The sequence below is a fragment of the Saccharopolyspora sp. NPDC045941 genome, from assembly GCF_056431445.1.
This window is the reverse complement of the sequence record NZ_JBWKKU010000076.1, coordinates 1-43456: the sequence shown is the minus strand read 5'-3', so window position 1 is coordinate 43456 and position 43456 is coordinate 1. Positions and strand designations below refer to the sequence as shown.

Genomic DNA, 43456 nt, shown 5'->3' with positions numbered 1-43456 from the left:
CTGGCTCAGTTCCAGCAAGGCCAGTTTCGGTCCACGACCATCGCCCATACCACACCCTAACAACCTGACAATGAATCAACGACTCACGACACTAGCGGCTGTTTTGAATGTCGTGGTGTGAGGTGTGGTATCGCGGGGTTTTGTCTTTGAAGCGGCGCAGCCGCTTAGCCCACTTACGCAACTTGCACCGCCGCGGGTTCTCAGGTGTCTTCTCGCGAGGACAGCCCCGGCGTGGTGAATTGGTCATTCATGAGTCGGGGATCCCACAGGGAGAAGGCACCTGAGGTTCCGCTACCGGCACCGCCACCAGAACAAACCCGGAAACAGGCTCTAGCCGACGGTGAGCGCCTCGCGTACGAGCTCTACTGGGTGCCACGCGGTGCGGCCTGCGCCGTGGAAGATCTGCTGCCGGCACGAAACCCCGGTCGCGGCCACGACCGTGTCCTCGGGTTCCGCCGCCAGCGCCGGGAAAAGCCGGTCCCCGCCGACGGTCATGGACGTTTCGTAGTGCTCCGACTCGAAGCCGAACGAGCCTGCCATCCCGCAGCAGCCCGCGTCGATCTCCTCGACCTGCGCCCCCGGGATCCGGCGCAGCAGGGCGACCGTGGCGGCGGTGCCGACTTCGGCCTTCTGGTGGCAGTGGCCGTGGAAGACGATGCGGCGCCCCGCGAGCCAGGAATCGGCGCGCAGGGTCAGCCGGCCCGCGTCGATCGCCTCGACGAGGAGTTCCTCCACCTGCTTGACCCGCTGCGCCACGGCGCGCACCGACGAGGAGTCGGGCAGCAGCGCCTTGTGCTCCTCGCGGAGCATCAGCACGCACGACGGCTCGCAGCCCACGATCGGCGAATCCGGTGCGGTGTCCCGCTCCAGCGAGGTGACCAGCGCCGTCGCCTTCTTCTTCGCGTCGTCGAGCATTCCCTTCGACATGCTCGACCGCCCGCAGCAGCCGCCGCCCGCGAGATCCACCCGCCAGCCCGACCGTTCCAGCAGCTCGATGCCCGCCCGGCCGATGTGCGGTTCGGTGTAGGTGGTGAACGAGTCCGCGAGCCAGGTGACCGCGCCCCGCGGCGCGGCGGGCGGCGCGGACGTTCGGCGGCGGAACCAGCGGAGCAGGCTGACCCGCTGGAACGTGGGCAGCGGGCGGGCCGCCGCGATGCCGAGCGTGCGGTCCAGGATCCGGCGTAGGAAGGGGATCCGGCCGGGCAGGTTCGACAGCGGGGCGGTCGCCGAGCCGAGCCGGTTGAGCGCGCGGATCGAGGAGAACACGCGCGACCGGAGCGGAGTCCCGTGGATCTCGTGGTGGTGCGCGAGCGTTTCGGCCTTCAGCGAGGCCATGTCCACGCTCATCGGGCATTCGCTCTTGCACGCCTTGCACATCAGGCAGAGGTCGAGGATCTCGTGGAGGCGTTCGCCGCCCAGCGCCGCGTGCGGGTCCGGTTCGGACAGCGCCTTCACCAGCGCGTTGGCCCGGCCGCGGGTGGAGTGCTCCTCGTTCTTCGTCGCGATGTAGGACGGGCACATCACGCCCGCGCTTGCCTTCCGGCAGGCGCCGATGTTCATGCAGCGGTCCGCGGCGCCGCGCATGCCGCCGACGACCTCGAACTCCAGCATCGTCCGCAGCGGTGGGGCGGGCGGGAGGGCGTCGCGGTCGCGGAGGTTCTCGGTCATCGACGGCGCATCGACGATCTTGCCGGGGTTCATGACGCCGTCGGGGTCGAAGAGCCGCTTGACCTCGCGCATGGCCTCGTACGGCTCGTCGCCGAAGATCTCCCGGTTGAACTCGCTGCGGGCGAGGCCGTCGCCGTGCTCGCTGGAGTTCACCCCGCCGTACTCGGCGACGAGGTCCTTGACCGCTTCCGCGACGGCGCGCATCTTGGCGACCTCGCCGGGGTCGGTCAGGTCGACGAACGGGCGGATGTGCAGGCAGCCCACCGAGCAGTGGCCGTAGAACCCCGCCTCCATCCGGTGCTCGTCGAGGATCTCCTTGAACCGCTTGGTGTATTCGGCGAGGTGCACCGGGTCCACCGCGGTGTCCTCGACGAAGGCCAGCGGGCGGCGGGTCCCCTCGCCGGCGGCCATCAGCAGGCCCAGGCTGGACTTCCGGACCTTCAGCAGCGCCTGCTGCTCGGCGGGCGTGACCGCGCGGAGCGTGTGGTAGCCGTGCCCGTTCTGCTGCCACCGCGCATCGAGCCGGTCGAGCTGGGCGACCAGGTCCGCTTCGTCGTCGCCGGTGAAGGAGACGAACAGCAGCGCGCCCGGGTCGCCGACGAGCACGTTCCCGAGGTCGGCGAACTCGATCTTCTGCCGCGACAGGTCCAGGATCGTCCGGTCCATCAGCTCGACCTGGTGCGGATCGCAGCTCAACGCGTCCGTGGTGGCCGAGATGGCGCTCGCGGTGTCGGTGAAGTGGCCGACGGCGTAGACCGTCCGCCGCGGCTTGGGCACCAGGTCCACGAGCGCGCGGGTGGCGATGACCAGCGTGCCCTCCGCGCCCACCACGAACTTCGCCAGGTCGAACGGCTTTTCCGGCCCGAAGCCGACCAGCCGGTCGAGCCGGTAGCCGCAGGCTCGGCGCCAGAACGCCGGCATCTTCGCCTCGATGACGTCCTCGTTGGCGGTGACCAGGCCCGGAAGTTCTTGGTAGATCCGCCCTTCGAGGGTCTCCGCCGACGCCCGGCGCGCCCGCTCGGCCTCGTCGACGGGCTCGAACCGGGTGCACGAGCCGTCGGCGAGCACCACGTCCAGCGCCCGCACGTGGTCGATCGTCATGCCGTAGGTCAGCGAGCCGCTGCCCGCGGAGTTGTTCCCGATCATCCCGCCGATCGTGGCGCGGTTGCTGGTGGAGGTGTCGGGGCCGAACATCAGCCCGTGCGCGGCGGCGGCCTGGTTGAGCTGGTCCTGCACCACGCCGACCTCCACCAGCGCCGTGCGCGCCCCCGGGTCGATCTCCAGGATCCGGTTCATGTGCCGGGACATGTCGAGCACCAGGCCGGGCCCCACGGTCTGGCCGACCAGGCTCGTTCCCGCGCCGCGCGGCACGACCGGCACACCGAGCCCGGCGGCGACCTGCACGGCCGCGGCGACGTCGTCGTTGTGGCGCGGGAAAGCGACGCCGAGCGGCGTGATCGAGTACATGCTGGCATCGCGGGAGAAGAGGTGGCGGGTGTAGTCGTCGAAGGCGACCTCGCCGTCCAGCGCGGCGCGGAGCGCGCGTTCCAGGCGAGAACCGAGGGTTTGCCGTGCGGCGGGAGCGTCAGTTGTCGGGACGGTCATCGCGATTCCTTTCCACCGATTCGTCCTTGCGGTCGCCGCGCCCGGCGGACCAGGGCGCCGCACTGATTTGCCTAGGCGCGCAACACCTCCAGGGCCGCTTGGAGGCCGGTGGGGTCGATGGGAACCCCGGACAGTTCGAGTCCCATCTGGACGCCGGCGAGGGTGCCGGCCAGCGTCAGGTCGTTGAAGTCGCCGAGGTGGCCGATGCGGAACACGCGGCCGGCGAGCTTGCCCAGGCCGGCGCCCAGCGACATGTCGAAGCGGTCCAGGATGACCTCGCGGACCTTGTTCGCGTCGTGCTCCTCGCCCAACCGCACGGCGGTCAGCGAGCTGGAGTGCTCGCGTTCGTCGGCGCACAGCACCTCCAGACCCCAGGCCCGCACGGCTGCTCTGGTCGCCGCGGCGTGCCGGTCGTGCCGGGCGAAGACGTTGGGCAGCCCCTCGGCTTCGAGGAGGGACAGCGCTTCCCGCAGTCCGTAGAGGAGGTTGGTGGGCGGGGTGTAGGGGAAGAAGCTGCGCTCGTTGGCTTCGAGGATGGGCGCCCAGGTCCAGTACGACTTCGGCAGCCGCGCCCCTTCGGCGGCGGTGAGCGCCTTCTCGCTGATCGCGTTGAAACCCAGCCCCGGCGGCAGCATCAGGCCCTTCTGCGAGCAGCTGACCGTGACGTCCACACCCCACTCGTCGTGCCGGTAGTCGATGGAGCCCAGCGAGGAGATCGTGTCGACCAGCAGCAGCGCGGGGTGGTCCACTTCGTCGATGGCCGCCCGGATCTCCGGCACCCGGCTGGTGACCCCGGTGGACGTCTCGTTGTGGACGACCATCACCGCGGCGATGCCGTGCTGTTCGTCCGCGGCCAGCCGCTCGGCGACGACGGCCGGGTCGACGCCTCGCCGCCAGTCCCCGGGGACGAAGTCGACGACCAGCCCGAGGCCTTCCGCCATGTCGCGCCACAAGGTGGCGAAGTGGCCGGTTTCGAACGCGAGCACGCGATCGCCGGGGGACAGGGTATTGACGAGCGCCGCCTCCCAGGCCCCGGTGCCCGAGGACGGGTAGATGACGACGGGCCGATCGGTGCCGAACACCGGCCGGACCCCGTGCAGCACGCCCTGCGCGAGTTCCGCGAAGTCCGGCCCGCGGTGATCGATCGTGGGTTGCGCCATGGCGCGCAACACGCTGCCGGGGACGTTGGTCGGTCCGGGGATCTGCAGGAAATGCCGTCCGCTGTTGGCGGCCATTGCACCAAACCCTTCTGAGCCGATCAGGTGACGCCGATTAGGTGATGCTGTGCCGTGACGTGGTACGCTGTGCCGTATGAAAGCGCCGAGAGAGTAGGCATGGCGGACTGAGGAGTCAAGGCATTGCGCAACGTCCTGAACACGCTGCGGGTACTGGAAGAGGTCGCCGCGCGGCAGCCGATCGGCGTCGGCGAACTGGCCCGCGCGCTGGACATGCCCAAGAGCTCGGTCCAGCGCTCGCTGCTCACCCTCGACGAGGCCGGGTGGATACGTCCGGCACCGGGCGAGGTCAAGCGGTGGGTGATGACCACCAAGGCGCTCGCGATCGGCGGCCGCGCCAGCGGTGACCTCGGCCTGCGCGACGCGGCCAGGCCGATCATGGAGGACCTGCGCCGGCGCACCGAGGAGACGATCCACCTCACGGTCCCGGAGGAGGACAGGGTCGTCCTGATCGAGCGGCTGGAGACGTCGAAGCCGCTGCGCATCAGCATGGCCCTGGGGCACGCGCTTCCCCTGCACGCGTCCGCCAACGGCAAGGCGGTCCTCGCCAACAGCGGCCCGGAGGTCCTCAAACGGCTGTTCGCCGACGAGTTACCGCGTTACACCGACAGCACGATCACCGATCCGGACCAGATGCTCGCCGAGCTGGCCCGGATCCGGGAACGCGGATTCGCGCTCAACCACGGGGAATGGCGGGCCGACGTCGGCTCGGTCGCCGCCGTCGTCCTGGAGGGACCGGAGAAGCCGATCGCCAGCCTCAGCGTGAACATCCCGATGAGCCGCCTGACCGAGGAGAACGAAGCGATCTTCGGCGCCGCGGTGAGCGAGGCGGCGAGGAACCTCGGCGCCCGGCTCGGCTACGAAGCGGCGTAACGAAGCCCAGGTCAGTCCGTCAGCCAGGAGCCGGCTCGCGCCCGGAACTGCTCCGGTTCGAGACCGCCCGCGCCGTCGGGAATCGCCGCCACGATCGGCACTCCCGTGACCCGGGGCAGCTCGGCGAGGTTGCACTCCTCGGCCAGGCCGAGCGCTTCCGGCACCGCGCCGAGCACCAGTCCCGCCGGCTCCAGGTTTCGCGAACGCAGGGCGTTGACGGTGAGTTCGGTGTGGTTGAGGGTGCCGAGCCCGGCCCGGGTCACGACGTACACCCGCACCGGGTGGTCCACGGCGAGCCCGGTGGCGAGGTCCAGCAGGGTGCCGCCCCCGGTGTCGAGGCGGACCAGGAGGCCGCCCGCGCCTTCGACGATCACGGTGTCGCGGGTCCGGGCGAGCCCGCGGATGCGGGCCGCGTGCTCGCTGATCGGCGGGATCCCGATGCCGCGCCGCCGGGCGGCCGTGTCCGGCGCGAGGGGATCTTCGAGCCGGGTGAACTCGGCGACCTCGCAGCCCGCCAGCCGCGCCACGACGGAGATGTCGGGTTCGTCGGTGCAGACGCCGGTCTGCGCGGGCTTCACGACGATCGTTCCCGGACCGGAGCGGACCGCGAGCGCCGCGGTGGTCACGGTCTTGCCGACACCGGTGTCGGTGCCCGTGATGATGGTGATCATGCCTGCCGCCGGTGGTCGTCGATGGTGCGGGCCAGCACGTCGACGGCGCGCGCCCAGCGCTCGTCGTCGAGGCCGACGTGGGTGGTGATCCGGAGCCGGGAGATCCCGTCGGGCACCGACGGCGGGCGGAAGCACCCCACCCGGACCCCGGACGCGAGCGCCGCGGCCTGCACGGCGACGGCGACCTGCGGCGACGGCATGGGCACCGAGAGCACGGCGCCTGCCGACCGCGGCACGCCCAGCCGGTCGGCCAGCTCGCCGCCACGCTGGTGGATCCGAGCCGGGAAACCGGGTTGCCCGCGCAGCCGGCGGAGGGCGGCCAGCGCGCCGGCGGTGGGCGCCGGTGCCAGCCCGGTGTCGAAGATGAACGGGCGGGCCCGGTTGGTGAGGTGGTCCATCAGCCCAGCGGAGCCGAGCACCGCACCGCCCATCGCGCCGAGCGATTTCGACAGCGTCGCGGTCATCACCACGTGCCGGTCGTCGGCCAGGCCGTGGGCGTGCACCAGTCCTCGGCCGCCGTCACCGACCACGCCGAGCCCGTGCGCCTCGTCGACGACGAGCAGCGCGTCGTGATCGGCGCAGGCCGCCGCCAGATCCTCCAGCGGAGCGGCGTCGCCGAGCACCGAGAAGACCGACTCGGTCAGCACGATCGCCCGCCGGCCACCGGCTTCGGCCAACGCGGCCCGGACCGCGGCGACGTCGTTGTGCGGGACCACCTCGATCGCCGCCCGGGACAGCCGCGCGGCGTCGATCAGCGAAGCGTGCACGTGCGCGTCGGAGACGATCAGCGTCTGCTTGTCCGCCAGCACGGTCACCGCCGACAGGTTGGCGTGGTATCCGGTCGAGAAGACCAGCGCCGCCTCCCGACCGGTGAACTCGGCGAGTTCGCGCTCCAGGGCGGCGTGCAGCGTGGTGGTGCCGGTGACCAGCCGGGAGGCGCCCGATCCGGCGCCCCAGGCGAGGGCGGCGTCGGCGGCCGCTCGGCGCACCTCGGGATCGCAGCTCAACCCCAGGTAGTCGTTGTTGGCGAGGTCGATGACGTCGTCATCGACCGCCCGCGGCCGCAGCGTGCGCTGCAACCCGGCGTCTTCGCGCTTGGTCCGCTGTTCGGCGAACCACGTTTCCCAGTCGTTCATCCGGCCTCCGCAGCGGCCGCGATGCCGGTGCAGATGGCGGCGATGTCGTCGTCGGTGCACACGTACGGCGGCATGGTGTAGATCAGGTCGCGGAACGGGCGCAGCCACACGCCCTGCTCCAGGGCCGCTTCGGTCGCCTTGACCACGTCGACGGGGTGGTCGAGCTGGACCACGCCGACCGCGCCGAGGACCCGCACGTCGACGGCGTCGATGTCGTGCAGCGCCTGCAAACCCGTGTTGATCCGGCGCACGTCCGCCGCCCAGTCTCCGGTGCTCAGCAGGTCCAGGCTGGCCGAGGCGACAGCGCAGGCCAGCGGGTTGCCCATGAAGGTGGGGCCGTGCATGAGGACGCCGGAATCGCTGGCGGACACGCCACGGGCGACCTCCGTCGTGCAGAGCGTGGCGGCCAGCGACAGGTAGCCCCCGGTGAGCGCCTTGCCGACGCACAGCACGTCCGGGGTCACCTCGGCGGCGTCGGCGGCGAAAAGTGTTCCGGTGCGGCCGAATCCGGTGGCGATCTCGTCGAAGACCAGCACCAGTCCGTGCTCGTCGGCGATCTCGCGGAACACCCGCAGGCATGCGGCGGGGTAGGGGTGCATGCCGCCGGCGCCCTGGAGGAGCGGCTCCACGATCAGCCCGGCGAGCCGGTCCGCGTGCTCGGCCGCGAGCGCGCGGAAGCCCGCCGCCCAGGCGTCGACGTCGCCGTCGAGCCGTGGCGGGCGCTCGCCGAACACCTGCTCCGGCAGCACACCGGACCACATGGCGTGCATGCCGCCGTCGGGGTCGCACACGCTCATGCAGTCGAAGGTGTCGCCGTGGTAGCCACCGCGGACGGTGAGGAACCGGGTCCGCTCCGGCCGGCCGACGCCGCGCTGGTACTGCAGCGCCATCTTCATCGCCACCTCGACGCTCACCGACCCGGAGTCGGCCAGGAAGACGCGGTCGAGACCGGCGGGTGCGAGGTCGACCAGGCGCCGGGCCAGCTCGATCGCCGGCTCGTGGGTGAGCCCGCCGAACATCACGTGCGACATCTGCTCGATCTGCCGGCGCACCGCCGCGTCGAGCACGGGGTGCCGGTAGCCGTGGACCGCCGACCACCACGACGCCATCCCGTCGACCACCTCGCCGACGCCGTCGAGGGTGATCCGGCTGCCCGCGGCGCCGGTGACCAGGCGCGTCGGCGCCGGGTCGGCCATCGATGTGTACGGGTGCCACAGGTGCTCGCGGTCGAACGCGAGCAGTGCTCCGGCGGTCATGTCAGGCGTTGGGGAGGACGTCGGTCCCGGCACCGCGGAGCCGGATCGCCGGATCGATCGGCTCCAGCCGCCCGGTCTGCTGCGCGAGGTCCTCCTCGGAGCCCAGGACGACGAAGCCGTTGTCGCGGATCATCTCGAGGTCCGCCTTGGCTTCCTGGCCCTCCGAGGTGAGGTAGTCGCCGAGGAAGATCGAGTTGGCGACGTGCAGCGCGATCGGCTGCAGCGAACGCAGGTGCATCTCGCGGCCGCCGGCGATCCGGATCTCCTTGTCCGGGCAGACGAAACGGGCCATCGCCAGGATCTTCACGCAGCGGGTGGGGGAGAGCTCCCAGGTGTTCTCGAACGGGGTGCCGTCGAAGGGCATCAGGAAGTTGACCGGGATCGAGTCCGAGCCCAGCTCCCGCAGCGCGAACAGCGCCTCGACGAGCTGCTCGTCGGTTTCGCCCAGGCCCGCGATCAGGCCGGAGCAGGGCGAGATCCCCGCGCCCTTCGCCTTCTCCACGGTGTCGACCCGGTCCGCGTAGGTGTGGGTCTGGACGATGTTGTCGTGGTTGCTCTCGGCGGTGTTGATGTTGTGGTTGTAGGCGTCCACCCCGGCGGCCTTCAGGCGCTCGGCCTGGCCGTCCTTGAGCAGCCCCAGGCAGGCGCAGACCTCGACGTCGGGGTACTCCTCCTTGAGCGCCCCGACCATCTCGGTCACCTTGTCGATGTCCCGGGTGGACGGTCCGCGGCCGGAGGAGACCAGGCACACCCGGCTCGCACCGCCCTTGAGCCCGGCGCCGGCCTGCCGGAGGGTCTCGTCCTTCGACAGCCACGAGTACTTGAGGATCGGCGCGTCGGAGCCCAGCGCCTGCGAGCAGTAGTTGCAGTTCTCCGGGCACAGCCCCGATTTCAGGTTCACAAGGTAGTTCACCTTCACCGCGTTGCCGAAGTGCGCGCGGCGCAGCCGGCCGGCGGCGGCGACGACGGACATCAGCTCGGAGTCGTCGGCGCGCAGCACCGCGAGGGCGTCCTCCGGGGTGGCCGGCACCCCGGCGAGGATTCCATCGGCGAGCTGGTGGAAGGTGTTGTTCATCGCTTCTCCCGTGTCGGCAGGCGCGGCAACCTGAACAGTGTTCACCTGAACGGTGTTCAGGCTAGACTGGGCGGGGCGAGAGGTCAACGGGAGGGGTCTGCGTGCGGTATCACCGGAGCGACGTCGTGGATCGCGCGATCGCGGTCCTCGACGAGTACGGGCTGGAGTCGCTGTCGATGCGGCGACTGGCCGCCGAGCTCGGCGTGCAACCGAGCGCCCTCTACCACCACGTGCCGAACAAGCAGACGCTGCTGGCGGCGGTCGCCGACGAGATCCTGACCCGGGGCAAGCGGCCGCACCGGGCCCGGGAATGGGACCGGCGCGTGGTCGAGGTCTGCGCGGAACTCCGGGACGCGATGCTCGCCTACCGCGACGGTGCGGAGGTGGTCGTCACGGCGCACACCTTCGGCCTCGGCGCCGCCGAGCCCGCGAACCAGCTGCGGGCGGCCCTGCGCGACGGCGGCCTGCCAGACGACCTGGTCGACGTCGGCACCCGGGCCCTCCTGCACCTCGTCTTCGGCCACACGGTGGAAGAGCAGATGGCGCTGCAGGCGGCGAGCGCCGGCGCGATCGACCGGGCGCCCGGCGGACCGGCGGACTTCGAGCGCGGGCTCGAACTCGTCCTGGACGGCCTCCGGTCCAAGGTCGGCGGCTGACGGCGCGCGGGCACCGCAAGGGGTTCGGTGCCGCCTGCCGGAGTCGGCGACGGCACAGCGATCTCCGGGAGGCCCGGCGAGCGACTTGAGGTGGCTGCCGCTCGGGCGCTGTTCGATACTCGGCTCGGGGGGAGTACTTCCGCAGGGTCTGCCCGGTCAGGACGGATGTCCGTTGGCATCCCCGGCAGGCCGCCCTCACGGGCGAAGGAGACCTCGAACGCAACCGAGTTCGAGGGGGTCTCCATGCCTCGTCCGACCGTTCTCGCCGCCCCATCGGACTCGATCGGCTCGCCGTGGCTCTGGGGCATCAGCATCGCCGTGCTGCTGGCGCTGCTGTGCGCCGACTTCCTGGTCACCCGCCGCCCGCACGAGGTCTCCATGCGCGAGGCCATCGGCTGGTCGGTCTTCTACCTCGCCTTGCCGCTGGTGTTCGGGTTCTTCCTGTGGAGTGCGTTCGGCGGCGGTCAGGCGCTGGAGTTCATCACCGGCTTCGTGGTGGAGAAGTCCCTGTCGGTCGACAACCTCTTCGTCTTCATGATCCTGCTGTCAGGCTTCGCCGTGCCGGCGGAACTGCAGCAGCGGGTGCTGCTGTACGGCATCGTCGGGGCTCTGGTGCTGCGCGGGATCTTCATCGCGGCCGGGGCCGCCCTCCTGCAGGCGGGCAACTGGGCGTTCCTGGTCTTCGGCGCGATCCTGTTCGCCACCGCCGTCAAGATCCTGCACGAGGCGCTCACCGGATCCGGTTTCGACCGCGACGTGTCGCAGATGCGCTCGGTGCGGCTGCTGCGGCGGCTGATGCCGGTCACCGACGACTACCGCGGCCCCCGGCTCACGGTTCGCGAAGGCGGCCGACGTGCCTTGACCCCGCTGACGGTCGTGGTCGTGGCGGTCTTCGCCACCGACGTGGTGTTCGCCGTCGATTCCGTCCCCGCCGTCTACGGCATCACCGAGGACCCGTACCTGGTGTTCACCACCAACGCGTTCGCCCTGCTCGGACTGCGCGCCCTGTACTTCGTGCTGGCGACGGCGCTGGCCAAGCTCGCCCACCTCAACCACGGGTTGGCGATCATCCTCGCGTTCATCGGGGTGAAGCTGGTCCTGCACTGGGCGCACGGGATCTGGCCCGCCGTCCCGGAGATCCCGACCCCGCTCTCACTCGCGGTCATCGTGGCGGTCTTGGCGGCCGTCACGCTGACCAGCCTGCGCGCCCGCCGCGGCGCCGAAGAATCCACGCCCGGGAGCTGACCATGTCCACCGAAATCCTCGTCGAACTCGCCGCGACCGTCCTCGTGGTGGCCGCCTTGCTGATCACCTGCGCGGTCCTGCTCGGCGCCCGTCCGCCCGAGGTCCGCACCATTGACCGCGGTGGTGCTCCGCAGCCCCACCCGTGAACACGACGAACTGCCGTCCCGGCTAAGGGAGATTCCCGAGGCCCGGCCGGAAAAGCAGCGACCCCGAAGCCGCTTCCTGGCGGTGTCCGCACAGGCCGAACCGGACACAGTTCGGGGCTTCGGGGTCGGGTAGCTGCCTGGTATTCGCCGACCGCTTGCCCGCGTCGATTTCCACAGGGGCCATCGCACGTCGGGTCGGCTGGAGTGCCTGGGCGGTCCTAGCGGACAGCCACCTCACAAGTCCTGTTGGTATTCAACGTTGGACCACCTCCTTTCCTGTGTACCGAGGAGGCTAGGGGGCGGCGCCCCACCCGGGCAACTGATTTTTTTCGCGGCGGCTGCCACGGGGTTCTCCCGCGCGCAGGACCGGACGATCGCATGTGGACAGAACGATCGGTGGCAGCCGGTCGGCACGCACGCCTCGACGCCTACGTAGCGAACTACGTAGTGCCACGAATGTCCCCGCAACCGGGACCAAAGACACTGGACACGTCCAGCCGAACGGACCGACCGAGGCGAAACGATGGTTCACCAGCCCCACCCGAACGAACCGCTTCCGCACATCGACGCGGCCGAGGGCAACCGAGCCCCGCTCCCGCGGACGCGCTCCGGTTCGGCGGACGCTACGAGGATCTGCGTGACGATCACCTCGCGCACACGCTGATCCGCGAGGACGCAGCGGTCGAGCGGGAGGAGCTTTCGCCCCACGAGCGCCTCAGCTGCCACGTCCACCGGCGGTGGGCGCACGAATGCATCAGCTCCCCGGCGCACGTCATCGCCGTCACCGGGCACCGGTGGTGCCGGAGTTGTGACGCCGAGGCGTCCGTGGCAGTGGACGAGGTGAGCGGCGCGGTTTCGGTCGTCTGCACGCGGTGCCGCACTACCCCCAACAGCGCGGCAACGCGGCAGATCCTGCGCACCTGCCGAGCGAGCCTGGCAGTCGCGCTGGACGACCGCAGGGCCTGCGCCGCGCAGCAGGCCCCCGCTGCCTGACCCCCGGCTTCGCGAGCCCATCGGGGTAGCCGCCCTGGCTCGGAAGGAGCGTGCGGGCTTGGAGGCCGTCGCAGGACGGGCCCTGCCCGGCTCAACCCGACGGCGCCCGGTGCCCGACACCGCCCCCATGCGGCCGATGTCGCATCCTGGGAGGCCCCATGATCCGGCGGCCCGTGCGGTCACGTGCGCGCCGCGCCGCTCGGCGCCACGTTCCCGTGCGAACGCCCCCGCTGCGCGGTCCTCGGGCTCCGCGAGCGGCGGAGACCGGCGAACGCGAGTGCGGCGAACGTGATGACCCACGCGGCCCCGGCGAGCATGAAGGCCACGCCCAGGCCGGTGAGCGGCAGCACCCCGGTGAACGTCAGCGGGAGGATGACCGCACCGGACAGGGCGTTCCCCGCGATGGCCGACCCGGCCAGCCGCGACGGGATCGCCGGGTAGCCGGCGATCAGGCCGAGAGCGACAGCGCCGGAAATGCGCCGAGCCCCATCCAGGTGCCGCTGAGAATCCGCACCCCGCAGGGCGAATTGGCGATGTTCAGCACCATGGCCACGTTCGGCGCCCCGGCCGATGTGACGTTGTCGGAGCTGGCGATCGAGTTCTTCTACCCCTTCGACGAGCACACCTCGAACGCACTGCGCGCGCTGGCATCTGCGGGCACGACCGCCGACTCGCCGCTGTAGCGTTAGGCCCCCGAAGGGGACAGTCGCGCTCTCTGTCGGTTCGCACTGCCGGTGGCGGCGTCAGGTCTCCGGGTGCCACCAGCGGCGGAGTGCCGCCGTGCGGGGGCGAAGCGGGCGGGGAGACCGGTCAGGAATCGAGAAGCGCCGGCCGCGTGCCCGCGCCTAGCGTGACCGGAGTGGACATCACCGGGCAGGGGCCCGGTCGACCACCACGAACGTCCCCACCCGGCTGGTCCCGGGGTTTCCCGATTTCGCAGGAGGTCCGAATGAACTGGAACAAGTGGGTTCGGCAGAGCCACCGCTGGCTTTCGATCGCCTTCACGGTGACCGTGATCGTCACCTTCGTCGCCCTGGCGCAGGAAGAGCCCATCATCTGGGTTTCCTACGTACCGCTGCTCCCGCTCGCGCTGCTCCTGCTCAGCGGCCTGTACATGTTCGCGCTGCCGTACGCCAAGCGCAGCCGCCGAACCGCCGCTCGCGGGAGATGACCAGGTACCTGGATTCCCGCCGAAAAGCCTTGCATCTCAAACGTTCCCGGTCACCGCGCCGCGAGCACCGTCCAGCCGACTGCCCGGAACCCCACCCGGGATCGCGCCTGACGGCCTAACGTGATGCCGGGATCCGACGAGAAGGGGTGGGCATGCGGACTTGGCTGGTTACCGGCGCGTCACGCGGGTTGGGGGCGGCGCTCGTCGACGCGGTGCTGGCGCGAGGGGACGCCGTGGTTGCCACGGCCCGGGTTCCCGAGCGCATCGCCGCCGTCGCGCCGGAGCACGAGGAGCGGTTGCTCAGGTGCCGCCTCGATGTCACCGATCCGGACACCGTGCGGAGGGCGGTCGCGGCCGCGGTCGATCGGTTCGGCCGGATCGACGTGCTGGTCAACAATGCCGCTCTCGGACTCCTCGGTGCCGTCGAGGAAACCTCCGTGGAGGAGGCGAGAACCCTGTTCGACACCAATGTTTTCGGGGTGTTGTCGGTGACGAACCAGGTGCTGCCGGTGATGCGCGCCCAGCGGTCGGGGCACGTGCTGATGATGAGTTCGATGGGCGGGTTCGCCTCCGGGGCGGGATTCGGCGTCTACGCGGCGAGCAAGTTCGCGGTCGAGGGACTGGCCGAAGCGTTGCGGGAGGAGCTCGCACCGTTCGGGATCGCGGTCACGATCGCCGAACCGGGGGTCTTCCAGACCGACTTCGCGTCGGTCGGCTCGGCGCAGGCCGGCCGGTCCATCGACGACTACCGCCAGGTCGGCGAGGCGCTCGCCGAGTACGACGACGGCGAGCCGGGTGGCGACCCGGTGTGGGCCGCCGCCCAGCTCGTCGCCGTCGCGGACCGGGAGGATCCGCCGCTGCGGTTGCCGCTCGGCGCCGACGCCGTCGCCCGCATCAGCGGCAAGCTCACCGCCGTGGCCGCGGAACTCGCCGACCTCACCTAAGGGGTTTCAGACTGGTGTGCGGGCGCATGTGGGGCGCACTGGCACCTTCGGGATGAGCCGGGTGGAGCCATTCTGAAACGGCTTTTAGAGGTGTCTCCTGCCTGATCGCGGGCGAACCCGCGATCAGGCGGTCTTGGGGGCGGCGCGCATGCCGACGTACACGCACGGGGTGCTGTTGGCCAGCGTCGCGAACACCACCGGGCTGTACGCCTCGCCGCCGAGGTTGAAGGGTGCGGCGAAGACCGTCGGCGATACCGGCAGCAGGCTCGCTTCCATCGGTGGGGCAATGCCTTCCAGTTCGTCGACGAACTCGTAGCGGATCCGTGCGCCGCCCGCGTCGTCCCGGCTGATGGTCGTGATGGCTCCGGCGCGCCGGTAGCTGCCCAGCAGCGGCGTCAGATCCACCTCGGGTGGGTTCGCCGGCGGAGCGAACGGGGCCGGCATGCGCGCGTCGGCCAGTTCGGCCAGCAGTTCCCGGAACAGGTCGGCGTAGAGCCGGGCGAAGTCGCCGCCGTTGGTGAGCAGCACGACCACTACGCCTGCTTGCGGGATGACGCGCAGGTAGGACTGCTGCGCGCCCGCGTTGCCGTCGTGGCCGAAGCCGGAGACCCCGCTCCAGTCGTGCAAGGTCCAGCCGAGACCCCAGCCGTCCGCGGACATGCTCCACTTGTCCGGGCTGTCCACCTCGCAGCGCTGCATCGCGGCGACCGCATCGGCGGACAGGACCCGGGTGCCGTCCGCCGCGATGCCGCCGTCCAGGTGCATCTTGGCGAAGCGGGCGACGTCACCGGCCGAGACGATGACCCGGCCGTACGGCCCCGCCGAGCGCGGCATCATGTCCCAGACGGCCGCCGGTTCGGGTTCCCGGCCGAGGTGGCCCATGGCCGCCCGGAACCGCAGCGCTTCCTCCGGCAGCGTCATCGAGTGCTCCAGCCCGAGCGGGGCGAACAGCCGGTCCCGCAGCGCCTGGTCCCAGGTCTGCCCGGTGAGCACCTCGACGATCCGGCCGAGCACGACGTAGCCGAGGCTGCCGTAGGAGAAAGCCGTGCCCGGCGGGCAGTCCAGCGCCACGTCCCCGGCGGCCTCGACGTACTTCGCCAGGCAGTCGTCGCCGCGGCCGGAGTCGTGGAAGAAGTCGTTGGTCACCCCGCCGGTGTGCGACAGCAGCTGCCGGACGGTGATCGTCGCGGTGGCTTCCGGGTCCGGGGTGGCGAATTCCGGCAGCACGCCCACCACCGGCGCATCCAGGTCCAGCTCGCCGGAGTCGGCCAGCTGCATCACCAGCGTGGCGGTGTAGGCCTTGGCGAGCGATCCGGCCAGGAAGACCGAATCAGGGGTGGCGGACACCCCGGTACCCCGGTGCAGCACGCCGCTGGCCAGCTCGTGGACGGTGCCGCCGGCCAGCACGGCCAACGCGGCTGCGGGGACGTGGTGGGCGGCGCGCAGCTCGTCGAGCCTGGCCTGCCACCGGTCGACGTCGAAGTGCGGTACTGGCATTGCTGGAGATCCCCTCTGACCTGCGAACCGAACAGTGTGCGGATGTCCGCACACCGTACTGAGACCGTGCGTTGTTCGCAAGGACGTACACTGTTCGGGCAGATCGTGCGAGAGGGGCGAGGAGACCGCATGCCAGCCGATGAGCAGTCGTTTCCCTCGGTGTGGGCCCGCCCGCAGCGACAGCGGCGGGAGCAGCCGGCGCTGAGCCGGGAGCAGATCGTCGCCGCGGCGCTGCACCTGCTGGACACCGAGGGCATCGGGGCGTTGAGCATGCGCAAGCTCGGCGTCCAGCTCAACGCCGGGGCCACCTCGATGTACACGCACGTGGCCAACAAGGACGAGCTGATCGAACTGGTCGTGGACGAGGTCTACGGCGAGATCGAGGTGCCGGTCCCCGGCGATGCCGCGGGTTGGCGGGCGGCCATCACCGGCTGCGCGCACAGCATCCGGTCGACGCTGCTGCGCCACCCGTGGATCGTCTCCGTGCTCGGCGAGGCGGGCGTGGCCTACCTCGGGCCGAACATGATGCGGCTGACCGAGGCCATCCTCGCCGCGTTCGAGGAAGGAGGCTTCCCGCTGGATGCGGCCGACCGGGCGATGAACACGGTCTTCGCCTACGTCGTCGGGGTGTCGACCAGCGAGGCAGCCTGGCTGACCATGCTCGCGCGCAGCGGGCAGGGCGAGCAGGAGTGGGCCGAGCGCCTGTGGCCCGCCGCCGAACGAGCGGTGCAGGAATTCCCGCGGCAGCGCAAGCTGTACGCCGCGCAGCGGGGCCAGAACCTGCGCAGTGCCCGCGACGACGAGTTCGCCACCGGGCTGGACTGCGTCCTGCGCGGCCTAGCGGCCCGCTTCGTCCCCGGCTCCGGCGCGTGACACCACGCTCCACTTTGGACCTTCGGTCGCGCATTGGCGATGCGCTGAACCGGATTCGGGGGGCGTTTCAGAGCGGTGCGAGGGTGTGTTCGGCATGTGGCCGCCTGGAGTGCAGGCACGCACCGGGCGAGCCGGGTGGACCCATTCCCTCGGGCAAGCCCGGAACGACCCGTCGAATCGGCGGTGCCGTTCTTCCTTCGGCGGGGGATCACTCCGGCCAGTCGGAGTTCTTGATGACCTCGACGAAGTCGCCGCGCACGAAGCCCGGGGAGTAGTAGGCGAGCACGTCCGCCTTGACATTGCCGAACGTCGTCTCGGGGCGGTCCTCGATGCCTTCGGTGAACGCGGCGAGGATCCGGTTCTTGAAGTCGGGGCGGGGGTGCGCCGCGACCACGGCGGCGCGTTGCTCGTCGGAGACCGCGTGGTAGCCGATGCCCAGGACGTCGAGCTCGACGCCGCGGGTGACCAGGGCGACCTCGGGCGCCATGTGCAGCGGGATCTCGGGGGTGGTGTGCAGGGCGATGGCGGTCCAGACCCGGTCGGCGGGTTCGCCGCCGATGCCGTGGGCCTGCAGGAACCTGCGGGCCTCGTCGGCGCCGTCGATCTCGAAGCGCTGGTCCGCGCGGCGGAACCGCTCGGTCAGCCCCAGATCGTGGAACATGGCGCCCACGTACAGCAGCTCGGGGTCGAACCGCAGCCCCTGCTCCCGTCCGCGCAACGATCCCCACAGGAACACCCGCCGGGAGTGGTCGAACAGCAACGGCGACGCGGCCTCGCGCACCAGCTCGGTGGCCTCCCGCGCCAGGGCGCTGTCCGGGATCTGCACGCCTGCGATGGATTCCTTCATCTCCGCTGCCTCCTGCTCGGTCGGTGACGGGTTCCAGGTTCGCCCGGGCGGCTACCCTGGTGCCATGTCCTTCCGGCCAGAAGAACCACAGATCCGGACATGACGCACCGGGTGGCCGTCGTGGTGTTCGACGGTGTGACCATGCTCGATGTCAGCGGCCCGTCGGAGGTGTTGCACCAGGCGGGTCGGCTAGGCCACCCGTACGAGTTGGTGCTGGTATCGCCGAGCGGTGCGCAGGTGGTCACGTCCGCCGGGCTGGGGCTGGCCGGCACCGTCTCGGCGGCCGAGGCCGGTCCCGTCGACACGGTGGTGGTCGCCGGCGGCGACCGGCTCGCCGAGCGGCGGCCGGAGGGCGACCTGCTGGCGGCCGTGCGCACGCTCGCCACGGGGGCGGAACGGGTCGCGTCGGTCTGCACTGGCGCCTTCGCCCTCGCCGAACTGGGGCTGCTCGACGGCCGCCGCGCGACCACGCACTGGCGGCACGCCGAAGCGCTCACCCGCCGCTACCCCCGGGTGCGCGTCGAGCCGGACGCCATCCACATCCGCGACGGCCGCTACGTCACCTCGGCCGGCATCAGCGCCGGAATCGATCTGACCCTCGCCCTCGTGGAAGACGACCACGGCGCGGACGTGGCCCGGGGCATCGCCCGGGAAATGGTCGTGTTCCTGCAACGTCCGGGCGGGCAGTCGCAGTTCTCCACGGCCCTCGCCACCCCGCCGGCGCGGAGCGACGTGCTGCGCTCGGTGATCGCATCCGTGGTCGCCGACCCGGCCGCCGACCACAGCCTGCCGACCATGGCCGTCGCGGCGGCCGTCAGCACCCGGCACCTGACCCGCCTGTTCGGCGCCGAACTCGGCACCACGCCGGCCCGCTGGGTCGAACGCGTCCGCCTCGACCGCGCCCAGCAACTCCTCCTGGACGGGCACAGCGTCACCTCGGCCGCGCGCCACAGTGGACTGGGCACCGACGAATCCCTCCGCCGCGCCTTCGCCCGCCACCTGGGCACGACGCCGACCCACTACCGCCAGCGGTTCGCCACGACGCAACACCAGCCCCCGGCACCGTAACGCTCGCGCGTGGACCGTCGGCGGTTTTCGGCTTCGCCCAGCGCGAACTCCTCGCGCGAAGCCGCGCCAGGAACAGCGCACGACCGGCGCCGGAGACGCATCGACGTCCTGCAAGAAGTCCACTGTGGATGCTCAGGCGAGTGCTCGTCTGGCTCGGCTGAGCGCATCGATGCGTGGTGTGAGGAGAGCCATGCTGTCGTGGATGGGATGTGTTGCCGGAGCGTTCTCCGGGGTAGCCGTTGATCGGCAAGCGCCGGGCAGTCACCCGGCGACGTGCACCCCGAGTTGAGGAGCTCAGCGATGGAACTGGTTGGTCTGCGTCACGTGTACGAGCAGGAGGGGCCGTTCGCGACCGTCTACCTGGAGGCCCGCTCGCCGGGGGAGGACGCGGGCAAGCAGGTCGAGCTGCGGTGGCGGGCGCTGCGCGACCGGCTCCAGGCGGCAGGCGCGCCAGCGGAAACGCTGGACGCCATCGAGTCGGCGCTGAGCGGGGCGCCCGGCGAGGAGCAGGCCCGGGGCCGGGTGCTGGTGGGGGCCGGGTCCGCGGTGCTGCTCGACGAGCCGTGGGACGTCGAGCCCGGAGCCGGCGACGACGCGTTCTGGGATGCGCTCCCGCAACTCGGCGCCTACGTGCGGGAAGCCGCGCGCTCGGTGTCCGAACTCGTGGTGATCGCGGATCAGGAAGGCGCGCAGGTGCGCCAGGATGTGGTGACCGAGCATCGCGGACCGCAGGAGATCGACACCGACGTCGTGGAAGGCACGGGGCACGGCGGCGTGCACAAGCCGCGTCACGGGGCGTTGTCCCACAAGCGCATTCATCGGCGCGCCGAGGAAACGTTGCAGCGCAATGCGAAGGATGTGGTGGCCCATGTGAACGCGGTCGCCGCGAAGTTCCGGCCGCAGGTGGTGGTCCTCGCCGGTGGCGTGCAGGCGCGGACCGAGGTGCGGGAGCACCTGCCGGCCGAGCTCGCGGAGCGCGTCGTCGAGACCGAGCGGGGCGGGCTCGCCCACAACGCCTCCGATGAGGCGCTCGACGAAGAGCTGGTGCGGATCGCCGGCGAGGAGAGCAAGCGAAGGGCGGCGGACAGCGCCGACAGGATGGAGGCGGGCCTGACGCACGGCCGGGCGGTCCAGGGGGACGACTCGGTTGTGCGGGCGGCCGAGCAGGGCGCGGTCGAGACATTGCTGCTGGAGGACGACGCGCCGTCGGAGCACGAAGCGTTCCTGCTCAAGACCTGCGCCGAGACGACCTCCGGCGTCGAACTCGTGCCCGCCGGGACCGGGCTGACCGACGGTGCGGGCGCGATCTTGCGCTTCCCTGTTCAGCAGTGACCGACCGGCCGTTTTCTGAGATGGCGCAAAGGAAAACCTCGCGCGCGTCGAAAGTGGGCAGCAATGACGCAGGGGCCGACGAACCGGGAGTTCGTCGGCCCCTGCACGTTCGGCTCACCCCAGCCGTCGCCCGCGGCGCAGCGCTTCCGGCGGGACTCGGGGGCCCTTGTGCAGCAGCGGATCGGACTCGCGCCCGGGCACCGGCACCGTCCTGGTGCGCGACCGCCCGAACCGCTTGCGGAGCTGCGCCGGGATGTTCCGGAGTCGCGTGTTCCACATGAGATCCAAGACCTCCTCGTGCGCGGGTTTCAGCTGACTCGACACGAGGGTTTACGCCCACGGGGACGAGGAAACATCACCGCCGGCGCCGATCGAGTCCCGCCCGCGTTTCAGGCCTTCCGGTGGGCGTCGAGCCAGTCCGCGATCTCGTCGAGCACGCGGTCCTGCTCCGGCTCGTTGTGCGGCTCGTGGTAGAGACCTTCGTGGATCCGCAGGGTGAGGTCCGGCGATCCCGCGTGGGCGCGCACCAGCTCGCTGGCGGCCGGTGGCATCAGCCGGTCCGCGCCGCCGTGCAGGACGAACAGCGGCATGGTCAGCGACTTCAGGCGCTGCGGCATCGCTTCGACCGCCAGCATGATCTCGGTCGCGGTCCGCGCCCGCATCTTCCCGTTGTGGCAGAGCGGGTCGGTGCGGTAGGCCCGGACGACCTCGGGATCGCGGCTGATGGTGCTCGCGTCGAGGCTGCGCACGCCGAGGTCGGGCAGCAGCTTGGACAGCAGCGGTGCGGCGGCCCGCTCCACGACCGACACCGAGCCGGTGTTGAGCGCGGGAGCGGAGATCACGGCACCGGCGATCCGGTCGAGCGGCGTCCCGGTGAGGTACTGCAGGGAGATCAGCCCGCCGAGGCTGTGCCCGTAGACGAACAGCGGCACGTCGTCGTGGCGCTCGACGGCCAGCCGCGCCAGGAGGCCGACCCCGGCGACGGCAGCGGCCATGCTCCCGATGTTGCCGCGCTTCCCCGGTGAACGGCCGTGCCCGGGGTGATCGAGGGCGTACGCGGTGTAGCCGGCCGCGTTGAGCCGCTCCGCGACGTGGCGGTAGCGGCCGCTGTGCTCGTGCACGCCGTGGACGAGCACGACCACGCCGACTGGCCGCTCGACCGTCCAGCCCTGCCAGTACTGCCCCGAGGGCAGGGTGCCTTCGAAGTGCGCTGCCTTCGGCCGAGCGTCGTCGTGGGACTGCGTCATCGGGTGCCTTCCTGTCCGGTCATGTGCGCAGCTCGCCGTCCGGAGTGCACACGTCCGGGCAAGCCTCGTCCGGTGATCGGATCTCGGCAACCTGTCGGGCCGCCGAGCGGACTTCGCGCCCGATCGCGTCGGCGGTGCCCTGAGTCGTGGCCTCTGCCTCGTGAACGCTCCTGATACCTGCTGTAACCAGCTGTGGACCATGTGGGTGACGATAGCGATTTTCGCGTTCGCGGAATGTACAGTGCGTGGCATTGCTCGAGTGGCTCCGCGCCCGTGCGCGTTGGGCCCGGCGCCCGGGTAGTGCTATGGGAGCGCGGTGCGGTTTCTCGCCCGCGCGAGTCGGCTGTCGCCGCCGCGGTGCAGCTCAGGACGGAGATGGTGAATATCCCCGACAACCAGGCGACGGACGCGGTCGGCGACCGGCCCGACAGCGGTGTACGGCGACCGGGCGCCGCGCTTCTCGGAGATCCGTTGATCGGAGAGCTCGCCGCCGACCTGCGCGAGTACGCCATCTTCGCCCTCGACGCCGACGGCCGGGTGAGCAGCTGGAGCGCCGGGGCTCAGCGGGTCAAGGGTTACGACAGCGAGGAGGTCATCGGGCGGCACTTCTCGGTGTTCTACCCGCCCGAGCAGGTCGAGTCCGGGTATCCGGACTGGGAATTGGGCCAGGCCATGGCGCGCGGGTTCTTCATCGACCGGGGGTGGCGGCTGCGCAAGGGCGGGACCCGGTTCTGGGCGCACGTGGTGATCACGGCGCAGCGGGCGCCGGACGGCAGCCTGGAGGGCTTCATCAAGGTGGTCCGCGACGAGACCGAGGCGCACGCCCAGCGGCAGCGCTCGGAGCGGCGGTTCACCGACCTCTTCGAACTCGCTCCGGTGGGCATCGCCCTCCTCGACCAGGACGAACGGATCCTGGACGCCAACGGTGCCCTGTGCGACCTGCTGGGCGACCGGCTGCACGGCAAGAGCGCCGCCGATCTGATGCACCCCAGCGATTCCCAGGCGGGACTGATCTCGAGTCCTGCGGGCCCGGCCGAACCGGATCGGCAGCCGGCCTCACCCCGCGTTCTGGCCCGCGCCGATGGGCGACCGGTGTTCTGCGACGTGCGGTGCGCGGCGTCGGTGCACGACGACGGGAACCGGTTCTGGTTGGCGGTTTTCCAGGATGTCACCCAGCAGGTCCGGCACGCCGAGACCCTGCACTTCCAGGCGACGCACGACCAGACGACCGGGCTGCTCAACCGGCAGGGCGTCAACGAGTTGCTGACCTCCGTGCTCGCCGGCGGCACCGACCGAGCGGCCGTGCTGTTCTGCGATCTGGACAACTTCAAGCGCGTGAACGACTCGCTCGGCCACGACGCGGGCGACGAGCTGCTCCTGGCCTTGGCCCAGCGCCTGACCACCGAGCTCCCGCAGTGCTGCACACCGGCCCGGCTCTACGGGGACGAATTCCTCGTGGTCTGCTCCGACGTGTCCGGCTGCGGCGGGATCGACGCGCTCATCACGAACGTTTCGGACATCCTGAGCGCGGCCATCCCGTTGCAGGACCGACTGGTCTCCATCACGGCTTCCATCGGCGCGGTCGCCGTCCAGGACGGTGCCACGATCGACGAGATCATCAGCGCCGCGGACGCGGCGATGTTCGACGCCAAACGCGGCCACGGACGCCTCACGCGGACCGCGCCGAGCACCAGCGGGGCGCAGTTGACCCTGGAGGAAGAGCTCCGCGACGCATTGCGCCACGACGGGCTCCGGCTGCACTACCAGCCGATCGTCGCCCGGGACCGGTCCATCGTGCTGGCGGAAGCGCTCGTGCGGTGGCCGCACCCGGACCTCGGACCGCTGGCGCCGGACGTGATCCTGCCGGTGGCGGAGAAGGGCGGCCTGCTGCCCGAGCTGGACCGCTGGGTCCTGCGCACCGCGCTGGGCGAGGCGACCACCTGGAAGTCGCACGACGGGCACCCGGTGGGCGTGACGGTGAACGTCTCCGGGCTGCGCCCCGAGGCCCCGGACTTCGCCGACGAGATCTACGCCGCGATCAGCGAGACCGGCATCGCGCCGGACCGGGTTGTCGTCGAGATGGTCGAGACGTCCCTGGTGGACCTGCCGTCGAAACCGCGCAAGACGATGAGCGACCTGGCCCGAACCGGGGTGCGGTTCGCCATGGACGACTTCGGAACGGGCTATTCCTCGCTCGCCCGCCTCAAGGACCTGCCCACCCAGATCGTCAAACTCGACCGGCGCTTCGTCACCGGCATGGGGACCGATCCGGCCGACCTCGGGATCGTCCGCGCGGTGGTCGAACTCGCCCGGGCCATGCGGCGGACCTGCATCGCCGAAGGCGTCGAGAACATCACCCAACACCGCCTGCTCGAGGGCCTCGGCATCGACGCGTGCCAGGGTTTCCTGTTCTCCCGTCCCCTGCCGGCGCCGGAGTTCCGGGCACTCATCGGCGCGCCCGGCCCTGAGCTCCGGTGACGGTGGTGCCCGTGATCGTTATGCCTCGGTTTCGGGGCGTGCTCTGAAGTCACCCGAGGTGTGCAGGTCCACGCTCTCTATCGCGGTCCAGTACCGGATGGCGTCCGTGACGGCCACCTCCAACTGATCGCTCAGCCTGGCCAGGTGGGTGCCGGCGACCTTCACCTGGTCGCCGGGGTGATCGCTGGTCTTGGCCCGTTCCAGCTCGCGTTCGTCGATGCGCCCCACCTGTTCGGCCAGCACCGAGCTCAACTGGCTGAGCTGGGCGATCGTCGACACGATCGCGGAGCCGAAGGCGTGGAGCTCCCGCAGGGATGGTTGCGGGGTCCTGGCCTGCCGGCTCACGGCCGTCGCCACGGCGTCGCGGCCGCGGTGCAGCGCTTCCAAGGGGTGTTCGTAGTCGGGCATGGCGAGTGCCTCCTCGGCTCGGACGGCCCGGTAACGCTGAAGTACCCGGTGTCGCTGCCCGGCTCCCGCGATGGTGGAGAGCAAATCGTCCGGCGGCGATTGTTTCGGAACCGCCCCGCCCCGGGAATGGCAAGGGCGGTGCCGGAGTGGGAGGTGACATGTCGTCGGCCGGGCGAGGCAGCAATCGCGCGATCACGGTGGGTGTGGTCGCCGACCCCGGCGTGCCCACGGAGATCGCGCACCGGATCGCCGACGGGCTCCCGGGCGAGTTCTGCGCACGAGTCGATCGCGACCTCGACTGGTCCGTGGAGGTCCGGTCCGAGGCGCTGTCGCTGAGCGAGGACGGCCGGATCGACATCGCGGGCAAGGCGGAGGAGAAGAAGTCGTCGGAGGGCTGGGACCTGCTGGTCTGCTTGACCGATCTGCCCCGGCGCGACGCCACCCAGCCCGTGGTGGCCGAGGTCGACACCGCGCACGGGGTCGGCCTGGCGTCACTGCCGGCGATCGGCTGGATCCGGCTGCGCCCGTACGTCCGGGACGTCGTCGTGCACCTGGTGGGGTTGCTCGCGCGGGAAACGCTGAAGCTCACGGATTCCCGTCCGGCAGGCGGGCACCACCACGCGCGGAGGTGGGGCTGGCCCGGTTCGCAGATCCGCCAGGTTCCCGCCGGGAACGACTACGCCGACGTGACCTTGGTGCTGCCCGGGGCGCGCGGCCGGCTGCGCCTCCTGTTCGGGATGGTGCGCGACAACCGGCCGTGGCGGTTGGTCCCGGAGCTTTCGCGGGCGATCGCGGCCGCCACCGCGACCGCCGCGTTCGGCATCTTCTTCCCGACCATCTGGTCGCTGGCGGACAACCTCAGCGCCGTCCGCCTGGTCGTGATCAACCTGGTCGCGGTCCTCGCCATGGTCACGTGGATCACGCTGCACAACGGCCTGTGGGAAAGGCCGCGCGACAGCGAGGACCGCAACAAGGTCGTGCTGTACAACGCGGCCACGCTGATCACCCTGACCATCGGGGTGGCCTGCATGTACGCCCTGCTGTTCGTGATCACCCTGATCGGGTCCACCGCCGTGATCAGCGTGGACTACCTGGGGAAGCAGTTGGGGCATGCGGCGACGTTCATCGACTACGCCAGCCTGTCCTGGCTGGCGAGTTCCATGGGCACGGTGGCGGGTGCGCTGGGATCCAGCCTCGAAACGGAGACGGCCGTCCGGCGGGCGACCTACAGCCGGCGGGAACGCGAACGCCGCGCCCGACGCCGCCGGGAGTCGCGCGAGGAGGGCTAGCGGCCGTGCCGGAGGGATTCCCAGCCTTGGCCGGGAAGTGTTCCTGCTCCGGAGAAGTCGGCGCCGCACCAGGATCGGAGAGATCATCTGCCGTCGGCGGTCGGAGCATCGCGATCGGAAGGGGTAGGAGATGAAGAACTCGCTTGTCCGGCGCGGGAAGATCGGCCCGCTGAGCTGGCATCGCGGACGACGCGGTGCGACGACGTGGTCCCTGCGGCTGGGGCCCTGGTCGTGGACCGGCAGCAGGTCGTCCCACCGGAGCTCCCGGCGTTCCCGGTGGAAGGCCGGGCGCTGAGGGCATCACGCCGCGCCAAGCATGATTCGGCGGTACTTCTAGCCGGGCCCGCCGCCGGCTGGACTAGGCCGGGGCGATACCGGTTACCCGATGGGCAGCAGCGCGAACGGGAAGCGAGGCCGGACGGGAGGATCGGTGATGGACACGATGAGCCTCGCGGCAGACGGATTGGTCGGCTACGCCACCTCCGTGGCGGAAGATCTCGGCGTCGACGTCTTCGAGATCGACATCAACCTCGATGTAGATCTCGCGACCGTGATCATTCTCGTTGATTCCCAAGTACCGGTGTTCGAGGACTTCCCGCTCTTGCTGACCTGGGACGAGGTGAGCGGATGGGCGCTGCGGATCGACACCGACGGCTGCGGCGCGACCGCGACGCTGGAGTTCTTGGGCGAGGACATCCTGCCGGACTCCGCGTCGGTGCGGCGGTTCCTCTGGGAGGCTGTCCGCGGGAACTGCCCCGGCGTGCTCGCCTCACCCGCGTTCCGGCTGCCGAACGCGGGTGACGACCTGGAGCAACGACTCGCGCGGTTCTGCAACTGACGATGGCGGCGGCCGGAATCCAATGTGGCCTGTCGAGGTGCGCGGAAGGTGTTCTTCGTGCCGTCCGCGGCCGCAGCTGACCCGGGAAGCGAGCAATCCCCGCCCGGCGGTCGCCTAGGTCCAGAGCCGGGACTGCGCCGACCGCACCGCGGTCATGACGTGGCGGCGCCGCTCATCGGCCGGCCGCTTGACCGCATCGGGGTCGGGCGCGAGCCGACCGGCCACCACGATGCCGTAGACGGCGTGGTCGAGCGCGATGACGAGACGTCCGAGCAGCCTCCGGCGGGTCGGGCGCACGGCCAGCAACGGCGCGATGACGGCCTCGAACGCCAGCCAGATGACCAGGCCGTACACCGGGCCGAACCAGGGGCGCGACCTGAACTTCCGCGGCAAGACGTTGTACCCGAGCCCGGCCATTGCGCCGTAGGACCAGTGCGCGGCTTCGGTGAGCGCCGTGCGGTGTTCCACGGGCAGCTGCTGGACGGACTCCGGCGCATGCTTGCCGACTATCGCTTCCGGAGGTGTTTCCTCGACGAGACCGACGTTCCCGGTGAGGGTCCGGATGCCGGTCATCGCCATGGCACCGACGAGTCCTCGCGCCCCGGCGCGGACCAGATCGCGAGTCTTCGAGTGCTGGGAACGGGACAACGGGCCACCTCACAAGATCTGTCCTGCCGGGCGGAACACCCACCGGCTACCCACCGGAACGGACCTCAACCGCACGTGGTCGTGGTGCTCAGGGGCGTTGACCTACGCCCGTGGCGAGCTCGTGCAGGCGGCCTCCCGGGACGCGCGGCGCGAGAGGCGGGGTTCTGCCGCCTGCGGCTTCCCGCAAGCCGTGGAGGAATCCTTCGACGGCGTCCGTGGAGCTGTACCGCGGGGACCAGCCGAGTTCGTCCCGGGCTCGCGACACATCCATGACGGGGAGCCGCAGGAAGGCGTCGAACAGGCCCGGCGACGCGGGGAGAAGGTGCAGGTGCCAAGCTGCGGAGAGGACTCTCTTGGCGATGCTGGGTGGAACACCCACCGTCGGCTTGCCGAAGAGCTCGCCGAGCACGCCGGTGTCGATCAGCGGATCCGCGGCGATGTTGAACGCTCCGGCGTGGGTGGAAAGCGCGGCAAGCCGGTACGCCTCGCCGACATCGTTGCTGTGCACCGCTTGTAAGCGCATGCCACCCGGAATCGGCAGGGCCGGCAGCAGGTCTGGCCTGACGAGCCGGTTGATCAGCATCGGCCCCAGGAAGAGCCGTCGTTGCTGGGATGCCGATTCCGGTTTGAAGCAGAACGCGGTCCGCATCCGGACGACCCGGATGTCCTGGTGCTGCAGTTCGAAGGCATCGAGGTACCGCTCCAGGTACGCCTTCTCGCCGCTGTACGCCGCGGCAGGCCATCCGTGGGTCGGCCACGACTCGTCGATCGGCCGCGTGTCCGGCCCCGGGCTGTAGGCGGCGATCGACGACGCGTGCACCAAGCTCGGGACACCGGCCGCCGCGACGGCGTCGAAGACCCGGATGCCGCCGAGCACGTTGTTGCGCCAGGTCGTGATCGGGTCGTGGGTCGGCTGGAACAACCAGGCGAGGTGGATCACCACGTCGGCCGAGGCGAAGCGCGCCACCAGATCGTCTTCGGTGACATCCGTGCGTTCCCAGCGCACCTTCGAGCTGGTGACGGGTGGCTCTCGCCGTGACAGCGCGATGATGGTGCCGACCGCGGGGTCCCGGTCCAGTGCGTCGACCACGCTGGTTCCGATGTTTCCGGTCGCCCCAACGACGACAACGCGCTGGGGGCTCTCGGGCGCATTCATCGTTGGTCTCCTCCTCGGCCCGGTGCTGTTCCCGTCGCATTCACGGCTTCCCCTCGTGGGAAGCGGAAGTGACGACAACTCCGGCTACCCGGCGAAATTCCCGGATAACCTGCGCGCCCTCCTGCGTGATCAAGAACCGGTCCCCATTGCGCGGTCGAAGAACCGGTCCTGCCGCCGTCCACGTCGTGAACGCTCGGCCACCGGCTGCCGCCAGCGCTACACCTCGACCTGGTCGCTCAAGCGAGCTCTTCGTCTGCGTGACCGAGTTCCCCAGCCGCCGAGTAGAAGGCGTTCAAGCCCATGCGCAGGGCATTGCGGTTCCGCGCGCTCATCTGCTGGAGCACTGCGGCGAGGTCGGCTTTCCGAGCACGCCGGAAGCGCTGCACGAAACGGCGTCCGTCAGGGGAGAGCTGCAGGACGATCTCACGACGGTCGATGGCGCTGTTCCGACGTACGAGCAGACCGGATGCCTGAAGGCGATCGCACAAGCGACTGGTGACGGAGGGGATTGAGCCGAGCTCGTCGGAGAGCCCGGCGAGATTGATCGAAGAGTGAAGATCCACCACGATCAGGGCGCGCAGTTGCGGTGCCGAAACCTTCGGCCGGACGCGTTCCGCACTGTGTCCCCAGACCACGACGAGCGCCCGGGCTGCAGTCTCGATCTCGTCGAGGAGATCGGCTGGTGGTGGATCAGGTCGACGTACCAGGGTCGTCTCCCTTGCTTCAGCACACGATCACTGAGGTGATGCTCCATTGTCGCACGCGAATGCCTGGGAGAGTCCCGTGCGATGACAAGGTGAAGCAGCTGTTCGGTCAGTCATGGTCCTGAATAGACGATCGTCAGCCGGACTTTCTCGATGAGCGGCATCTCTTGCGGCAGTTGTGCGTCGTTGCTCTGATGCTGGTGATCCCCGTGCGACTGTCGCGCTTCCTGCGCCTTCGCGTTGGTTTTGGTGCAGGACGCGCTCGCGGCTGCCGGGACGGGCACGAGTTGTCAATGCTGCGGGCGAGCATCAGGTTGCGGCTTGTCTGCACGTTCTGCGGTGACCACCAACCGCGGAGGCTCCTCGGGCGAGGCGTCATCCAGGCGGCCGCCAGCGAGGATCTTCGCCGCTGCCGTGATGATGTCCGCGATCACGCGCAGGCCCCCGCGGATGCCGGCTGCCGCGTTCGGGGTGCGGACCAGTGCGCCGACGTCGACCAGGCTTCGGCTCACCCAGGGCGCGTTGATCTGGGCGACCAGCACGATCTGAACGTTCTCGTGCTCGTGAGACCGCTCTGGAACATGCTTACGGTCGTGCGTGCTTGAGATGATCTGCCGCCTCCGAAGCCCTGGCGCTGCCGGATCGTGCGAGCGATTCCACCGTGGGCATACCCCGGGGGAAGCGGCCATATCGGAGCGGCGGGAGAAACTTTCCGCATGCAGGGTTGGGCGCATACTGGTGGCGAGCGTGGTGTCCGTGGTGTGCCGGACACCGCGAGGCGCTAGTGATCAAGGATGATGCCCGAACGGCATCGACATCCTTGGAGGAGGGGTGCAGCGCCATGACGTGGTTTCCTCGCCTTCTCGGCATCGGAACGGCCGCGGCCGGCGCAGTCGTCGTGCTACGTCCGGAGACCCTCGCGAACGCCTGTGGGATGGGTGATCCGGACGGGAACGTCGCGCCGACCACCGCGGTTCTCTGCCGTGGCATCGGTGTACGAGACGTGCTTTCCGGGTTGGCGATGACCTTTGCGCCGCGTCCGGACACGCTGCGGCTGGCTGTCGTGGCCCGTGCGACGGCCGACTTCGGTGACGCGGCGGTCCTGGATCTTCTGCCCGGCGATTCGGAGACGCGGAACATCGTGGCGACGTTGGCGGCCGGCCGCGGTGTGCTGTGCGCGCTGAGCGGCCTGACCATCCGTTCGGACGCGGCGGACGAAGAAGTTGAGGAGTCGGCAGACGACCAGCAGACCTGCGGGTGGAGAAGGGGTCGCCGAGAGGGGCGCGCGACCGACCGGATGTCTCCCCTGCGGCGCTGGGTAAGCGAGATTGTCGAGGAGGAGCTTCGAGATGCGGACGTGATCGACTGACCTCGCCCGGAGTTTGCGCGCGAAGCCGTTCATGGAACTGGAAAGTCACGCCTCGAATGCCGTGGAAAACGCATCCAGGATGCCTCGGCGTGGTGCTCGATCTTGTTTTCGCGGGAAGCCGGCTCGATCACGAAGTTGTCCCGTGGCAAGGGTTTTGGTCGACTAGTAGGAGGGTAGCCACTCAAGATAATCGCCGTAGCGGCTTGGTAATGGGTCAACACGGGGGCGAGTGGTGACAGCCGTTGGCTGGCCTCAGGAGCTTGCGCGAGCCGTTTGCGTTCAAGGGCGACCGACCGGCCCGCCGGAGACGCCCGCAGGAGGTTGATTATGAAATCTGGACCTCAGATCGCGCTCGCGGTTGCGATCGGCTACGTCCTCGGGCGCAGCCGGAAGATGAAGCTCGCGATCGCGACCGCCGGGGTGATGGCTGGGCGGCGCCTCGGGGTCAATCCCAAGGATCTCCTCGCGCAGGGGGGCAAAATGATCGCAGGGTCCCCCGAGTTGAAGAAGTTGACGGGTGAGGCGCGTGAGCGCCTGATGGACGCGGTGAAATCCGCTGCGATCGCGGCGGCGACGAACAAGATCGACTCGATTGGCGACAACCTGACCAAGCGGGCCGCCGGTTTGCGGACTCCCAACATCGGGGAGCAGGCGTCTGGTCTTGGTGAGCAAGCCGCTGGGCTCGGCAAGCGAGCTTCTGGACTCGGCAAGCGGACCGCCGGGGAAACTCCGGAGGAAGACGTGGACGAGGGTGAAACGGCTGCCGAGGAGCAGGAGGAAGAGCGGGCTGCGGTGCCGTCACCGCGACATGCCCGCAGCCGGACGGATGAACGTTCGGCATCGGCTCGCGGGAGCACGCGTCGTTCCGACTCGAGTGGCAGGAAAGGCACGGCGCACGAGGAACCCGAGTCACGGTCGAAGACCACCGAGCGCGCCAGGTCGACGGCCGGTGGTGGGGCATCGGCAAAGGCTGCGGGCCAATCGAGTGGCCGGGCCGGGAGCAGAACCGGCTCTGGAACGTCGGCTCAGCGCAAGTCGGGAACGAGTTCCAAGTCGTCCACCACTAAGAAGTCGTCCTGAGCGTGGCTGAGGTGATGACCATGGCGGAGCAGCCCGATGGGCGTCGTTCCGGTTCTGGCGGGTTGTTGAGCGAGCTGCCGCTCGAACCGTTGAAAGCGGGGCTCCAGGATTTGTTGACCGCAGCCGGGGAGCGAGCGGCTGGTTTCGTCAGCGACAGGGTCGAGGACATGACCGAGAGGCTTGTGGAGTCGGCTGAAAATGGTGGTGCCGGGTTGGTGGCCGCATTGACGGGGGGTAAGGAGTTGGCTGCGGGAGGGTCCCCGGTCAAGTCGGCGCTGAAGGCCGGCTTCTCCGGATTGAAGGAGAAAGCAAAAGAGACGCTGGGCATGGGTGGAGGCAAAGGGGGGAAGAAGGGCAAGGCCAAGGTTGTCAACATCATCGAGCACAATGATGTGGGACTGCCGCTTCGCGTTGTGTACGACCAGTGGACCAGGTTTGAAGACTTTCCCGACATGACGAAGAAAGTCCTCAGCGTGGACCAGGAATCCGACGAGAAGATCAACTGGAAGGCGCAGATCTTCCTGTCCAAGCGAAGCTGGGAAGCCACCATCGTCGAACAGGTTCCCGACGACAGGATCATCTGGACTTCGACAGGCGCGAAGGGGAGCGTGGATGGATCGGTCACGTTCCACGAGCTCGCGCCGAACATGACGCGAATTCTGCTTGTCCTCGAATACTATCCGCAAGGGTTCTTCGAGAAGACGGCGTACATGTGGCGTGCGCAAGGGCGGCGTGTGCGAGCGGACTTCAAGTACATCAAACGGCACATGATGACGCGGACGATCTTGGAACAGGACAAGATCGAAGGATGGCGCGGCGAGATCCGCGACAGGGAGGTCGTCCGGACTCACGAGGATGCCCTGCGCGAGGAGCAGGAAGGGTACGGCCGCGAACCCGCCGAGGAAGAAGAGGAATACGAAGGCGAGCGCGCCGAAGTCTACGAGGAGCCCGAAGAGGAAGAGGGCGAAGAAGAAGGTTACGAGGAAGGCGAGGCCGAGCGGGACGAGGACTACGGCGAAGCGGATGAAGAGGAAGAGGGGTACGAGGACGAAGAGGAGTACGGAGACGAGGACCAGGAGTACCGGGAAGGTGACGAGGGCGAGGAAGAAGAGGAGGAGGAACGCGGAGGGCGTCGGAGTGAACGTGTGACATCCAGCCGGAGAAGGTGATCGCATGACCGTCGCGAGCATGCAAGGCGGCGGCGGGTCCCCGGTGCAGCGGGGAACCGGAGGCACTCTTGCAGACGTGGTCGAGCTCATCCTCGACAAGGGGCTGGTCATTGACGTGTTCGCGCGTGTCTCGCTCGTGGGGATCGAGATCATCACGGTCGATGCGCGCGTCGTCGTGGCCAGTGTGGACACCTACCTGCGCTTCGCTGAAGCGACCAACAGGCTGGACCTGGATCAGAAGGGCGGCAAGGACCTTCCAGAGCTCATGCAGGGCATGACGGAGAGCGGTGCGAAAGGTAAGACCAAGGGAATGATCGACGCGGCCAAGGACAAGTTCGACGAGTTCCGCGGTGCCGACGAGGGCGACAAGAGAGAGAAGCAACCCGTACGGCGCAGGGAATCACGCAGTCGGGAGCGTGAGTGATGGCCACACCCGCAGAACGAGGCGACCAGGTCCAATCAGGACAAGGAGACGACGTCGATCGCGGTGTGTACGTGTACGGGATCGTCGGCCACCGGGAGAAGCTTCCGGACGATCTGCCCTCGGTCGGAGATGGCAAGGAAGAGGTGGACCTGGCCTCGTACGGCAAGCTCTCCGCCCTGGTCAGCGAGGTGCAGCTCGTTCGTCCGCTCGGGACGCGCGAGGATTTGCTCGCGCATGAACGGGTACTCGACACCCTCGCGGCGGAGGCGGCAGTGATACCGATGCGCTTCGGATCCGTCGTGAGAACCAGGGAAGCCGTCGTCGAAGAGCTCTTGGCGCCCCATCAGGGGCATTTCGAGGAACTGCTCGCAGAGCTCGCCGGGCTGGTGCAGTTCACCGTTCGCGGCCGGTACGCGAACAACGCGCACCTCCGTGAAATCGTTTCCGAAGAGCCCGAGATCCAGGAACTCCGCGCGGCCCTTCAGGGGCTGCCCGAGGATGCGGGCTACGCCGAGCGCTTGAGGCTGGGAGAGCTGGTCAACAACGCGGTGGTCAGGAAACGCGAAGTCGATACCGAGACGCTGATCAGCTCTCTCGAGAAGTCCTCCGCTGCTTCCGCTTCCCATGCGGTCGCGGGTGAGGACGACGCCATGCACGTCGCGTTCCTCGTTGATCGCGAGGCGGTGGCTCAGTTCGAGGAAGCAGTGGATGATCTCGGACGGCAATGGGATGGGCGCGTCAACTTGCGGTTGATCGGGCCTCTCGCTCCCTACGATTTCCTGCCGGAGACCTGACATGGGGCTCATCACCGGACTGCTCACGCTTCCGCTGGCACCGGTCCGAGGTGCCGTATGGGTGGCTGAGCAGATCAAGCAGCACGCGGAGCGGCAGTACTACGACCCCGCCTTGATCCAGCGCCAGATAGCCGACGTCGATGACGCGCACGCCGCCGGCGAGCTGACCGATCACGAGCGCGACGAGCTGCAAGCGGACCTGCTGGCCAGGCTGTTCGAAGCGCAACGCCGACGTGACGCCGGGGAGATGTGAATCCGGTGGCCACCACGCGGGACGACGACGCCAGGGATCGCGAGCCACCTGCCGATCGCCCTCGGCGACCTCGGCCACGGCCAACGGGATCGAAGGCGTCGGCGCCACGCGACGATCGTGCCGAGAAGGACCGCAAGCCGCCGCGAGTGCGTCGGGAACCGGAAGGTGAAGAGGATAGGCGAGGTAGTGATGACGGGGGACGTCCACTCAAGGCCGCCGAGGCCGCGCAGCTGGCCGTCCGCCAGGTGCATGAACTGACGGGCAGGCAGCCAGAGGGTGTCACCTCGCTGGAGCGCGCGGAAAACGGTTGGCGCGTGAGCGTCGAGGTGGTCGAGAGCCACCGGGTTCCGGACACGGCGGACATCCTGGCGGTGTACGAAGCGGAGCTGGACCAGGACGGCGACCTCCTTTCCTACCGCCGGGTAGATCGCTACTCCAGGGGACGAGGTGACGAACGATGAACGGATACGATCGCGAGGAGCGGATGACGGCGCCGGAGGTTCGAGGCGGCGGGGCGCGGGCACCCGCCTGGTACGGACAGCGCGCGGCACCACCTGCGAGACAGGAGTCCGCGAATCTCGCGGACATCCTCGAACGCGTCTTGGACAAGGGAATCGTCATCGCCGGCGACATCCAGGTGAACCTGCTCGACATCGAGCTGCTGACCATCAAACTCCGGCTCGTGGTCGCCTCGGTGGAACGCGCCCGCGAGATGGGGATCGATTGGTGGGAGCACGACCCGACTCTGTCGTCCGGCCACCGCGATCTGGTCGAGGAGAACCGGCAACTGCGTTCTCAGGTCCGGGAGCTCGAGTCCGAACGCGGCACACCGCAGGGCGCGATAGAGCAAGGAGAAGACGAACAACGCAGTGAGAGTCGTCGAAGCGCACCTCCTCGGCGCGCCTCTGAGGAGCAGGACCGTGGCTGAAACGCTGTCCTACGTCTACGCGATCTCCCGGAAGGACGCCGACTTGCAGCCCGGCGCCGCGGGGATCGCCGGATCGGAAGTCCGGCTGGTCGGCTCTGGCGAGTTGGCAGCGTTGGTCAGCACGGTGCCCGCTGAGGAGTTCGGCGAGCAAGGGCTGCGGAAGAACTTGGAAGATCTGCGCTGGCTGGAAAGAACGGTGCGCGAGCACAATCGCGTCGTCGACGCAGCAGCTGCCACCTCGACCGTCGCGCCACTGGCGTTGGCCACGGTCTACTACAACGACGCTCGGGTCCAGGCCGCATTGACCGAACAAGCGCCCATGTTCCTCGACGTCCTGGCGCTGATAGCCGGCCGCACGGAGTGGGGGGTCAAGGCATACGCGGACCTCGTCAAGAGCACGTCCGGGGAACCTGCTGAGCCGGAGACCGGCGAGGGCGAGCGCCCGGGACAGGCTTACCTCCGCAAGATCCGGGCACAGCGGAAGGGGCGGGCCGAGGCAGAGCATGAAGCAGTGGAGCGAGCAAGCGAGATCCACGATGCCTTGAGCAAGCTCGCGCACGCGAACCGCGTGCACCCGCCGCAGAATCGCGACCTCGCGGCCTACCGAGGCTTGATGGTGCTCAACGGCGCCTACCTGGTCGACGACTCGCGGACCGAGGAGTTCACCTCCGCGATCGATGACATAGCGAGCGGAAGCTCCCTGCAGATCGAGCTCACGGGACCTTGGGCACCGTACTCGTTCGCGGTGGTATCCGCGGAGAAGCGGTGAGCGCGGCGATGACGACAGGACACGACGTCAGCACGCGAACTGTCCGGGACGCTCGGGAGATCGCGCTCGTCGACCTTCTCGACCGGCTGCTGGCCGGCGGAGTGGTGATCACCGGTGATGTGACCATCTCCCTGGCCGGGGTGGACTTGGTGCGGGTCTCGCTGCGGGCGATCATCACATCGATCCAGGAGAGCACGATGAACGTCGACTCCTGGGAGCGGGGCAGTGATGGGTGAGCCGTCCGGAGAACGGCGGGTCGGCCGGTCGGGAAGACTGCAGCACCGCATCGAAACCGATGCGGAGTCGGTCCAGCGCGATCTGGTCCGGCTCGTGCTGACCATCGTCGAGTTGCTGCGCCAGCTCATGGAACGCCAGGCCTTGCGCCGGGTCGACCAAGGCACGCTCGATGATGAGCAGATCGAAGAGCTGGGTCTGGCCCTCATGAAGCTGGAACAGGCGATGACGGAACTGCGCGATCGATTCGGACTCTCCACCGACGATCTCAACCTCGACCTCGGGCCGCTCGGCCCGCTGCTGCCGCGGGACGACCAGTGATGGTCACCTGCCCTCGTCGTCGCTTCCGGAGCTGTGAGCGTCGTGGGCCCTTCGCCGCAGCGCGTTCTTGCGGACACCACGACGTGGGCCGCACACCAGCGGAGGTACGCGGCCCACGAAACATGTGGCTATCCGTCTTGGCCGGGTTTCTTGTCCTTGTGCCCGGTGACGGCATCCTTCACCTTGTCCGCCGCCTGCTTCAGAGCACTCGTGGTCTGTTCGCCCTTGCCCTCGGCTTCTTTCTCCTTGTCGCCGGTGGCTTGACCGAGCTTCTCCTTCGCCTTGCCGGCGATTTCTTCGGCCTTGTGCTTGGCTTCGTCGCCGATGCCCATCTCATGCTCCCTTGGTACGGCTGCTCGAGACTCCGCTCGCCTTCGCGTGAAGCTCAGCCCGAAGGTCTGCGAAGTCGCTCCCTGCATACCCGCGACGCGTTGGCCGTACACCTGAAGGTACTTGTTTCAGTGTGACGTGTGGCACTGCTGTTGTATGCGGATTGCTGCGAGGCCGGAAGTAGGCAATGGGCTGCCGCTCGACGACCTATTCGGATGTTCGTACCCGGACAGGCCGACGATTCCAGTTGTGCTGTTTCGGGTACCCGATGGGGAACTCAAGGTTCGGTGATGGCCGTGATTCGGATAAAGGTGGCACTGGCGAACCTCGTCAGGATCTTGCTCGGCTGGTGGGGTTGGGCGAAACCGGCTTTGCGCCGCCTCGGCCGGAAAGCATTCCGATGGCTTCGAACGTTGTCCGCGACACTCGCGGGCGCGTTCGGAAAGCTTTCGCGGGCGGTGCCAGATGTGGTGCGTGGGCGGAAGTTCGGATTCTCCGGGCGCGCCAAGAAAGCGAGAAGCGCTTCCGGGCGTCGTTCCAGTCGCGGAAGGGACTCGGGTAGGGCAGGTGCTAGGCACAGGAAGCGAATGAAACTCCGGGGCGGCAAGAGATAAGTCGCGTGTTCGCCTCCGATCGGCCCGAGAAATCCAGGTCGGAGGTGATTCTGGAAAACGGGGTCGATGTGAGTGAAGCAAGCGCCCCTCCGGGGCGGCGAAAGAAACAGCCCGGGGAAGTCATCGGCGATCGAAGTGGGCGGGATGAGTCCCGATCGCAACGAGATCTCGCACCGTCCGGGCGAGCCCGCAGGTTGCCGGCGTTGGCGTCGGCGGAGTCGACCGCCGGAGACGTGGCCGATCGCAGCGGTGCGCCCGCTGAGGTCAGCGAGGGTACGGCAGTTGCGCTGGGGCGGTTGAAAAGCAGCCTCCGGCGCCTCGTCGACGCCGTGGTCGAAGTCTGCGCACAGCTCATCTCGACGAGGGTCGAGAGAGTCGTTGGCAAGCTCGCTGAACGCGCGGACAAGTCCGGGCCGGTGCCTGGGGCTGCGCTTCGGGCGGTGCGGGCAGTGCTCCTCGGGAAGAGTCCGGTCTGGGAGGCGATCAAGGGTGCGATAGCCGGCATGAGCTGGCAGACCAAACTCATCTTGGCGGTCGGGATGATCTTGTTGCCGATCCTGCTGGTCGTGTTGGGCGTGGTCCTCCTGCTGGTGCTGATCGTGCGTGCCGTTGTGGTGGCGTTCCGCGCGGTAACGCAGCGAGGTTGAGGCATCGCTTGACCGTGGCTCACTGGATCGAGCGATGCTTGAAGGTGTGAACTCGCGAATGGCGTCCGTCTCCCGGCGGCAGAAGAATGGGTTGCAACCGTTGGCCCGTCTGGTGGCATCGCTGATTTGGAGCTCGAGACATGATAAAGATCAAGGCCTACCTGTTCACGCTCCTTGGCTATTTGCTGCGCTTCTGGGACATGGCCAGGATCGCATTGCGCCTCGTTCGAAAGTTTGCCCAGGACGTGCTCAAAACCCGTGCGTCGAAGCGTCACGGCAAGCGCAGGTTTGTTCGGAGGTCAAAGGTCCACGAGCGGCGGATGATGCTTTTGCGGCGCACGAGCATGGTGGCAGCGGGGAGCGCGACAGCGGCTGCCGTGGCGTACGTCGTTTACCGCATGGTGCGGTCGTCGAAGGAAACAGAGGAACGCCCGCCCGGGCGGGCGGAAGCCCCTGAGGAAGCCGAAGCATCGACTGACGAGGGTGCTCGGCCGGCTGAGGAGACGTTCCCACCCGAGGACGCCATCCCGGCAGCCAGGGCAGCCGAAACGACCAGTACCGGGAAGCGAGGTCGAGGCTCAAGGCGACTGGCCCGGCTTCGTGGTTCCCGCTAATGGCCGGCGGTTGCCGACCTTGCAGGAGCCATTCGCTCGACCAGCGATGCCGAGACGCCTACGCGATCACGGTGCGGCTGCGATCGGATGAGACCGGCAGAAACCGGGCATTCCGGCGCCACGCCGTGCTACTTCTCGACGACGGTGGTCCTGGCCGTTTCTCGTGGCGGCGCTTGCTCAGGTAGTTCCACGCTCCCACCTTGGCGAGTGCGGATTTCGCGAATCATGTCGCGGATCTCGCTCAAGAGCAGGGCTTGAGCCATCGTCGCCCAGTACAGCGCTTCATCCCTCGGCTTGATCTGTTCGGCAGCCGCTCGTGCCCGGGCAAGAGCTCGGTCCGGATCGGTGACGATCTTGCTGGTCTTGTTGTCCTTGGCCATGACCACGCCATACCCGCGGCCGCGATCATCAACACCGCGGCGCGATCGTGAAGTCGAGGGGGCGGCCGGCGAAATGAGGAGGGGAGGCGGTGGTGATGGCCAAGGAAGAGACCGGGAAGCGGAGTCGGGAGGACGTCAGCACGGAAGGGAGCTGGGCGACCACGTCGGGACGAGTCAGAGAGGCCGCACCGACGGCCGAGGTCGCCGAGACCGAGCACGGCCGCACGACGATCGCCGCCGGGGTGGTGCAGAAGATCGCTGCAGTCGCCACTCGCGAAGTCTCGGGCGTGGCGGCACTCGGTGGGGGAGCGGCCCGGGCATTCGGCGCGGTCCGGGAACGGATCCCTGGCTCGAGCGCTTCGCAAACGTCGGGTGTGGCGGTGGAGGTCGGGGAGAAGCAGGCTGCCATCGACCTGGACATCACCGTGGAGTACGGGGCCGCGCTGGTGGATCTGGCGCGGGCGGTGCGCCGCAACATCATCACCGCGGTGGAGCGCATGACCGGACTGGAAGTCGTGGAGGTCAACATCGCAGTCACCGACATCCGCCTGCCCGGTGAGGAGAAAGCCCCAGCGCCCACCCGTGTCAAGTGACGCTCCGTCGGGCTGGGGGCGCGGAGAACGGAGGCTGACGACCACTCGGTCGAGCTTGCTGCAGGCATTCCTGGGCCGACCCCGCGCGTATTCCTCGGGGTGCTTGATCGCGCACTCTTCATCTTATCGGTACTGGTGTGTCCCCAGTGCACACTCCAGTACCCCTATCGCAGAGTGGTTCGGCCGACATCGAATGACAGTGACGGGAGCGGTTCGTGTCCTGCGATTCGTCCGCTGACCATTGACAGCTGCATGCGAGGGCTGTGTCCTGCAGTACAGGCGGGGCAAGCCAGCCCCTGCAGTACGGGTTCGCCGGCGTTGATACGGCTTGCTGACCGTGATTCTGCTGGTTCCCGGCCAACGGCGGGAGGGAGGAGCGTGCCGGTGAAGGCTGCCACCGTGGTGCCCGGAAAGCCGGAGCTGTCGGCGGTCACCGAGCTGCCCGATCCCGTTCCACAGCCGGGCGAGCTACTCGTGCGAGGACTGCTGGTGGGGTTCTGCCGCCTTGATCGTGATGTCACCGAACGCGCGCATGGTGCCTTGCCGTTGGGGCAGGACCGCATGGTCCTCTTCCACGAATCCGTCGGCCAGGCGATCCACGCTCCTGCGATCAGCGGGTTCCAGGATGGCGACTACGTGGTCGGTGTCGTCCGGCGTCCGGACCCGCAGCCGTGCGAAGCGTGCGCCGCCGGGCAGTGGGACTTCTGCCTCAACGGTGAGTACACCGAACGCGGCATCCGGGGCCTGGACGGATTCGGTGCTCAGCTATGGACCGTCGAGCCCCAGTTCGCGATCAAGGTCAGTCACGGGCTCGGGGCTCTGGGCGTGCTGACAGAGCCCGCATCGGTGGTGGCCAAGGCGTGGGAGCAGGTCGACATGATCGGTCGACGCGCCTACTTCGCTCCGCACCGCGCGCTGGTGACCAGGGCTGGACCGATCGGCCTGCTAGCTGCGCTGCTAGGCGTCCAGCGCGGCCTGGAGGTGCATGTCCTCGACCAGGTCGCCGAGGGGCCGAGACCCGATCTGGTCCGTGCGCTGGGCGCCACCTACCACACCTCGCTGGACGATCTGCGTTGCGAACCGGACGTCGTGATCGAGACGACCGGATCCGGCAGGCTGGTGTTCGAGGTTCTGCAGCACACCGCGCGCAACGCCATCACCGTGCTGACCGGTCTCGCGGGCCACCACCGCACCATGCCCTTCCCCGCGGAGGCAGCGATCGACAACGAGTTGATGCTGGACAACGACGTCGTTGTGAGCAGCGTGAACGCCAACCTGCGCCACTACAAACAGGCCGTGCAGGCGTTGGCCGCCGCAGATCGGAACTGGCTGGAATCCTTGATCAGCCGCCGGATCCCGTTGCGCAACTGGACCGATGTCTTCGACACGGGACCTGACGAGGTGAAGGTTGTCGTAGATCTCCAAGCCTGACATCAGCACCCTGACGACATCCACAAAGAATCTCGTTGGTCGGCAACGGTGACCGCACCATCGGTGTGCTGAATCATGGCCGCGCCTAACTGCGCGGCGATGATGGCCGCCATTGCTCAGCCGGAGTGGCTGATCGCGAGGAGGGCGACGTCGTCCGTCGGCCGTTCGGTGCCGACGAGCTTGTTCATCACCGTGGTGCACACGGCGTCCGCCGGAGCAGGGGAGACCGCCTCGCAGAGTTGGTCCAGCCCGACGTCGATCGAACGGTGGCGGCGTTCGACCAGGCCGTCGGTGAAGAAGCAGACGACCCCGTCGTCGGGTAACGCGAGCACGCTGGTCCGCCGTTGGCGGCGGGTGACGCCGAGACCGACGGGGGGATCCACCGGCACCTCGGCGAGGTGGCTGCGGCGGGAGGGCGTGCCGACGACCGGCGGCAGGTGTCCGGCCATCGAGATGTGCAACGTGGCCGCGGCCGGGTCGTAGATCGAGTACGCGACGGTGGCCATGGCGTTCGGTTCGAAGTGGGTGACCTTGCGATCCAGCTTGTGGAGGACCTGCGCGGGGTCTTCCGTCTCGAGGGCGTAGGCGCGCAGGGCGCTGCGCAGCCGGCCCATGATGATCGCCGCGGCCAGGCCGCTGCCGACCACGTCCCCGATCACGATGCCGATGTGCCCGGACGGCAGGGTGAAGACGTCGTACCAATCGCCGCCGACACCTGGACCGACGCCCGACACGTACCGCGCGTCGAGGGTGATCCCCGGGACCGAGGGCAGTCGAGTGGGCAGCAGGCTGCGCTGGAGCGCCTTCGTCGCGGCGCGCTCGGCGCGCGTCGTGCTGGCGCGGATCGCCAGCGCGATGCGATCGGCGAAGAGCTGGAGCAGGTGCACGTCGCGCTCGGTGAAGCGGCGGGTGTCGTAGGTGCCGATGTAGAGCACTCCGATGATCTCGCCGCCGGCCAGCATCGGGGTGCCCATCAGCGTTTCGATCCCGTGCTCCTGGAAAACCGGGCGGAGGACCGACGGGTCTTCCTGGCTGTCCAGGATCGGCGGCCGGCGTCCGGAGGCGACCGCGTCGGCGAAGGCGGGGCCCACGTGAACTCGAACGTCCTGGCGGACCTCGTCCTCGATCCCGACGGCGGCGGTCGCGACCAGCAGCTCACCGGCGGGTTCGTAGCGCATCACCGCGGCGGTGTCGACGTCGAGCAACTTGCTGACCCGGCGCAGCATTTCACGCAGCAGGTCGTCGGATTCGAGGTGCGCCAGCGCCGTGTCGGTGACGAGCTCGATCTGCCGCAACCGCTCCTCTGCGTCGTCGGACGAGTTGACCGCGGGCCGCATGGGAACAATGGTAGCCGCGCCGATCCTTGATCAACTTTGCGTTCGGGCACGGTGACGACCACCATGGGGGCATGTCCACGTCTACCGGTTCAAGCGACCCCGCAGCCCCGTTGACCGTGGTAACCCGATGGTCTGATCGCGTGTTGCTGATGGAAGTCGCGGGTGAAGTCGAACTGCTCAACGCCCCGCGGGTCGAGTCGGCGATCATGAACGCCTTCGACATGCGGCCCGAGGTCCTGATCCTGGACCTCTGCGGGGTGACGTTCCTGTCCTCGGCGGGGCTCGCCGTCCTGGTCCGCGCCCGGAATCGCGCCGGAACCGACATCAAGTTCCACGTTGTCGTCGAAGGCCCGGCAACGGTGCGGCCGGTGCAGTTGACCGGCCTCGACCAGGAGATCGCCTTCTTCTCCTCCCAGGACAAGGCGATGGCCGCCGCCGCAGGCACTTGAGTTCGGCGGTCCGCGCCACGGATGGGGCTGGAAATGATGGCTGGTGAGCCGAACGGAGGTCGTGCTCTCGGTGCCGGCGGGGATGGCGGATTGCCGGTGCCCGCGCTGCGCTACCGGATGGTTTCGGCGTCTCCGGGGGAGTTGCCCGCGCTGCGCGACGAGCTGGCGAGGTGGAGCCGCGGCGCGGGCCTCGGGAGCGACGCCGCGGAAGCGCTCGCGCTGGCGTGCTACGAGGCGATGGCGAACGTCGTCGAGCACGCCTATGCGCGTCCGGGTGCGATGGACGTGGAAGCGGTGCACTTCGCCGCGGAGCGCCGTGTGCAGGTCACGGTCACCGATCGCGGCAGCTGGGTGCCGCTGGACTGGGGTTCGGACGTCGATCGGGGCAGGGGGCTGCCGTTGATCCGCCACCTCGCCGACGAGGCGGTGATCATGCCGGGAGATGTCGGCACGGAAGTGCGGATGAGCTGGTCAACGCCCGGCGCATGACGTCCTGCCGCAATTTCAATGAGGTTTTTCCAACCTCGTTCTGCGTGGCGGTGCGGGTGGCGGAACCTCAGAGGCTCCCTGGTCTGTGGGTGCCCTGACTTATTGATTGGTAGTGCAAATGTGGCGTGTCTAGTCTGCGGCGTAGCGGACTTCGTCCTTGCCGAAGAAGGCT

At 69.0% G+C, this 43456-nt stretch carries 49 protein-coding genes; 30 read left to right on the top strand and 19 right to left on the bottom strand.

From position 1 onward, the window contains the following. Window positions 1-330 precede the first annotated feature (330 nt). Both AC07FN_RS39215 and AC07FN_RS39210 read right to left on the bottom strand, forming a co-directional pair. On the bottom strand, window positions 331-3273 hold the full coding sequence (locus tag AC07FN_RS39215) for an FAD-binding and (Fe-S)-binding domain-containing protein (RefSeq protein WP_478400215.1): 2943 nt from the start codon (window positions 3271-3273) through the stop codon (window positions 331-333). A 71-nt stretch (window positions 3274-3344) separates the two neighbouring features. Then, complete coding sequence (locus AC07FN_RS39210) at window positions 3345-4508, bottom strand: pyridoxal-phosphate-dependent aminotransferase family protein (RefSeq protein ID WP_478400214.1); 1164 nt, start codon at window positions 4506-4508, stop codon at window positions 3345-3347. A 123-nt stretch (window positions 4509-4631) separates the two neighbouring features. Here AC07FN_RS39210 and AC07FN_RS39205 point away from each other — a divergent pair, with 123 nt between their 5' ends. Next, the gene (locus tag AC07FN_RS39205; RefSeq protein ID WP_478400213.1) at window positions 4632-5381 is read left to right on the top strand and encodes an IclR family transcriptional regulator; all 750 of its coding nucleotides are present in this window, start codon (window positions 4632-4634) and stop codon (window positions 5379-5381) included. An 11-nt stretch (window positions 5382-5392) separates the two neighbouring features. On the opposite strand, the gene bioD is transcribed toward AC07FN_RS39205, so the two are convergent. From bioD to bioB, 4 genes are read right to left on the bottom strand one after another with little or no spacing between them, the layout of a single operon-like run. Continuing rightward, window positions 5393-6052: a dethiobiotin synthase gene (gene bioD / locus AC07FN_RS39200; protein WP_478400212.1), complete on the bottom strand. Its 660-nt coding sequence runs from the start codon at window positions 6050-6052 to the stop codon at window positions 5393-5395. Then, window positions 6049-7188, bottom strand: a complete 1140-nt coding sequence (locus AC07FN_RS39195; RefSeq protein WP_478400211.1) for an 8-amino-7-oxononanoate synthase — start codon at window positions 7186-7188, stop codon at window positions 6049-6051. Before AC07FN_RS39195 ends, bioD begins: the two co-directional genes overlap by 4 nt. After that, the gene (locus AC07FN_RS39190; protein WP_478400210.1) at window positions 7185-8444 is read right to left on the bottom strand and encodes an adenosylmethionine--8-amino-7-oxononanoate transaminase; all 1260 of its coding nucleotides are present in this window, start codon (window positions 8442-8444) and stop codon (window positions 7185-7187) included. The genes AC07FN_RS39195 and AC07FN_RS39190 overlap by 4 nt, the downstream gene beginning before the upstream one ends. 1 nt (window position 8445) lies before the next feature. Next, complete coding sequence (bioB, locus tag AC07FN_RS39185) at window positions 8446-9519, bottom strand: biotin synthase BioB (RefSeq protein WP_478400209.1); 1074 nt, start codon at window positions 9517-9519, stop codon at window positions 8446-8448. Between the two features lie 101 nt (window positions 9520-9620). On the opposite strand from bioB, the gene AC07FN_RS39180 reads away from it, so the two are divergent. The 3 genes from AC07FN_RS39180 (at window position 9621) to AC07FN_RS39170 (ending at window position 11566) form a co-directional block, all read left to right on the top strand. Beyond that, window positions 9621-10175 carry a TetR/AcrR family transcriptional regulator C-terminal domain-containing protein gene (locus AC07FN_RS39180; protein WP_132486579.1) on the top strand — a complete coding sequence of 185 codons (555 nt, stop codon included), beginning with the start codon at window positions 9621-9623 and terminating at the stop codon, window positions 10173-10175. A gap of 243 nt (window positions 10176-10418) precedes the next feature. Then, window positions 10419-11420 (top strand): TerC/Alx family metal homeostasis membrane protein, encoded by a 1002-nt coding sequence (locus AC07FN_RS39175; RefSeq protein ID WP_478400208.1) that lies wholly within the window; start codon window positions 10419-10421, stop codon window positions 11418-11420. A 2-nt stretch (window positions 11421-11422) separates the two neighbouring features. Then, window positions 11423-11566: a hypothetical protein gene (locus AC07FN_RS39170; RefSeq protein ID WP_478400207.1), complete on the top strand. Its 144-nt coding sequence runs from the start codon at window positions 11423-11425 to the stop codon at window positions 11564-11566. A 1172-nt stretch (window positions 11567-12738) separates the two neighbouring features. Here the strand turns inward: AC07FN_RS39170 and AC07FN_RS39165 are convergent. Beyond that, complete coding sequence (locus tag AC07FN_RS39165) at window positions 12739-12909, bottom strand: hypothetical protein (RefSeq protein WP_478400206.1); 171 nt, start codon at window positions 12907-12909, stop codon at window positions 12739-12741. A gap of 195 nt (window positions 12910-13104) precedes the next feature. On the opposite strand from AC07FN_RS39165, the gene AC07FN_RS39160 reads away from it, so the two are divergent. From AC07FN_RS39160 to AC07FN_RS39150, 3 genes are all read left to right on the top strand, one after another. After that, window positions 13105-13242, top strand: a complete 138-nt coding sequence (locus AC07FN_RS39160; RefSeq protein WP_478400205.1) for a hypothetical protein — start codon at window positions 13105-13107, stop codon at window positions 13240-13242. Window positions 13243-13508: 266 nt separating this feature from the next. Then, window positions 13509-13730 carry a hypothetical protein gene (locus tag AC07FN_RS39155; RefSeq protein ID WP_478400204.1) on the top strand — a complete coding sequence of 74 codons (222 nt, stop codon included), beginning with the start codon at window positions 13509-13511 and terminating at the stop codon, window positions 13728-13730. Between the two features lie 152 nt (window positions 13731-13882). After that, the gene (locus AC07FN_RS39150) at window positions 13883-14674 is read left to right on the top strand and encodes an SDR family NAD(P)-dependent oxidoreductase (RefSeq protein WP_478400203.1); all 792 of its coding nucleotides are present in this window, start codon (window positions 13883-13885) and stop codon (window positions 14672-14674) included. A gap of 123 nt (window positions 14675-14797) precedes the next feature. Here AC07FN_RS39150 and AC07FN_RS39145 read toward each other — a convergent pair whose 3' ends face one another. Beyond that, on the bottom strand, window positions 14798-16171 hold the full coding sequence (locus tag AC07FN_RS39145) for a serine hydrolase domain-containing protein (protein WP_478400202.1): 1374 nt from the start codon (window positions 16169-16171) through the stop codon (window positions 14798-14800). A gap of 129 nt (window positions 16172-16300) precedes the next feature. On the opposite strand from AC07FN_RS39145, the gene AC07FN_RS39140 reads away from it, so the two are divergent. Next, entirely contained in the window at window positions 16301-17044 is a 744-nt protein-coding gene (locus AC07FN_RS39140) for a TetR/AcrR family transcriptional regulator C-terminal domain-containing protein (RefSeq protein ID WP_478400201.1), read from the top strand. Between the two features lie 208 nt (window positions 17045-17252). On the opposite strand, the gene AC07FN_RS39135 is transcribed toward AC07FN_RS39140, so the two are convergent. Beyond that, window positions 17253-17891 (bottom strand): HD domain-containing protein, encoded by a 639-nt coding sequence (locus AC07FN_RS39135; protein ID WP_478400200.1) that lies wholly within the window; start codon window positions 17889-17891, stop codon window positions 17253-17255. Between the two features lie 99 nt (window positions 17892-17990). On the opposite strand from AC07FN_RS39135, the gene AC07FN_RS39130 reads away from it, so the two are divergent. Together AC07FN_RS39130 and AC07FN_RS39125 are read left to right on the top strand one after the other, a co-directional pair. Beyond that, window positions 17991-18959, top strand: a complete 969-nt coding sequence (locus AC07FN_RS39130; RefSeq protein WP_478400199.1) for a GlxA family transcriptional regulator — start codon at window positions 17991-17993, stop codon at window positions 18957-18959. A gap of 300 nt (window positions 18960-19259) precedes the next feature. Then, window positions 19260-20291 carry a baeRF2 domain-containing protein gene (locus AC07FN_RS39125; RefSeq protein WP_478400198.1) on the top strand — a complete coding sequence of 344 codons (1032 nt, stop codon included), beginning with the start codon at window positions 19260-19262 and terminating at the stop codon, window positions 20289-20291. 114 nt (window positions 20292-20405) lie between these two features. On the opposite strand, the gene AC07FN_RS39120 is transcribed toward AC07FN_RS39125, so the two are convergent. Continuing rightward, entirely contained in the window at window positions 20406-20570 is a 165-nt protein-coding gene (locus AC07FN_RS39120) for a hypothetical protein (protein ID WP_478400197.1), read from the bottom strand. A 110-nt stretch (window positions 20571-20680) separates the two neighbouring features. Further along, window positions 20681-21538, bottom strand: a complete 858-nt coding sequence (locus AC07FN_RS39115) for a lysophospholipase (RefSeq protein WP_478400196.1) — start codon at window positions 21536-21538, stop codon at window positions 20681-20683. Between the two features lie 375 nt (window positions 21539-21913). Between AC07FN_RS39115 and AC07FN_RS39110 the strand changes: the two genes are divergently transcribed. Further along, complete coding sequence (locus AC07FN_RS39110; RefSeq protein WP_478400195.1) at window positions 21914-24016, top strand: sensor domain-containing protein; 2103 nt, start codon at window positions 21914-21916, stop codon at window positions 24014-24016. 18 nt (window positions 24017-24034) lie between these two features. On the opposite strand, the gene AC07FN_RS39105 is transcribed toward AC07FN_RS39110, so the two are convergent. Beyond that, complete coding sequence (locus AC07FN_RS39105; protein ID WP_478400194.1) at window positions 24035-24424, bottom strand: hypothetical protein; 390 nt, start codon at window positions 24422-24424, stop codon at window positions 24035-24037. Between the two features lie 158 nt (window positions 24425-24582). Between AC07FN_RS39105 and AC07FN_RS39100 the strand changes: the two genes are divergently transcribed. Together AC07FN_RS39100 and AC07FN_RS39095 are read left to right on the top strand one after the other, a co-directional pair. Further along, window positions 24583-25713 (top strand): hypothetical protein, encoded by a 1131-nt coding sequence (locus tag AC07FN_RS39100; protein WP_478400193.1) that lies wholly within the window; start codon window positions 24583-24585, stop codon window positions 25711-25713. Window positions 25714-26146: 433 nt separating this feature from the next. Continuing rightward, on the top strand, window positions 26147-26551 hold the full coding sequence (locus AC07FN_RS39095; RefSeq protein WP_478400192.1) for a DUF6292 family protein: 405 nt from the start codon (window positions 26147-26149) through the stop codon (window positions 26549-26551). A 114-nt stretch (window positions 26552-26665) separates the two neighbouring features. On the opposite strand, the gene AC07FN_RS39090 is transcribed toward AC07FN_RS39095, so the two are convergent. The 4 genes from AC07FN_RS39090 to AC07FN_RS39075 all read right to left on the bottom strand — a co-directional run bounded on the left by AC07FN_RS39090 (window position 26666) and on the right by AC07FN_RS39075 (window position 29601). After that, window positions 26666-27199: a hypothetical protein gene (locus tag AC07FN_RS39090; protein ID WP_478400191.1), complete on the bottom strand. Its 534-nt coding sequence runs from the start codon at window positions 27197-27199 to the stop codon at window positions 26666-26668. An 88-nt stretch (window positions 27200-27287) separates the two neighbouring features. Continuing rightward, window positions 27288-28355, bottom strand: coding sequence for an NAD-dependent epimerase/dehydratase family protein (locus AC07FN_RS39085; RefSeq protein WP_478400190.1), 1068 nt, complete (start codon window positions 28353-28355; stop codon window positions 27288-27290). A 236-nt stretch (window positions 28356-28591) separates the two neighbouring features. Continuing rightward, window positions 28592-28990, bottom strand: coding sequence for a MarR family winged helix-turn-helix transcriptional regulator (locus tag AC07FN_RS39080; RefSeq protein WP_478400189.1), 399 nt, complete (start codon window positions 28988-28990; stop codon window positions 28592-28594). 359 nt (window positions 28991-29349) lie between these two features. Then, on the bottom strand, window positions 29350-29601 hold the full coding sequence (locus tag AC07FN_RS39075; RefSeq protein WP_478400188.1) for a hypothetical protein: 252 nt from the start codon (window positions 29599-29601) through the stop codon (window positions 29350-29352). A gap of 242 nt (window positions 29602-29843) precedes the next feature. Here AC07FN_RS39075 and AC07FN_RS39070 point away from each other — a divergent pair, with 242 nt between their 5' ends. The 11 genes from AC07FN_RS39070 (at window position 29844) to AC07FN_RS39020 (ending at window position 36400) form a co-directional block, all read left to right on the top strand. Further along, window positions 29844-30428 carry a hypothetical protein gene (locus AC07FN_RS39070; protein WP_478400187.1) on the top strand — a complete coding sequence of 195 codons (585 nt, stop codon included), beginning with the start codon at window positions 29844-29846 and terminating at the stop codon, window positions 30426-30428. Window positions 30429-30755: 327 nt separating this feature from the next. Next, window positions 30756-31508, top strand: a complete 753-nt coding sequence (locus tag AC07FN_RS39065; protein ID WP_478400186.1) for a hypothetical protein — start codon at window positions 30756-30758, stop codon at window positions 31506-31508. Between the two features lie 20 nt (window positions 31509-31528). Further along, window positions 31529-32677, top strand: coding sequence for an SRPBCC family protein (locus AC07FN_RS39060; protein WP_478400185.1), 1149 nt, complete (start codon window positions 31529-31531; stop codon window positions 32675-32677). A 4-nt stretch (window positions 32678-32681) separates the two neighbouring features. Continuing rightward, a complete protein-coding gene (gene gvpJ / locus AC07FN_RS39055; RefSeq protein ID WP_478400184.1) occupies window positions 32682-33101 on the top strand; it encodes a gas vesicle protein GvpJ in 420 nt (139 codons plus the stop codon). Window positions 33102-33172: 71 nt separating this feature from the next. After that, on the top strand, window positions 33173-33895 hold the full coding sequence (locus AC07FN_RS39050) for a GvpL/GvpF family gas vesicle protein (RefSeq protein WP_478400183.1): 723 nt from the start codon (window positions 33173-33175) through the stop codon (window positions 33893-33895). Window position 33896: 1 nt separating this feature from the next. Next, complete coding sequence (locus tag AC07FN_RS39045) at window positions 33897-34148, top strand: gas vesicle protein GvpG (protein WP_358503463.1); 252 nt, start codon at window positions 33897-33899, stop codon at window positions 34146-34148. Continuing rightward, window positions 34145-34609: a gas vesicle protein GvpO gene (locus tag AC07FN_RS39040; protein WP_478400182.1), complete on the top strand. Its 465-nt coding sequence runs from the start codon at window positions 34145-34147 to the stop codon at window positions 34607-34609. Before AC07FN_RS39045 ends, AC07FN_RS39040 begins: the two co-directional genes overlap by 4 nt. Beyond that, complete coding sequence (locus AC07FN_RS39035; protein ID WP_478400181.1) at window positions 34606-35076, top strand: gas vesicle protein; 471 nt, start codon at window positions 34606-34608, stop codon at window positions 35074-35076. Before AC07FN_RS39040 ends, AC07FN_RS39035 begins: the two co-directional genes overlap by 4 nt. Then, on the top strand, window positions 35069-35845 hold the full coding sequence (locus AC07FN_RS39030; protein ID WP_478400180.1) for a GvpL/GvpF family gas vesicle protein: 777 nt from the start codon (window positions 35069-35071) through the stop codon (window positions 35843-35845). The genes AC07FN_RS39035 and AC07FN_RS39030 overlap by 8 nt, the downstream gene beginning before the upstream one ends. Before the next feature lie 8 nt (window positions 35846-35853). Next, the gene (locus AC07FN_RS39025) at window positions 35854-36081 is read left to right on the top strand and encodes a gas vesicle protein (protein ID WP_358303500.1); all 228 of its coding nucleotides are present in this window, start codon (window positions 35854-35856) and stop codon (window positions 36079-36081) included. After that, a complete protein-coding gene (locus tag AC07FN_RS39020) occupies window positions 36074-36400 on the top strand; it encodes a gas vesicle protein K (protein WP_452614307.1) in 327 nt (108 codons plus the stop codon). Before AC07FN_RS39025 ends, AC07FN_RS39020 begins: the two co-directional genes overlap by 8 nt. A 128-nt stretch (window positions 36401-36528) precedes the next feature. On the opposite strand, the gene AC07FN_RS39015 is transcribed toward AC07FN_RS39020, so the two are convergent. After that, window positions 36529-36732: a CsbD family protein gene (locus AC07FN_RS39015; protein WP_452614308.1), complete on the bottom strand. Its 204-nt coding sequence runs from the start codon at window positions 36730-36732 to the stop codon at window positions 36529-36531. Window positions 36733-37577: 845 nt separating this feature from the next. On the opposite strand from AC07FN_RS39015, the gene AC07FN_RS39010 reads away from it, so the two are divergent. Next, the gene (locus AC07FN_RS39010) at window positions 37578-37991 is read left to right on the top strand and encodes a hypothetical protein (RefSeq protein WP_478400179.1); all 414 of its coding nucleotides are present in this window, start codon (window positions 37578-37580) and stop codon (window positions 37989-37991) included. 140 nt (window positions 37992-38131) lie between these two features. Further along, window positions 38132-38605 (top strand): hypothetical protein, encoded by a 474-nt coding sequence (locus AC07FN_RS39005; RefSeq protein ID WP_478400178.1) that lies wholly within the window; start codon window positions 38132-38134, stop codon window positions 38603-38605. Window positions 38606-38733: 128 nt separating this feature from the next. Here the strand turns inward: AC07FN_RS39005 and AC07FN_RS39000 are convergent, their stop codons facing one another. Further along, window positions 38734-38985, bottom strand: coding sequence for a hypothetical protein (locus tag AC07FN_RS39000; protein ID WP_478400177.1), 252 nt, complete (start codon window positions 38983-38985; stop codon window positions 38734-38736). Window positions 38986-39080: 95 nt separating this feature from the next. Here AC07FN_RS39000 and AC07FN_RS38995 point away from each other — a divergent pair, with 95 nt between their 5' ends. Beyond that, window positions 39081-39578 (top strand): Asp23/Gls24 family envelope stress response protein, encoded by a 498-nt coding sequence (locus tag AC07FN_RS38995; protein WP_478400176.1) that lies wholly within the window; start codon window positions 39081-39083, stop codon window positions 39576-39578. Between the two features lie 384 nt (window positions 39579-39962). Next, window positions 39963-41009, top strand: a complete 1047-nt coding sequence (locus AC07FN_RS38990; protein ID WP_478400175.1) for a glucose 1-dehydrogenase — start codon at window positions 39963-39965, stop codon at window positions 41007-41009. A gap of 116 nt (window positions 41010-41125) precedes the next feature. On the opposite strand, the gene AC07FN_RS38985 is transcribed toward AC07FN_RS38990, so the two are convergent. Continuing rightward, entirely contained in the window at window positions 41126-42346 is a 1221-nt protein-coding gene (locus AC07FN_RS38985) for a PP2C family protein-serine/threonine phosphatase (RefSeq protein WP_478400174.1), read from the bottom strand. Between the two features lie 71 nt (window positions 42347-42417). Between AC07FN_RS38985 and AC07FN_RS38980 the strand changes: the two genes are divergently transcribed. Further along, window positions 42418-42795, top strand: a complete 378-nt coding sequence (locus AC07FN_RS38980) for an STAS domain-containing protein (protein WP_478400173.1) — start codon at window positions 42418-42420, stop codon at window positions 42793-42795. A gap of 96 nt (window positions 42796-42891) precedes the next feature. Further along, the gene (locus AC07FN_RS38975; protein ID WP_478400172.1) at window positions 42892-43284 is read left to right on the top strand and encodes an ATP-binding protein; all 393 of its coding nucleotides are present in this window, start codon (window positions 42892-42894) and stop codon (window positions 43282-43284) included. Window positions 43285-43456 lie beyond the last annotated feature (172 nt).

What these genes read in the sequence shown, in the direction of transcription:
- AC07FN_RS39150 (WP_478400203.1), top strand. Translation starts at nt 13,883, where the DNA reads ATGCGGACTTGGCTGGTTACCGGCGCGTCACGCGGGTTGGGGGCGGCG.
- AC07FN_RS38980 (WP_478400173.1), top strand. Translation starts at nt 42,418, where the DNA reads ATGTCCACGTCTACCGGTTCAAGCGACCCCGCAGCCCCGTTGACCGTG.
- AC07FN_RS39155 (WP_478400204.1), top strand. Translation starts at nt 13,509, where the DNA reads ATGAACTGGAACAAGTGGGTTCGGCAGAGCCACCGCTGGCTTTCGATC.
- AC07FN_RS39160 (WP_478400205.1), top strand. Translation starts at nt 13,105, where the DNA reads ATGGCCACGTTCGGCGCCCCGGCCGATGTGACGTTGTCGGAGCTGGCG.
- AC07FN_RS39100 (WP_478400193.1), top strand. Translation starts at nt 24,583, where the DNA reads ATGTCGTCGGCCGGGCGAGGCAGCAATCGCGCGATCACGGTGGGTGTG.
- AC07FN_RS39025 (WP_358303500.1), top strand. Translation starts at nt 35,854, where the DNA reads ATGACGACAGGACACGACGTCAGCACGCGAACTGTCCGGGACGCTCGG.
- AC07FN_RS38985 (WP_478400174.1), bottom strand. Translation starts at nt 42,346, where the DNA reads ATGCGGCCCGCGGTCAACTCGTCCGACGACGCAGAGGAGCGGTTGCGG.
- AC07FN_RS39215 (WP_478400215.1), bottom strand. Translation starts at nt 3,273, where the DNA reads ATGACCGTCCCGACAACTGACGCTCCCGCCGCACGGCAAACCCTCGGT.
- AC07FN_RS39020 (WP_452614307.1), top strand. Translation starts at nt 36,074, where the DNA reads ATGGGTGAGCCGTCCGGAGAACGGCGGGTCGGCCGGTCGGGAAGACTG.
- gvpJ (WP_478400184.1), top strand. Translation starts at nt 32,682, where the DNA reads ATGACCGTCGCGAGCATGCAAGGCGGCGGCGGGTCCCCGGTGCAGCGG.
- AC07FN_RS39045 (WP_358503463.1), top strand. Translation starts at nt 33,897, where the DNA reads ATGGGGCTCATCACCGGACTGCTCACGCTTCCGCTGGCACCGGTCCGA.
- AC07FN_RS39140 (WP_478400201.1), top strand. Translation starts at nt 16,301, where the DNA reads ATGCCAGCCGATGAGCAGTCGTTTCCCTCGGTGTGGGCCCGCCCGCAG.
- AC07FN_RS39110 (WP_478400195.1), top strand. Translation starts at nt 21,914, where the DNA reads ATGGTGAATATCCCCGACAACCAGGCGACGGACGCGGTCGGCGACCGG.
- AC07FN_RS38995 (WP_478400176.1), top strand. Translation starts at nt 39,081, where the DNA reads ATGGCCAAGGAAGAGACCGGGAAGCGGAGTCGGGAGGACGTCAGCACG.
- AC07FN_RS39195 (WP_478400211.1), bottom strand. Translation starts at nt 7,188, where the DNA reads ATGAACGACTGGGAAACGTGGTTCGCCGAACAGCGGACCAAGCGCGAA.
- bioD (WP_478400212.1), bottom strand. Translation starts at nt 6,052, where the DNA reads ATGATCACCATCATCACGGGCACCGACACCGGTGTCGGCAAGACCGTG.
- AC07FN_RS39085 (WP_478400190.1), bottom strand. Translation starts at nt 28,355, where the DNA reads ATGAATGCGCCCGAGAGCCCCCAGCGCGTTGTCGTCGTTGGGGCGACC.
- AC07FN_RS39210 (WP_478400214.1), bottom strand. Translation starts at nt 4,508, where the DNA reads ATGGCCGCCAACAGCGGACGGCATTTCCTGCAGATCCCCGGACCGACC.
- AC07FN_RS39060 (WP_478400185.1), top strand. Translation starts at nt 31,529, where the DNA reads ATGGCGGAGCAGCCCGATGGGCGTCGTTCCGGTTCTGGCGGGTTGTTG.
- bioB (WP_478400209.1), bottom strand. Translation starts at nt 9,519, where the DNA reads ATGAACAACACCTTCCACCAGCTCGCCGATGGAATCCTCGCCGGGGTG.
- AC07FN_RS39000 (WP_478400177.1), bottom strand. Translation starts at nt 38,985, where the DNA reads ATGGCCAAGGACAACAAGACCAGCAAGATCGTCACCGATCCGGACCGA.
- AC07FN_RS39095 (WP_478400192.1), top strand. Translation starts at nt 26,147, where the DNA reads ATGGACACGATGAGCCTCGCGGCAGACGGATTGGTCGGCTACGCCACC.
- AC07FN_RS39130 (WP_478400199.1), top strand. Translation starts at nt 17,991, where the DNA reads ATGACGCACCGGGTGGCCGTCGTGGTGTTCGACGGTGTGACCATGCTC.
- AC07FN_RS39145 (WP_478400202.1), bottom strand. Translation starts at nt 16,171, where the DNA reads ATGCCAGTACCGCACTTCGACGTCGACCGGTGGCAGGCCAGGCTCGAC.
- AC07FN_RS39125 (WP_478400198.1), top strand. Translation starts at nt 19,260, where the DNA reads ATGGAACTGGTTGGTCTGCGTCACGTGTACGAGCAGGAGGGGCCGTTC.
- AC07FN_RS39190 (WP_478400210.1), bottom strand. Translation starts at nt 8,444, where the DNA reads ATGACCGCCGGAGCACTGCTCGCGTTCGACCGCGAGCACCTGTGGCAC.
- AC07FN_RS39170 (WP_478400207.1), top strand. Translation starts at nt 11,423, where the DNA reads ATGTCCACCGAAATCCTCGTCGAACTCGCCGCGACCGTCCTCGTGGTG.
- AC07FN_RS39015 (WP_452614308.1), bottom strand. Translation starts at nt 36,732, where the DNA reads ATGGGCATCGGCGACGAAGCCAAGCACAAGGCCGAAGAAATCGCCGGC.
- AC07FN_RS39175 (WP_478400208.1), top strand. Translation starts at nt 10,419, where the DNA reads ATGCCTCGTCCGACCGTTCTCGCCGCCCCATCGGACTCGATCGGCTCG.
- AC07FN_RS39035 (WP_478400181.1), top strand. Translation starts at nt 34,606, where the DNA reads ATGAACGGATACGATCGCGAGGAGCGGATGACGGCGCCGGAGGTTCGA.
- AC07FN_RS39105 (WP_478400194.1), bottom strand. Translation starts at nt 24,424, where the DNA reads ATGCCCGACTACGAACACCCCTTGGAAGCGCTGCACCGCGGCCGCGAC.
- AC07FN_RS39135 (WP_478400200.1), bottom strand. Translation starts at nt 17,891, where the DNA reads ATGAAGGAATCCATCGCAGGCGTGCAGATCCCGGACAGCGCCCTGGCG.
- AC07FN_RS39115 (WP_478400196.1), bottom strand. Translation starts at nt 21,538, where the DNA reads ATGACGCAGTCCCACGACGACGCTCGGCCGAAGGCAGCGCACTTCGAA.
- AC07FN_RS39120 (WP_478400197.1), bottom strand. Translation starts at nt 20,570, where the DNA reads ATGTGGAACACGCGACTCCGGAACATCCCGGCGCAGCTCCGCAAGCGG.
- AC07FN_RS39065 (WP_478400186.1), top strand. Translation starts at nt 30,756, where the DNA reads ATGAAATCTGGACCTCAGATCGCGCTCGCGGTTGCGATCGGCTACGTC.
- AC07FN_RS39005 (WP_478400178.1), top strand. Translation starts at nt 38,132, where the DNA reads ATGATAAAGATCAAGGCCTACCTGTTCACGCTCCTTGGCTATTTGCTG.